This is a genomic window from Massilia consociata (genome assembly GCF_042432755.1).
GTDB lineage: Bacteria > Pseudomonadota > Gammaproteobacteria > Burkholderiales > Burkholderiaceae_D > Telluria > Telluria consociata.
Map to the genome: position 1 here is coordinate 337,335 of NZ_JBHLWP010000011.1, position 56,793 is coordinate 394,127.

Below are 56,793 nucleotides of genomic sequence, written 5' to 3' on the forward strand. Positions count from 1 at the left end.
AGAAGGCGATGTAGGTGTGGTGCTGTGCGCGGTACTGTTCCTGGCGCTGCATGGCGTCGACCAGCGCAAGCTGCGCTTCCACGCGGCGCATCTTCACGACATGCCGCGTATAGCCCGGATAGGCCAGCGCCGCAAGGATCGTCACGATCGCCATCACGATCATCAGTTCGATCAGGGTAAATCCGGTAGGCCGTCTCATCGCCGCTCCGTGTTCATCGATGCGCCGGCTGCTGCCAGCGCTTCCTGCAAGTTGCCGATTTCCCGCCAGCCGACACGCATGCCCGGTCCGCCCGGCGTTCCGGGCGCGCCCGGGGGCTTTGCCTGTCCGGACTGCCCGGGCTCCGGAGGGCCTGGCAGCCCGGGAGGATTGTCCGGGCCGCGCGGCCCTTCCCTGTCCGGCATTCCGGGGTTGCCGGGGTTGCCGGGTAGCCCGGCTGCCCCGGGCGGTCCAGCGGGGGCCCCGGCCGCGACCAGCTTGCGGTAATAGGCCTCGATGGCGACCTGCGTCGTGCCAGCGCTGCCGAACCCGAGCGCCGTGACGCGGTACAGCATCGCCTCCGGACCGGAGGGCATCAGCTCGATGAGGTAACGCGGCGCCTGCGCGGCAAGCGCGCCTTCTCCCGCCGCAATCAGCGCCCCGGTGTAGCTGCCGAGCAGGACGCCAGGACCTTCCTCGTCCGCCAGCGCGGCCAGGATGTCGCCGCTGTCCGCCGCATGTGCGCACAGCCCGTCATACGGCGGGGCGCCGCCGCAGCCATCGGCGAAAGCGGCGGCGGCGGCATTGGCGAGGGCGGCAGCACGGGCGGACGCCGCGTCGGCGCCGCCTTCGATGTCGTGCTCCGCATCGGCAAGCGCAGCCATGGCGCCATGCAGCGCCAGCAAGCGGTCACGCTCGTGCCCCGCGGCCCTGGCGCCGTAGATGGCACTGCGTGCGGCGGCGATGCTCGTCATCAGCACTGCCAGCATCAGCAGCAGGGCCGTCAGCAGCGCGGCGCCGCGTTCGGGCCTCCTGCTCCAGCGGGTCATCTTGCTCGCATCCATGGAGGTCTCACCGGACACGCGACGGCAGCGCCACGGTGGCATCGAACACCTTGCGATAGCGCGGCCGCCCGTTGCCGGCGAGCGCCGTCTCGGCCAGCCGCGTGCCCGCGTCGACACCGCCTTGTTCGCCGCCATACTCCGGCCCGAACAGGTCATGGATGGCAGACGCTGCCCCTTCCAGCGGACTGTGCGGCCCGCGCAGCAGCAGCGCCACGCGCACGCCGGCAATTTTCTTCCAGTGCGTGCGCCGCCGAAGGTCCGCCTCGCGCTCGGCCGCCGTGACGCCGGCCAGCGCCAGGGAACCGTCGAGTCCGGCCAGCGTGCCGGCATTCACATAGCGCTCGGGCGCGCCGTCGGCATCGAGGTCGAGCCCGTACAGCACCTGGAAGCTGTCGACGGCGCCGACCACCGCATCGGCCGACCAATTGCCGCTGTTGCCCCGGTACTTGCAGCGCAGTTCGGCATCGCCGCGCGCGTTGCGGGCCACGTAGAAGATGCTCCAGCCCTCCTCGTCGCGGTGGACGGCGAAGCCGGCGCAGTCGAGGGTGGTGCCGTCGCCGGGAGGCGCCCCGCTGCCGGGAAAGCGCAGGGCGAGCACGTCGCTGCCGTTGACGGACGCGGCGACGACGTTGTCGATGCCGGAGCCGGTCCGCGTGACGCTGCGCGCATCGAGGCCGGCCAGGCGTGCCGGCGCGGCCGCATCCGGCCCGCCGCTGTCGCGCTCCCAATCGACGGCTGCGGACTGCCGCACCGCACGCGCGAGCACGTCGAGCGCGTAGCGTCCGGCATCGTCCATCGCCGCCGTCTCGAGCTGCGCGGCAAAGGCGCGGTTGGCCCACACGAACAGGCTGCCGGCGGCGAGCAGCACGCCCAGCCCGACCGCCATGGCGACCAGCAGCTCGGCCATCGTCATGCCGCACTGGCGCAGCCCTGCCTGCAGCCCCGGCTTCGCCCGCCACGACACGGACGGCGTCATCGGAGCACCGCCACGTAGCCTGGCGCATCGCCCGTGCCCTGCCAGCCGAGCTTGACCACCGGCAGCGCGTCCGCCGCGTCGTCGCAGCTCCAGCGCCAGCCGCGGGCGGCGCTGTCCCAGGGCGAGCCGTCGCGGCACACTTCGATGCGCCCGCGCGGAAACCGCGCGTGCACCGCCTGGCGGATCTCGTGCAGGTCGAATGCGGCCAGTTGCTCCGGCGTGCAGACGGTACCGCCGAAGCAGCTCACCGGCGCCACCGGGGCGCCGCCGGAGGCGTCGTAGCGCAAGCCGAGATAGGGATTGGCGGCCCCGGCCAGGCTGGCGAGCGCCGGATTGAGCTGCATGCGCGCCGCCAGCGAGGCTGCCAGCAGGGCGGCTTCGGACAGCAAGGCCGATTGCTGCCGCGTGCGCTCGGCCGTGATCTGGGTGGCGCCGGCGCCGACGATCCCGACCGCCAGCACGAATAGCGCGACCAGCACTTCGACCAGCGTAAAACCCTGCACCTGCCGCATGCTTCTTATTTTCTGCTGCCCCAGCACGGCCACCTCCGATACACCAGCGTTGACGGACCGGCGCAGCCGCAAAGGGCCACGCCAACGACGAGCTGCGAAGTTATCAATCGTGCAAAGGCCGGCGCTGAGCTGGCGCAAGCGCGGCGGCCCGGGCGGAAAGGATGTGCGGCTGGCTTGCTGCAGGCTTTGCCCGCAGAAGGTAGGGGGAACTTATTTGCGCGGATGGCCGACTTCGGCCAGCGCTTCCTGGAACTCCGCCAGGTCTTCGAAATTCTTGTAGACCGAAGCGAAGCGGATGTAGGCGATCTTGTCGAGGCGCTTGAGTTCCTGCATCACCAGTTCGCCGACATAGCCGGTGTCGACCTCGCGGCGGCCGCTGGTCAGGAGCTTTTCCTCGATCGAGGCGACGGCGGTGTCGATGGCTTCGGCGGCGACCGGGCGCTTGCGCAGGGCCAGCATCAGGCTGCCGCGCAACTTGGCCGGCGCGAACTCGGTACGGCTGCCGTTCTTCTTGACGATGATCGGCATCGACAGCTCGATGCGCTCATAGGTGGTGAAGCGCTTGTCGCACTTGCCGCAGCGCCGGCGCCGGCGGATGGCATCCCCCTCTTCCGACACGCGCGTGTCGAGGACCTGGGTATCTTCATGCTGGCAGAACGGACATTTCATGGGCGCCGGGATGCTGTCGGGGCCGCGCAAGGTGTCGACACCCGCGGCCCCCGGTTGGTATTGCTGTTACTTGGCGTAGACCGGATACTTGTCGGTCAGCTGCTTCACTTCCGCCTTCACGCGCTCGATGGTAGCAGCGTCGTGCGGGTTGTCCAGCACGTCGGCGATCAGGTGGCCGACCTTGACCGCGTCTTCTTCCTTGAAGCCGCGGGTGGTGAAGGCCGGGCTGCCGAGGCGGATGCCCGAGGTGACGAAGGGCTTCTGCGGGTCGTTCGGGATACCATTCTTGTTGCAGGTCATGTGGGCCTGGCCCAGGATCGCTTCGGCTTCCTTGCCGGTCAGGCCCTTGGCGCGCAGGTCGACCAGCATCACGTGCGATTCGGTACGGCCCGAGACGATGCGCAGGCCGCGCTCGGTCAGGGTGTTGGCCAGGGCAGCAGCGTTCTTGACCACCTGCTTCTGGTATTCCTTGAATTCCGGCGACAGCGCTTCCTTGAAGGCCACGGCCTTGCCTGCGATCACGTGCATCAGCGGACCACCCTGGATGCCCGGGAAGATCGCCGAGTTGATCTGCTTCTCGTACTCGGCCTTCATCAGGATGATGCCCCCGCGCGGGCCGCGCAGCGACTTGTGGGTGGTCGAAGTGACGAAGTCGGCGTGCGGCACCGGGTTCGGGTACTCGCCCGCGGCGATCAGGCCGGCGTAGTGGGCCATGTCGACCATGAAGTAGGCGCCGACTTCCTTGGCGATACGGGCGAAGCGCTCGAAATCGATGCGCAGGGCAAACGCGGAGGCGCCGGCGATGATCATCTTCGGCTTGTGCTCGCGCGCCAGGCGTTCCATTTGTTCGTAGTCGATGTCTTCCTGCTCGGTCAGGCCGTAGGAGATGACGTTGAACCATTTACCGGACATGTTCAGCGCCATGCCGTGGGTCAGGTGGCCGCCTTCGGCCAGCGACATGCCCATGATGGTGTCGCCCGGCTTGAGCATGGCGAAGAACACGCCCTGGTTGGCCTGCGAACCCGAGTTCGGCTGCACGTTCGCGGCTTCGGCGCCGAACAGCTGCTTGAGGCGGTCGATCGCCAGCTGCTCGGCGACGTCGACGTATTCGCAGCCACCGTAGTAGCGCTTGCCCGGGTAGCCTTCGGCATACTTGTTGGTCAGCTGCGAGCCCTGCGCTTCCATGACGGCCGGCGAGGTGTAGTTCTCGGACGCGATCAGTTCGATGTGGTCTTGCTGCCGAACGTTTTCTTTTTGGATGGCATCCCACAGTTCCGGGTCGACATTGGCGAGCGTATGATCTTTTCCAAACATGTAAAACTCCAATCGAGAGAAATACCAGGCAACGGGCAGCGCAGGAATCGCGGGGCGGCAGGCGCAGGGCAACCTGAACGCACATCCAGCGCGTACCAGTCGATGGCTGCCCAGGCGAACGGCGAGTGACATCTCACGTTCCCCGGTGGGTGCCCACCTTTGCCGTGTGCCGCGGCACCCATCGGGACGCGGCGGCGCACGGTGTTTCGCCAGTTACGTGAGACGTAATATGACCCCAGATTGTATGTGATCCGGGCCCCTTAGGGCAAGGAAACTGCTGTCTGGCTGACAAGGCCGCCTGCCCGCGGGGGCTGCCTGCAGGCTTGTGACCATTTCGGCTACAATTTTCAGCTGCATCTGCACCCCGCATCTCCACCATTCTCGTCCTTCAGGATAGACCATGATCGTCTTCATTACCGGCGCCTCGGCCGGCTTCGGCGCCGCGATGGCCCGCACTTTTGTCAGTAACGGCCACCGCGCCATCCTCGCCGCCCGCCGTACCGACCGTGTCGCCGACCTGGCGCGCGAGCTCGGCGATGCCGCCCTGCCGGTCACGCTGGACGTCACCAGCCGCGCCTCGATCGAGGCCGCACTGGCCGGGCTGCCGGAGGGCTGGCGCGACATCGACGTGCTCATCAACAATGCCGGCCTGGCGCTGAACACCAAACCGGCCCACGAAGTGCCGCTGGAAGACTGGGACACGATGATTGCGACGAACTGCCAGGGCCTGGTGACCATGACCCGCGCGGTGCTCCCGGGCATGGTGGCACGCGGCAGCGGCCTGGTCATCAACCTGGGCTCGGTGGCGGGCCACTATCCTTACCCGGGCGGCAACGTGTACGGCGCGACCAAGGCCTTCGTGGAGCAGTTCACCCTGAACCTGCGCGCCGACCTGGTCGGCACCGGCGTGCGCGCCACCAACCTGGCGCCGGGCCTGTGCGGCGGCACCGAGTTCTCGAACGTGCGCTTCAAGGGCGACGACGACGCCGCCGCCAAGGTCTATGAAGGCACCACCCCGCTCACGGCCGAGGACATCGCGAACACCGCCTACTGGATCGCCACCCTGCCGCCACACGTGAACGTCAACAGCATCGAGTTGATGCCGACCTGCCAGGGCTTTTCGCCGTTCGCCATCAAGCGCACATGATACGTAGGGTGGTCGGCACATTGAGGCATGTAACGCGCGCTCTGCAATTGTGAGAAAGTGTTACAGTAATTGGCCTTCCGGCCATGTTTCACGTCTACTAATGCCGCACTGCCGTGTCTTGACGAAAGGCACGTCCACACTTTTGCGCCCATATGTTCGCAAGCGTACATATAGGCGCTGAAAATCGCGTAAAATGTTTCCTATTTACACTTAAATGGCAGGGGAAATGCCTTCAGCTTTTGACTGGACAGTCAGGGTCTATTACGAAGATACCGACGCCGGCGGCATCGTGTTTTACGCCAATTATCTGAAATTCTTCGAACGGGCACGTACCGAGTGGTTGCGCGCTGCCGGTATCGGACAGCAGGAACTTCTTGCTACCGAAGGCGTCGCGTTCGTCGTCAAGAGCGCATCCCTCGACTACCACGCCCCGGCCCGGCTCGACGATGTGCTGACCATCCGCACCACCGTCGACAAGCTCGGCCGCGCTTCGGTCCAGTTCGCCCAGGAGGCATGGAAAGGCGAGACGCTGCTGACCACCGCCAGCGTCAGGGTCGGCTGCGTCGATGCCGCCACGATGCGTCCGCGCTCGCTCCCCGACCATGCTGCTGATAAAATGCGCGCCGCATAATGCGCATGCACAGTTAAAAGATATTCGACAACAGAACCGTTCCCGATGACCGCGACCCAAGACCTTTCGTTTATGTACCTGATCAGCAATGCCCACATCCTGGTGCAGCTGATCATGGCCCTGTTGCTGATCCTGTCGGTAGTCAGCTGGACCTACATCTTCCGCAAGGTGTTCGCCCTGCGTGCGGCCCGCAGCCAAACCGAGCAGTTCGAGCGCAGTTTCTGGGCCGGCGGCAACCTGCACACCCTGCACCAGAGCGCCAGCAGCCAGCGCGACCAGAGCGGCCCGCTGGCCCGCATCTTCGAAGCCGGCATGGGCGAATTCATCAAGGGCAAGCAGGCCGCGCGCGACGCGATGGACATGGGTCCGGTGCTGGACGGCTCGCGCCGCGCCATGCGCGCCGCCTTCCAGCGCGAACTCGACGCCCTCGACATCCACCTGAACTTCCTGGCGTCGGTCGGCTCGGTCTCGCCGTACATCGGCCTGCTCGGCACCGTGTGGGGCATCATGAACGCCTTCCGCGGCCTGGCCAGCGTGGAACAGGCCACGCTCGCGATCGTTGCGCCCGGCATCGCCGAAGCGCTGATCGCCACCGCGATCGGCCTGTTTGCCGCGATCCCGGCGGTGGTCGCGTACAACCGCTTCACCCACGACATCGATCGCCTGGCGATCCGCTTCGAGAGCTTCGTCGAAGAATTCTCGAACATCCTGCAGCGCCAGGCGCGCTGAACGAGAGGACCCGTCGATGGCCTTTTCCAGCAGCCTGCGCAGCGGACGCAAACGCAATTTCAAATCCGAGATCAACGTCGTGCCCTACATCGACGTGATGCTGGTGCTGCTCATCATCTTCATGGCGGTACCGGCCAACGAAGTGCCGAGCGTGGTGAACCTGCCCAGCGCCGAGAAATCGGCGCTGCCGCCGGACACCTATATCCAGATTTCGATCCAGCCTGACAACAAGCTGTCGATCGGCGTCGGCGGCAAGCAGCGCGTCGCGCCGGAAGACGTGGCCGACCGCACCGCTCTGCTCGCGCGCCTGCGCGCCCTGCACGAGGAACACCCGGACTATCCGGTCCTGATCGCCGGCGACCGCGACAGCAAGTACGACGACGTGATCCAGCTGATCTCCGAAGCGAAGAAGATGGGCATCAACCGGGTGGGATTGGCCACCCAATAACGAACAGATGTCAGCAATGAAGCCTGCCACCGCCGGCGCGCCCTACCGCGTGCCGCCAGAACCGAGCCGCCTGCCAGCGTTCCTGCTGGCAGTGGCGGTGCACGCCTTGTTGCTCGGCTTCCTGTGGTTCGGCGTCAGCTGGCAGGATGACGCCCCGGTCGCGGTCGAAGCCGAAGTCTGGGACATGTCGGTCCAGACCGCCGCCGCGCCGGAGATTCCGCCTCCTCCCGCGCCGGAACCGGAGCCGCAACCGGAACCCGAACCGGCCCCGCCGCCGCCGCGCGTGATCGAACCGCCGCCGGTCGAGCGCCCTGCGCCGACGCCGCCGGACATCAACCTGCAGCGCGAGAAAGAGCGCAAGGAACAGGAAAAGCGCGAGCTGGCCGAGAAGCGCGAACGCGAGCGCAAGGAAGCAGAACGCAAGGAAGCTTTGCGCAAGGAAGAACTGCGCAAGCAGGAACTGGCCGAACAGAAGAAGAAGGAAGACGCCGAACGCGAGAAGAAGGAACTCGCCCGGAAGGAAGCCGAGGAGAAGAAGAAAAAAGAGGACGCCGCCAAGCTTGCCGAAGCGAAGAAGAAGGCCGCCGCCGATAAAGCCGCCGCCGAGAAGGCCGAAGCGGCCAAGCTCGAAAAGCTGCGCCAGGAAGACCTCAAGCGCATGGCCGGCGCCATGGGCAGCACCGGTACGGCCGCACAATCGACCGCACCGAAGGCCGACGCCGGCTACGTTGCCGCCATCACGGCCGCCATCAAGAGCAATACCGCCTACGGCGGCAGCACGACGATGCCGGGCAACCCGAAGGCGATCTTCAAGGTCGAGCAGCTGCCGACCGGCGAGATCATGTCGGTACGCCTCGTGAAAAGCAGCGGTGTGCCTGAGTTCGACAGAGCAGTGGAAAATGGTATCAAGAAGGCATCACCGCTCCCGAAGAAGAAAGACGGCACGGTCGAACGCGTCCTCGACGTCAACTTCTCGATGAAAGACTACGACTGATACGGTTTACGGACAGACTATGAAAAAACTCCATTACCTGCTGTTTAGCGCCACCCTTCTGATGGGGTCCGCGAATCTGGCCCAGGCCCAGATCAAGGTCGAGATTGCCGGTGTCGGCAGCAACCAGATCCCGGTCGCGGTCGCGGCCTTTGCCGACGAATCGATCGCCCCGGACCAGGTCTCCGCCGTGATCCGCGCCGACCTCGAGCGCAGCGGCGTATTCAAGGTCATCGACGCCGGCCAGGTGATCAGCGACAGCGCCACCCCCGACCTGTCCGCCTTCAAGGCCCGTGGCGCCGACGCGCTCGTGGTCGGCAGCGTGACGCGCCAGCCGGACGGTCGCCTGGCCGTGCGCTACAAGCTGCACGACACCGTCAAGGGTGCGCCGATCTCGCAACTGGGCGGCGAAGTGCAGCCGAAGTACACGCGCCTGCAGGCGCACCGCATCGCCGACGACGTGTATGAAAAACTCACCGGCGTGCGCGGCATCTTCTCAACCCGTATCGCCTACGTGAAGGAAGACCGCGCCGGCCGCAACTACACCCTGGCCGTGGCCGATGCCGACGGCGAGAACGAAATCATCGCCACGCGCGGGCGCGAGCCGATCATCTCGCCAGCCTGGTCGCCGGACGGCACTAAGGTCGCCTACGTGTCCATGGAAGACCGCAAGCCGGTGGTCTACCTGCAGGACCTGATGACCGGCCGCCGCAACGTCATTTCCAACCTCAAGGGCAACAACTCGGCCCCGGCCTGGTCGCCGGACGGCAACCTGCTGGCCGTGGCCCTGTCGAAGGACGGCAATACCGAGATCTACACCGTGCGCCCGGACGGCAGCGGCCACCGCCGCCTGACCAACCACCCGGCGATCGACACCGAGCCGCAATTCTCCGCCGACGGCCAGTCGATCTACTTCACCAGCGACCGCGGCGGCGGTCCGCAAGTTTACAAGATGAGCGTCGCGGGCGGCACGCCGACCCGTATCACGTTCAATGGCAACTACAATATCAGCCCACGCGTGTCTCCGGACGGCAAGACACTGGCCTGGATTTCCCAGCGCAATGGCAATTTCTCCCTTTACGCGATGGACCTGGCAAGCGGCCAGGAACTGCGCCTGGCCGATGGGGCCACCGAACCGAGTTTTTCGCCTAACGGCAAGTACATCATGTATGCGACCAAGAACGGCGGGCGTGTCGCGCTTGCCGTGGTCTCGGTGGATGGACGGGTCAAGCAGCGCTTAACCACCAATGCGGGAAACATTCGGGAGCCCAGCTGGGGTCCCTTCATGAAGTAAATTTTTATTAGACAAGGAGAAAAACCATGCGCAACTTCCATAAAGCCGCCCTCATCGCTTCGGCCGTCCTGCTGACCGCCTGCTCGTCGACCAAGCTGCAGGAAACCCCGGTCGTCGAAAAGACCCCGACCCCGGAAGCGGCACCGGCACCGGCCGATACCCGTGACGTCCGCCCGGTCGAGACCGGTAGCGTCGATCCGCTGAACGATCCACAAGGCGTGCTGGCCAACCGCAGCATCTACTTCGACTTCGACAGCTTCGTCGTGCGCGAAGACGGCAAGCCGGTGGTGCAGAACCACGCCGGCTACCTGACCCAGAACCAGGGCCGCAAAGTCCTGATCCAGGGCAACACCGACGAACGCGGCGGCACCGAGTACAACCTGGCGCTGGGCCAGAAGCGTGCCGAAGCCGTCCGCCGCGCGATGGGCGCGCTGGGCGTGTCGGACAACCAGATGGAAGCCGTGTCGCTGGGCGAAGAAAAGCCGAAGGCCATGGGCAGCAACGAAGAAGCATGGGCTCAGAACCGTCGCGCCGACATCGTCTACCAGTAATCGACATGTGATACTGCTGCAGGGCGCCCGACCAAATATCGGGCGCTCCTGGACGCAGGCGATTGACAGCGGGGCGGACAGCAGTGCAGACTGCATCCGCCCCGTTTTTACTCTGCATTTATTCTGCAACCGGAAAGATCCCTGCCATGATGAAACTGTCCCCGTCCCGCCTTGCCTGCCTGGCCCTCCTGGCCTGGATGCCGCTGCAGGCCTCTGCCAGCCTGCTGAGCGACAACGAAGCGCGCAAGGCGATCCTCGACCTGCGCGCCAAGGTCGATGCCGTCGCCCGCGAGCTCAATGCCCGCATCGACACCAAGTCGGACAGGACCGCCCAGATCGACATGCTGAACCAGCACGAGCAGACCATCCAGGAAATCTCGCGCCTGCGCGGCCAGATCGAAGTGCTGGCCAACCAGGTCACCCGCGCCCAGGAAAGCCAGCGCCAGCTGTACGCCGACCTGGACGCCCGCATCAAGCGCCTCGAGCCGCAGCAGGAAACCGTCGACGGCCAGACCGCCGCCGTGATGCCGGCAGAGAAGACTGCCTACGAGAGCGCCACCGCCATGTTCCAGTCGGGCGACTACAAGGGCGCCGCCACTGCGCTGCAGGATTTCGTGCGCCGCTACCCGGACTCGGCCTACGCCGCGAACGCGCAATATTGGCTCGGCAACGCGCATTACGCGCTGGGCGACTACAAGAAGGCCATCGCCGCCCAGGAAGTCGTGACCACGACCTACGCCGGCAACCCCAAGGTGCCGGACGCCATGCTCAACATCGCCAGCAGCTACGCCCTGCTCAAGGACACCAAGAACGCCAGGAGGATACTGCAGCAACTGGTGGCGAAGCACCCCGAATCGAGCGCAGCCAAGACCGCCAGGGACCGCCTAGCCTCGCTGAAGTAAGTTTCTCCGTACATGCCGATATGCAAGGCAATTGACAGCCTTGCTTCTGCACCCTATAATCTTGCTTCTTTCGGGTCGTTAGCTCAGCTGGTAGAGCAGCGGACTTTTAATCCGTTGGTCGCAGGTTCGAATCCCGCACGGCCTACCACGAATTAGCAGTATCAAATGAAGGCGTTACGAGTGATCGTGACGCCTTTTTTTGTGTCCGCAGCAGTCCGCTCTTCTACCTACTGTGCCGTGCTTGTGACGCGCAGTAGACCGTCCACTACCGCCGCGTGACGCGCCATGTGCAGCGGCTCGAAGTGCGCATACTGCCGCACCATCGCGGCCGATTTCCAGCCCTCCCCCATTTCCTGGATGTCGAACATAGGTGCGCCGTTCTGAATCAGCCAGCTGGCCCACGTGTGGCGCAGATCGTGCCAGCGGGAGTCCGCGATGCCGGCCCGCTTCAGCGCATTGGGCCAGGCCTTCGTGTTCACGTACTTGATCGGGTTGCCCTCGTACGTGAAGACACGTTAGGACCGCCCCTTGCTCGGGGTCGGCATTATCAGCACCAGCGCAAGCCCTGACGTCAACGGCGATTGAAAACTGATACAGATTTCGTTCGTGCCAGCCATTTAAAACTCATCCCCCTATCGCTGAACACCGTCCGTGTTCAGCCCGTCTCTGCAACGTCGCTCCCTCTCGGCATTTCCGGCCTGGGGCTGGTGCTTCAGCCGATAGATTTCACCTGCCATCGGCACGATGTAGGCATCGTGCAACAGCCGGTCGAGCAGGATTGCGTTTTGTCACTGGCCAATCGCAATTTGATGACTACAGTCAAGGAATTCGACGCAAGTTCAGACGCGCTCTAGTAGCGACGTCAAACATCTCGAACTCAAAATATCCAGCTCAACTGATGAGCAATTACGATGACTGACCTGCAAGCACTGCTGGAAGACTACCGCAGCACCCGCCTGTTGCGCTTGTCGTTCCCGGGGAACGACGGCCCGCACGCCATGCTCGTGGTGAACCGGTTCGAAGGCACGGAATACCTGTCGCGTGACTTCGAATTCAAGGTGGAACTGCTGAGCGACGATGTGGGGATCGAGCTCGAGGCGATGCATGGCAAGCTGCTGTGCGTCTCGCTGGTACAGGACGACGGCAGGCTGCGTCCATTCACCGGTTATGTCGCTTCGTTCAAGCTGGTCAAGACGGACGGCGGCGTGGCCTTCTATGAAGCTGTCTTGAAGCCATGGCTGGCGTACACGCGCCTGCGCCGGAACAACCGCTTGTTCCACGCGCAGAGCCTGCGCGAGCAGGCGGAGACGATCTTCGCCGGCTACGGCGGCCTGCCCGCCTGGGAATGGGAAGTCGCCGGCGAACAGCCGCAGTTCACGATGGCCACCCAATGGGACGAGACCGACCACAACTACCTGTGCCGGCGCTGGGAAGCGGCGGGCTACAGCTATTGGTACGAGCACAGCGGCGAAGGCCATACGCTCAGGGTCTGCGACGACACCCGCGCTAGCGCGCCGATCGACGGACCGTCGCCCGGCATCCGCTTTCATGGCGCTGGTGGCGCGTCCGAAGAAAACGCGATCGACCGCTGGAGCCCGCTGCGCCAGTGGGCGTCCGGACAAGCGGCGGTGAGCGGCTTCGACTTCAAGAATCCGCGCCCGGTCCACGCGGATATCGTCACTGTCAACGAACAAGGCGATATTCCGCAGTTGGAGGTGCACAGCTATGAGGGGCATTACGGCTTCAAGCACCAGACGGGCGCCGACCAGCTTGCGCGCTTGCGCATGGAAGAAATCGAAGCCCGCGGCAAGCTGGTCGAAGCCAAGGGCAACAACCGCCAAGTCGCGGCGGGCAGGTGGTTCAAGCTCCTCGACCATTTCAGCGAGAGCGAAGACAGCGAATTCCTGATCTTGGAAGTGCATCACGAAGCCAGCAACAATTACCTGCAAGGCAAAGGTGCGCTCGCCGAGTACAAGAACCGCCTGCTCTGCCAGGGCAAGGCCGTGCCCTGGCGTCCGGGACGCGGCTTCAACAGCACGGATACCAAACTGCTGGCGCTGCAGACCGCCACCGTGGTTGGCACGGAAGGCCAAGGCAGCCTGAACGTGGACCAGTACGGGCGCATCCAGGTCAAGTTTCACTGGGACCGTGAAGAAAGCGGTAGCTGCTGGGTACGGGTAAGCAGCAACTGGGCCAGCGGCGAGAAGGGTTTGACCAGCCATCCTCGGGTCGGATCGGAAGTGATTGTGCAATGGCTCGACGGCAATCCCGACCATCCGATCGTGACCGGCTCCGTGTACAACCAGAGCTATATGCCGCCGTGGAAGCTGCCCGACCAGCGGGCGTTGATGGGGCTCAGAAGCCGGGAGCTGACCGCCGAGGGCGGCAACACGCCCGGGGGACGCAGCAATCACCTGGTGCTGGATGACACGCAGGGGCAGATCCAGGCACAGCTCAAGAGCGACCATCTCGCCAGCCAGCTCAGCCTCGGCCATATCAACCGCATCGAAGACAATGCTGGACGCAAAGACGCGCGCGGCCAGGGCTTCGAACTTCGCACCGACGGCATTGGTGCGGTGCGCGCCCAGCAGGGCCTGCTGCTCAGCACCGAAGGACGGCCGAACGCCCGCGTCCATATCACCGACATGGCGGAGACGCTGGCGCGCATGGCGCAGGGCCAGGAGTTGCACGACAGCCTGTCGCAGGTCGCGCAACAGGCGCAGGCGCACCAGCCGGGCGACCAGGACCAGGTCGTCGCCGCGCTGAAGGCGCAGGTCGACGCCATCAAAGGCCAGGGGGGCACACCCGCCCAAGGCGAATTCCCGGAATTCCAGGCTCCCCACCTGACCTTGGCCAGCCCCGCCGGCATCGAAACCAGCACGCAGGGTTCCACCCACCTGATGAGCGTGGAGCACACCGCCTTGAGTAGCGGCGGCCATGCCAGCCTGAGCGCGGGCAAGAGCCTGCTCGTCAGCGTCAAGGAAGCGGTGCGCATGTTTGCCTACAAGGCTGGCATGAAGCTGGTGGCGGCTAGCGCCGATATCGACATTACCGCCTTGAAGGACAGCGTCAACATCCTGGCCAAGCTCAACATCACCCATACCGCCAACCGGATCACGATCACGGCAAAGGAAGAGGTGGTGATCAACGGCGGCACCAGCTTCAGCCGCTGGAACGCATCGGGGATCGTCCATGGCACCAGCGGCAACTGGGTCCAACACGCGGCGCACCACAGCTTCGAGCCCGGCAAGAGCGAAGGCACGCCGAGCTTGCCGCAGCCCGTGCAGTTGGCGCCGGGGCAGCTCGACCTGTATCACCAGTACGTGAACCCCGAAGGCGGCAAGAAGCAAGGCATCCGGCAAGGCGAGTACACGGTTGTCGACGCCGAAGGTGGCGTCCACAAGGGGACGCTTGATGGCGACGGCTTTGCCAGCGTGGCCGGCCTGCCGATGGGAATGGCCACGGTCAGCTACGGCAAGGACCCACGCGACCCGTGGGACGAAGGCAGCTACTTCGGCCAGGGAACCGAATGGCCGACCGTGGCGCTGCCCGAAGCTGGCACCTCTGCGGCGGCAACGCCTGACCGGCCAGCACCGAAGGCGCCGAACCCCGGACTGCTCGCCAGCGCCAAGGCTGCGGCAGGCAGTCTCAACGGCCCAGCGGGCAAGCTCAGCGCAGTAGCGCAAGCTGCGGAGCAAGCGGCAAATGCGGTGCAGTCGCTGCCAAAGGGCGGCGCGCAAGCATTGCTGGCACCGGTCGGACAGGCGGCCATGGCCAATATGGCGGGTAAGCTCCCCGGCGGCGCGACGGCCCTGGATACCTACGGCGCGTTCAATGCCGGCAAGCCTGCCGCCGCCGTCGCGTCCACCTTCGGTTTGCCCGGATCGCTGCCGCGCATCGGCGCTGAAGTTCCACCTTCGATCCCGAAAAAATCCGTCATATAAAAAGATAAAAAGCCACCATGACCGAACCCACGCAGGCCCCGTCCAAGCCCGCCGAGCGCGCGCCGGAAGTCGCAGTCGCCCCACTCAACACCATCGACCAGCAAGACATCGGCGCCGCTGCCGCCGCCTTCGACAAATGGCTACGCAAGATCAGCCATGACTACGTCACGCTGGAGCGCCTGAGCACTGTAGCCGGCAGCCTGCCGGTGATCGGCAACATCATGGCGCTGATCGACGCCATCATGGATATCGTGACGATCATCCAGAAGGGCCTCGCCAAGGGTGTCAAGGAAGTCGATTTCCTGCTATGGGTGAGCCTTGGCATCAACCTGATCGGCATAGCTCCGGGAGCAGGCAACGCAGCACGCATGAGCCTGCGGCCGGCGCTGCACCTGGTCCGGCAAAAGCTGCGCTCGGGTGCCAAGGATCTCGGCAGCGCGCTGGTCGAGGTGCTGGTCGTGCACCTCAACGCCAGGCTGGCCGGTGAGATCGATACCTTTGTCGACAGCGCGATGGGCAAGCTGGCCGGTATCCTGGACGATTGCGCCAATACTGCCGACGGCATCGCCGACGATCTTGTCAAGACGCTCAGACGCTGCATCGGCCAGGAACCGCTATTCGAGGTGACCTCCCCGGCGGAAGTGGAGACCAAGCTGCACGACCCGAAGGCGCAAAGCAGCTGGCGCCGCATGCTGGGCGCCCTCGGCCGGCAGTACAAGATGAGCGCGAACTATGTTGTCGCGGCGGCGGCCAGCCAGCTGCCGAAGAGCGCGACAGAAGGGGTCAACAAGCTCATCGGCCACCTGACCGACTTCAAGCCGGCGTTTCGCGGCAAGCTCGCAGCCCTGGCCGACGAACAAAAGCAGATGAGCATCCGGTGGATCCTGGCGCGGCTGCGCGACGCCGTCACCAAGCACAAGCGGCGCTACCCAGCGCTGGTCCCATCCAGTAAGGGCGCGGACCATAGGAAGAACAAGCCCGAACACGAACTGGGCGCCAGCAGCAAGCAACGCCCGGCCACGGGTGACGCCAATGCCTGCAAGCTGTGTCCCGCCAAAGGCGGCACCGCGCACTCGATCAGCTTCGCCACCGGCGCCGAAACCTTCACTCATACCGACTTCGTACTGGACGCGCCGCTCCCCATCGCATGGAGCCGCACCTACCGCAGCCAGCTGGTCGCCTATGACCGCGGCAATCTCGGCGCGCGCTGGCTCACCCCGTACAGCACCCGCATCGACGTCGTGGGCAAAGGCAAGCCCGCCGCCCTGCTCTATCATGCTGCCGACGGCCGCAGCCACCGCTACCCGTACCTTGGCATCGGCCAGCGTCACCACGACCCGGTCGAGCAAATCGCGCTCACCCGCGTCAGCGCCACCCTGCTCACGCTCGACTTCGGCAAGCCGCTGCCTGAAGGAGCGCCCAGCCCCTGGCGCGAAACCTACGAGCTGGTCGACACCGTGCGCGCCAAGGCAGCCGACCTGGGCAAGGAGCATTTCCGGCTGATCGCGCTGCATGCCCGCGACGGCGCCGCCCTCGGCCTGCGCTACGACCACGTCGTCGCCGATGGTCCATATGCCGGCGAGGAGGTGCTCAGCGACATCATCAGCAAGCAGGGCGACACCATCATCGCCCATGCCGGCACCCAGATCGACCTTGATAGCGGCTGCATCCTTGCGCTCTGGGAAATCCGGGACGGCAAGCTGGTGCGCCAGCTTGCCGCCTACGACTACGACAATCACGGCGACCTGGTCCGCGCCCAGGACGAAAACGCGGCCGCCTGGCAATACCAGTACGACCGCCACCTCGTCACCCGCTACACCGACCGCACCGGGCGCGGCATGAACCTCGCCTACGACACCAGCATCGACAGCGGGCTTCACGCCAGGGCGATCCGCGAGTGGCTTGATGACGGCAGCTTCGACACCCGGCTCGAGTGGGACAAGAACATCCGCCTGACCTACGTCACCGACGCGCTCGACCACGAGACCCGCTACTACTACGACATCGCCGGCTACACCTACCGCATCGTGTATCCGGACGGGGGCGAGGAATGGCTCTTCCGCGACGACGCCAAGAACGTCGTCCGTCACATCCATACCGACGGCAGCAGCGAGCATCACCGTTACGACGACCACGGCAACCTGCTCACACACACGCGCGCCGACGGTAGCCAGGTCCACTTCGAGTATGACGCCCAGCACCGCGTCACCGGCATCCGCGACGCCGAAGGCGGTGCTTGGCGGCGCGACTACAATGCCCAGGGCCGCCTGGTCGAGGAAATAGATCCGCGCGACAACAAGACCCAGTACGCGTACGACAAGGCTGGCCGGCCGATCGAAGTGACCGATGCCAAGGGTGGCGTCAAGAAACTCGCCTATACCCCGGCCGGCCAGCTCGCCAGCTACACCGACTGTTCCGGGCACAGCAACCAATGGGAGTACGACGACCGCAAGCGCCTGGTCAAAAGCATCGACGCCGCCGGCAACGAGACCCGCTACCGCTATACGCCGTTGAGTAGCGACACGCTGGTGCAAGCGCACAGCGAAGGCTCCGATAGCGGCAACTACCCTGGCCAACTCGAAGCCGTCATCCACCCCGACGGCAGCGAAGAGCGACTACGGCACGACGCCGAAGGTCGGCTGCTTGCGCACACCGACGCATTGCAGCGCACCACCGCCTATCGCTATACCGCAGCCGGACTGATCGCGAAGCGCACCGATGCGCTGGGACAGAGCCTGCGCTACCAGTGGGATTTGCTCGGCCGCCTGACCGCTCTGGAAAACGAAAACGACAGTGTCTATCGCTTCCAATACGACCCGGTTGGCCGCCTGCTGCAGGAACAGGGCTTCGACGGCAAGACCACCGAGTACCGCTACGACGAAGCCAGCGGCGTGCTGGCGGAAACCGTCGAAGCCGGCGTGACGACACGGCTCGACTACGACCCCATGGGCCGTCTCGTCCGACGCCGGGCCGCACTCATTGGTCAGCCGGAGCAGATCGAAACCTTCGCCTACAACGCCAACGGACAGCTGGCCGAAGCGAAGAACGAGCACGCCAGGCTGCAATGGTTCTACGACGCGGCCGGTAACCTGGTACGCGAGCACCAGCACTACCAGGGCCCGTTCCACCCCGACAAGCGCACCGCGGTCTGGCACCACTACCACGACGAACTCAACCAGCGCACCGGCACCACCCGCCCCGACGGCCACCGCATCGACTGGCTGACCTTCGGCGCCGGCCACGTGCACGGTCTGCTGCTCGACGGGCAGGACCTCGTCTCCTTCGAGCGCGACGCGCTCTACCAGGAAACCGGCCGCACCCAGGCCAACGGCCTGCTGCAAACGATGAAGTACGACCCGCTTGGACGCCTGATCGAACAGCGGCTCGGCGCCATCGCACAGGCCAGCCAGAAGGACCGGAACTCTTACCCCGGCACGTACCGTCCCGACGTCCAGGTTGGCATGCAAGCCGCGATCCTGCGGCGCTACCGCTATGACCCGTCCAGCCAACTGATTAGCCTTGAAGACAGCCGGCGCGGCCGCCTCGAGTACCGCTACGACCCGGTCGGAAGGCTGCTGACGGCAAGTAGCGCATTGGGTCGTGAAGCCTTCGCTTTTGATCCGGCCGGCAATATCCAGGCAGCCGAGACTGCACACCAGGAACCCCTTACCCGCCGTGTCCCGCTGCCGAAACTGCTGGACAATCTGCTCAAGGAATATGCCGGCCTCCGCTACCGCTATGACGAACGCGACAACGTCGTGGAACGTACCCAGGACGGCCTTCGGTCCGAGTATGAATGGGATGCGTTCAACCGGATGACCCGCGCCACCACTTGGCATGGCGTCGCCAACTTTGCCTACGATCCGTTGGGGCGGCGCATTGCCAAGCACAGCGGGGCGATCGATGGCACTACCGTCCGGGAGACGACCCGGACCATGTACGGCTGGGACGGCGACACGCTGGCATTCGAAAGCAGCGTGCACCGGGGGCATGCGGCGGGTGAACGGACCGTGCACTATGTGTACGAGCGCGACAGCTTCGTGCCGCTGGTGCAAGCCACCCGAAGCCAGGCGCTTCGCCTGGCGCCCACCACCAATGTCAAGGCGCTGATGGCGGGCAACGATGGCAAGTACGACATTGCGCTTGATCCGTTATGGAACGGTGAGTACGAGCAGGAAGCCGAGCCGTTCGGTAAGGATGAGATCGCCTTCTATCAATGCGATCATCTGGGCACGCCGCAGGAGTTGACGGATTGCGAGGGCAAGGTTGCGTGGTCGGCGCAGTACAAGGCGTGGGGGCAAGCGAAAGAAGCGATCAGCAAGGCCGCGTACCAGACGGGGATTCAGAATCCGATCCGGTTCCAGGGACAGTACCATGATGATGAGACGGGGCTGCATTACAATCGACATCGCTACTACGACCCGCATGCCGGCAGGTTCATTTCGCGTGACCCCATCGGCCTGCTCGGCGGGTTGAATCTTCATCAGTATGCGCCGAACCCTACCGGCTGGCTCGACACCCTCGGGCTAAGCAGATGTCCTTCCAATCCTGCTACGGTTGACAAGGATCGCAATGGCCGATTCCGCGACGCACAAGGGCGGTTTGCCAAAGACCCAGGGTGGCCTGCAAACTATGGGTTTGCGCCGGGGAAAGACTCTACAGTTACGCTGGCGCCCGGTACTCAGATCGACCGCTTTGGACGGCCGACAGGTGGCTTTGTTGCGCCCGCAGGAACGCCCTTCGGTGACCGCGCACTTCCAGCTGCCTCGTTCAATGCGGAATACCACGTATATGAAGTGAAGAAGCCTATTGCTGGCGTTCGAGGCGGACCAGCAGAACCTTGGTTCAATCAGCCAGGGAATGGAACTCAATATCAGCTTCCGGGAAGCGTTCAATCGCACCTGGATGCGGGAGAGCTAGTCGAAATGCCAAATCCTTGCCGACCACCGCGGAGATAAATTGTGTCGAAGAACAAGTTGATCATCGTAGATTTAAACCATGTCATCGGAGCGCCGCTACCAGTCTCGGATAGGACGTTCTACCAGTGCCTTAACTGCTGGAGCATTCTCCGGTCGAACCCTTTGGACAATGAGTACTGCGTCTGCGGAAATGTCTCTGTTGATGTTGATGCCGGAAGGGCTGGGGCTAGAGACGAGCGGTTGCTTCGAGTGTTGCAGATCGCTCATGCAGACTGATTCAAACGCGTGATCACACCCATCACCGTGGAGAGTTCGACCCGGTTCAGCTACAACCGGCTGGGCCAGCGAAGAAGCAGATAGGACTTCATGCGCAAATGAGTCATCCGAGTTGGCGACCGCACCAGCCACGGCGGCAAGGGCCTAGAGCAAGCGGCAAACGCTGTGCAGTCGCTGTCAAAAGGCGGCGCACAAGCCTGGCCCGAGCTGCCGTCGTGGCAGGGCATTCGTGACGCAGTCGAGCTTGTGCCGGACGGCCCACCGATCTACTGACGTCACTGATTCCGAAGGAGAGCCAAATGTCGTTAAAGATCATTACAGTCGGAGACAAAACCGATCATGGCGGCACAGTTATAAGTGGTTCGCCCAACCACGACATCAGGGGAAAAGCGATCGCCCGACTGGGTGATAAAGTTGATTGTCCGCTGCCCTACCCTGGTGGCAAACCGCACGGGGTAAACAAGATCATTACCGCCCACAGCACGCTCACAGTCGACGGGGTGCCGGTTGCGGTCGAGGGATGCACGACGGAATGCGGGTGCAAACTGATCGGCAGCGTGCCTGCGACGGTCGGTTGAGCCCGAATCGCCATGTGACGTACTCGTGCCGTGACTCCTGATAAGTTACCATCCCTCCCCTTTAGCATGACTGGTTATCGCAGCTGGCAAGCGTTGCAAGTCATTGATTAATAAAGAATTCTCATTTCGACCCGGCGACTTTTAATCCGTTGGTCGCAGGTTCGAATCCCGCACGGCCTACCAAGTTTCAAACAACAACGCCAACCTTCGGGTTGGCGTTGTTGTTTTTTGGGCCATGGCTAGCCTTTTGGTTCTGGAACGCCTAGGATTGAGGCCGAGAAACATCCGCACCGCAGAGCTGCCATCAGCTTGGGATTTGCGCGTCACCGACGAGCAGCGGGCGGCTTCGACATTCCCTGATCCGCAACCATGACCGAACACCTGTTGCGCCCATCCCTGGCGAACAACCGCGCCGCTGTCGCGCTGTATTCGCCGCAATCGAGCTTCCTGCTCGGCTTTTTCATGGGCCCGCTGCCGCTGATCCTCTACAGCGCACTCAATTCGATCCGCCTGCAGCGCCCGCGCGACACGCTGGCCTATGCCATCGCGCTGGCGGCTTTCCTTGCCCTCGTCTACGCCTCTTTCCTCGAGCCGCGTCCCGCTGCGCTGGCCTGGATCAACGACCAACTGGGCGAAGGCAACTCGATGCGTGGCGCGACGCGCATCCTCGCCGTGGTCCTGTGGGGCTGCTTTTACCTGATGCACAGGAAGGAACACCGCTCGGTTGACCTGCTCGGCACCCGGCCTTCCCCATGGATCGCAGCCATCGGCTGCGCCGTCGCCGGCATGATCCTGATGTACGGCATCAGCTTCGTCTTCCTCAGCATCTACCAGCCATGAGCGACATCGACTCGCCCTCCGCGCACGACTACCTGGTGCGCATCGACGGCCTCATCGAGCGCCGCCGCCTGGCGCAGGCGAGCACCCTGCTTGCCGAAGCCCTGGCGAATTTTCCCGATGACAGCGACCTGCTGTATTCGGCCGCGCTCATCGATTACCAGCACGACGATTACCAGGGTGCGCTGGAGACACTGCAGGGCTTGCTGGGCCGCACGCCCAGGCATCGCGCCGGCCGCTACCTGCTGGCGCTCGTGCACGAGGCGCGCGAGGAGTGGCCCCAGGCCGAAGCCGCCCTGCTCGACCTGCTGCACGACTATCCTGAAACGGCAATGCTGTATGCCCGGTATGCCATGCTGATGTACCGCACCCAGCAGATCGACAAGGCCAAGGAACTGGCGCGCGAGGCGCTGCGCCTCGATCCCGAAGACGAGGCCGCGCTGGCGGCGACGATGATTGGCGACCTGATCGACGGCAAGAAAGGCAATGAACGCAACAGCCTTGCCGCGTTGATGCTGAAACACCCGGAAGACATGCTCACCGCGCGGCTGCTGATCGTCCACCTCATCCAGCGCGGCCGCTACTGGTCCGCAAAACGCATCGCCGTCGAGCTCCTGAAGGCCCAGCCCGATTCGCGCGAAGCGCTGGAACTGGTGGTCGAGATCGAAGCGCTGTGCCACTGGAGCGTCGTACCGCTCTGGCCGCTGAACCGCTGGGGCATCGCCGCCACGATCGGGCTGTGGCTGGGCTGGATGGGCACCTACAAGCTGCTGCGCACCTATGCCCCGGAGATTTCCGGGACGGCGACCCTTGTCATCCTGGGGTATTGCATCTATTCCTGGGTCTATCCTCCCCTTCTCAAGCGCCGGCTGAAACGCCGCGCCGGTCTCTGATCGCCATGTCCATGTCACGCGAAGAACTCGAACAGGCCCTGCTGGGCGATCCGTTCAATACCGCCGTCCGCCTCGACTACGCCGACCTATTGCTGGCTGCCTCGGATGCGGCCGTGGCCCTGCAGCAATACGAACTGTCGACGCGCCAGCAGGCCGGCGCCCGTGCCCTGTCCGGCATGGCGCGCGCCCTGCTCGCACTGAACCGGCACGCCGAGGCACTGAACGCCTACGCCCGAGCACGCCAGCACGACGATTTCGTCGCCGACGCCGACCTGGAACAGTTGTCCGGAACCGCACGCACGGGCGCCGCGCCGGCCCTGTCCCTGATCGCCGGCACGGACAAGGTGGTCCCCCTCAAGCCGCAAGCCGGGCATGCGCTGCGCTTCGACGACGTCGGCGGCATGGCGGACCTGAAGAAATCGCTGCGCCTGCACATCATCGAGCCCTTCCTGCGCCCGTCCCTGTTCGCCCGCTTCAAGAAGGATGCGGGCGGCGGCATCCTGCTGTATGGTCCGCCCGGCTGCGGAAAGACCATGATCGCGCGCGCCATTGCCGGCGAGTGCAATGCGGCTTTCGTCTCGGTCGGGATCAGCGACGTGCTCAACATGTGGATGGGCGAAAGCGAACGCAACCTGGCCCAGCTGTTCGAGAAGGCGCGCGCCCAAAAGCCTTGCGTGCTGTTCTTCGACGAGCTCGACGCCCTGGCCTTCTCGCGCTCCAAGGCACATAGCGAGCACAGCCGCACTATCGTCAACGAATTCCTGGCCCAGCTGGACGGCCTGGAACGCAACAACCGCGACGTGCTCTTCCTGGGCGCGACGAACATGCCATGGGATGTCGATGCCGCCATGAAACGGCCTGGCCGGTTCTCGCGCCAGATATTCGTACCGCCGCCCGATCTCGAGGCGCGCCGCCACATCATTGCGCTCAAGCTGCGCGACGTGCCGGCCGAAGGCGTCGACACCGACGCGCTGGCCAGGGCTACCGAACAGTTCTCCGGGGCCGACATCGACGGCCTGGTCGACCTGGCCAAGGAAAGCGCGATCCACGACATCATCGCCGGCAATCCGGAGCGGCCGCTCAATAGCGCCGACTTCAGCTTCGCCCTCGACGCATGCCAACCCTCGACGCTCGAGTGGCTCAAGACGGCGCGCAACCTGGTGCGCTACGCAGGCAGCGACACGAGCTACCGCGACGTGGAAAAATACCTGAAGCAGGCCAAACTGCTCTAGCGCCGGCGCCTGCGGCAAGCCGGTCGACGCACGAACGCGCAACGCAATGCCGGGGCGCCGCAGTCATGTCCCGTCTCTGCTTGACAATCCAGGCGGACGCGCGGATATTGTTACCTCAGGGCAATTCATTGAGCTTGTAACCAATCGTGTGCGCCCTTGTATTCGCAGCCTCGACATGTAAAATTAACAATATACCGTGCAGGTTACACAACAGTGTGGATCGGCGGCTGGAACCTGGAATCGACGCTTAGCCTTGGCACCAACATGTCACGAAATTTTCTTCCACACATGAGCATCTGCATGCCGCGTGCCGACGGCGCGACCAGCCTGGCTTGCCCGCTCGACGTCTTCCGGTGCGCGCCCTGCAAGCCAGTCATCCAGGGCTGTTGCCCTGACGCCGCCCCGCTTGCCTGAGCTCGGCGGACGCGACACCCCGCCCCCGCCGGGCCAACCTGCCAGCAATTCCGTGCCCCTACAGGCGCCAAACGACAGCAACGCCAGTCTCCGGTGGAGACGGCAAGAGGAATTCACCATGAACACCGAACATTCGCATCCGCACATCCACTCCGCGACCGTCGACCGCAGCAATCCGGCAGCACCGAAGCGCACCTTTGCCAAACGCATTCTCGACAACGGCCGCCGCCTGCGCAAGCGCATCGGCGTCGTCTTAGGCTTGGGCATGGGTGTCGCTGCGCTCGTCATTGCGCTGGAATAAGGCGTTGAACACCAGCAACCCGCCGGGCCTTATTGTGATTTCGTCCAGCCGTCAGCTATACTGCCGTCTGACGTAATCCATTTCCCCGTCTGCATGCCTTCGTCCGCCGACGCCATCTTCGCCAAGCGATTTACCAGCGCCTTCCTGCGCCGGCTGCTGCTATGCATCTGCTCGCTCGTGCTGGTGTCGCAACTGGTGGGCGCCGCCTTCCACAAGCATGACGCCACTGAGCAATTGCCCGACTGTGTGGCCTGCCAGCTCGCGTCGCAGCCCCTTGCCGACATCCCGGCCGTTCCGCCTTCCCTGCTGGCGGTCTTCCTGCTTGTCGCCTACGTCCTTGCGCGCCAGCCGCGACCGCCGGCTGTCGTCCTGCGCCGCTACCTGATTCCGTCCCGCCAGGCGCCGCCCGCGCCGCGCTGCGCCATCCGCTAACTCCCGCACGCCTGCCGCGCCGTCCTGCGCGCCCGCATCGTGCGGGCCGCAAACTGTCCGGCCGCGCCATGCGCAAGGCCGGCGCGACGGATCCGTTCATTCACGATGTGGGTTTTCCGCGCGCACCCCGCGCGTTCCATGCTGGCGGCCCTGCTCGCCGCCGCGCTGCTGTTCGCCGCCGACCTCGGCTGGCGCCACCGGATCGCGCACGGCCAGGCCGGCGCGTCCGATACGGCGCCGGCCTCGTCGAAAACCGCACTGCATTCGTGCGCCGCGCTCGATGTCGCCGCCCTGGGCGCGGTCCTTGGCCCGACGCCGTTCGCGCTCGCCCCGTGGCGTCAGCGGCCGCCGGTGCGCGTCCCCGCCGCTCCCGCCTCGGCTGCGCCGACGGCCACCATCCACTTCTCCGCGCGTGCCCCGCCCTGCCGCCTTGCCCATGACGCCGCCTCGCATGGCGGCACGACCGGCGCAGCATGCGCCTGAATCTTCCGTTCGCAGCTCCTTGCACATGCCAGTGCACAGGCTGCGGCAGCACGCTCGAAAGAAGAAAGCATGAACCAGCTACACGCCAGACTCGCGCCCGTCGCGATGGCACTGACTTTATTTCCAACCGCCGCCGTCCGTGCCCAGCAGGCCGAGGACACGGCATCGCCCGCCTCGGTCGAGGTGGTCGGCCGCCGCGCCGGCGGCGACTATCTCGTCCAGGAAGCGAGCGGCGCCAAATCGGACCTGCCGCTGCGCGAACTGCCGCAGGCGGTGCGCATCATGTCGCGCCAGGCACTCGACGACCTCGGCGCCGTACGCGTCGACGATGTCCTCGACTACGTGGGCGGCGTCTCGCGCCAGAACAACTTCGGCGGCATGTGGGACAACATCGCCATACGCGGCCTGGCCGGCGACGCCAACAACGGCATCGCCATGCTGCAGAACGGCTTCGCCGCCAACCGCGGCTTCCGGGCCCCGCGCGACACTGCCAACCTGGAACGCGTCGAATTCCTGAAGGGGACGGCGGCCGCGCTGTACGGCGCCAGCGAACCGGGCGGAACCGTCAACTTCGTCACCAAGAGCCCGCAGTGGCGGGCGGCGCGCGCCGCCGAGCTGTACGCGGGCAGCCACGACTACTACCGCGCCGCCCTCGACGCCACCGGTCCGCTGGGCGACAAGCTGGCCTACCGCCTGAACCTGGCGCATGAAGACCGCGGCAGCTTCCGCGACCACCTCGGCAGCCGCCGTACGCTGGTGGCCCCGGCGCTTGCCTGGCGACTGGCGCCGGGCACCCGGTTCGACTACCGCGGCGAGTTCCTGCGCCACGAAGGGCCGTTCGACCGCGGCGTCCCCTTCGTCAACGGCGCCCTGGGCGCGGTCCCGCGCGAGCGCTTCCTGGGCGAGCCGGGCGACGGCGACGTGCGGGTCGAGAACCATGCCCACCAGTTGGTGCTCGAGCACGTGCTGGAGTCCGGCTGGCAGTTGCGCGCCGGACTCGGCTACCTGGCCGCCGACATGCGCGGCTATTCGACCGAGCCCCAACCGACGCTGCAGCCGGACGAGCGCACGCTGCGCCGCCAGCGCCGCTACCGCGACTACCGCTCTCACGACACCAGCGCGCACGCCGAGCTGGGCGGCAGCGTGAATGCCGGCGGCGTCAACCACCAGCTGCTGTTCGGCGTGGAGGCATCGCGTCTCGACGCCGACCAGCGCCAGCTGCGCGCCTCGCCGTCCGCCGCCCGTCCTTACGCGATCGACATCTTCGCTCCCGTCTACGGCCAACCGCGCCCGGAACCGGTGCCCAACACCGACACCGAGGACGACCAGGAAACGCGCGCCTTCTACGTCCAGGACACGGTGCGGCTGGGCGAGCGCTGGCGCCTGGTGGCGGCCGTGCGCGCCGATCGCCACGACCAGGAGCTGCGCAACCTGCGCAACGGCCGCACCGCGCGCCAGTCGCCGCACGCGAACTCGCCGCGCGCGGGCCTGAGCTTCCTCGCCAGCGATACCTGGACCCTGTTCGCCAATGCCGGCCGTTCGTTCCGCCCGAATACCGGCGCCGACGCATCGGGCCAGGCCTTCAGCCCCGAGAAAGGCAAGGCGCTCGAACTGGGCGCCAAGTGGCAGAACACGGCCAGTACGCTGGGCGCGACGGTGGCGCTGTACGACATCCGCAAGCGCAACGTGCTGACCGCCGACCCGCTCAACCCGGACTTCTCGATCGCGGCCGGCGAAGTGCGCAGCCGCGGCCTGGACGCCGACCTGTCGGGCCAGCTCACGCGTGCCTGGCGCATCAACGCCAGCCTGTCCTGGATCGATGCGCAGGTCGTGGCCGACAACACGCTGCAGCCGGGCAGCCGCCTGCTGAACATCCCGCGCCTGAACGGCAGCCTGATGCTGCTGCACGAGTCGACGCTCGCCAACGGCGCCCGGGTCGGCATCGGCGGGGCGCTCACGCACAGCGCGAAACGCCTGGCCGAGACGCGCACTGCGGCGCAGGCGCGGGCCGGGGCGCCGACCTTCGAGCTGCCGGCGTATTCGCTGGCGCGGCTGGTCGCCTACTGGCAGCTCTCGCCCGCGCTGCGCCTGTCGCTCGACATCGACAACCTGTTCGACCGCAGCTACTACACCAGCTCGGTGCAGCGCACCTGGGTCGCGCCCGGCCCGGCACGCTCGGCCTCGCTCGGCCTGCAGGCCCGCTTCTGACGATACGAAAGGAACACCATGACCACCACTTCTTCCCTGGCCCTCGAGGCGACCGGCGTCTGCGTCGCCTACCACGGCACCCCGGTCCTGCGCGACCTGAACATCAAGGTACGGCGCGGCGAGATCTACGCCCTGCTCGGCGGCAACGGCGCCGGCAAGTCGACCACGCTCAACACCTTCCTCGGCTTTACCCGGCCCCAAGCCGGCGCGGTGCGCGTCTGCGGCATCGATGTCGCCTCCGACGTGCTGGCGGCGCGCGCGCAACTGGCCTACGTGCCGGAAAACGTCGCGCTCTACGAGCACCTCGACGCGCGCGAGAACATCGAGTACTTCCTGCGCCTGGCCGGCACCGCCTGGACCGACGCATCGATCGCCGCCGCCTTGCGCGCGGTGCGGCTGGACGAATCGGCCTGGCGGCGCCGCCTGTCCGGCTACTCCAAAGGCATGCGCCAGAAGGTGGCGATCGCGCTGGCCGTGGCGCGGGCGGTGCCGGTCCTGCTGCTGGACGAGCCGACCAGCGGCCTCGACCCGCAAGCCACCACGGAATTCAACACGCTCCTGCAAAGCCTGCGCGCCGAAGGCGCCGCCGTCTTCATGGTCACGCACGACCTGCTGGGCGCGGCCGAGGTGGCGGACCGCATCGGTTTCCTCGACCATGGTCACATCGCGCACGAGTATGCCGCTGCCGGCGGCGAGCGTTTCGACGTGCGCGAACTGTACCGCCGCTACGCCGGCGCGCGGGAGGCGGCATGACGGCGCGCTTTCGCAGCACGGTCGCGGCCATCGCGCGCACCGAGTGGCGCGCCATGCTGCGCAACCAGGTGGCGGTGGCGGCCGGCGTCCTGATGCTGGCGCTGACCCTGGCCGCGATCCTGGTCAGCCACGAGCGCGTGCGCGCCGTGAACGCCGAGCGCGCCCGCTTCCAGGCCAGCGCCGACGAGCAGTGGCACAGCCAGCCCGACCGCCATCCGCACCGCGTGGTCCATTACGGCCACTACGTGTTCCGGCCGCTCAGCCCGCTCGCCTTCTTCGACTTCGGCGTCGACCCGTTCACCGGGCATACCCTGTTCCTTGAAGGTCACCGCCAGAACAGCGCGAATTTCAGCGATGCGGGCCAGTCGTCCGTGCTGCTGCGCTTCGGCCAGCTGACCCCGGCCTTCGTGCTGCAGGTGCTGACGCCGCTGCTGATCGTGTTCCTCGCCTTCGGCAGCGTGGCGCGCGAACGTGAACGGGGCCAGTTGCGCCTGCAGCTCACGCAAGGCGTCAAGGGCACCACCCTGCTGGCCGGCAAGCTGGCGGCGCACGCGGCCATCGCCATGCTGCTGGCCTCGCCCGCCTTCGTCGCCCTCGGCGCCATCGCCGTGCTGCACGGGGCGGTGGCGGCCGAAGCGCTGGCGATACTGGCCGGCTATGCGCTCTACCTGCTGGTATGGGCGGTCGCGGCGGTACTGGTGTCGGCGCTGCTGCCGCGCGCGCGCGACGCCCTGCTGGCGCTGGTGGGCGGCTGGATCGTCACCGCCATCCTGCTGCCGCGCGTGATGCCGGACTTCGCGACGATGGACATCGAGCGGCCGACCCGCATCGAGACCGAGGTCGCGATCCACGAGCGCCTCAAGGCGCTGGGCGACAGCCACGACCCGGACGACCCGTATTTCAGCCGCTTCCGCCAGCAGGTGCTGGCCAAGTACGGCGTCGCGCGCATCGAGGACCTGCCGGTCAACTACGGCGGACTGGTGATGCAGGAAGGCGAGCGCCTGACGAGCGAGCTGTTCGACGAATTCATGCGCGCCGACTACGAACGGCAGACGGCGCAAAGCGGCATCGTCCATCGCGCCGCGCTGGCCAGTCCGGTGATCGCGCTGCGCCGGATGTCGACCGCGCTTGCCGGAACCAACCTGGACAGCCACACCCGCTTCCTGTTCGAGGGCGAGAAGTACCGCTACCGCTTCGTGCAGGCGCTCAACCGCCTGCACACCACGGAAATCCGCTACCAGAACGACCGCGACCAGCGCGTCGGCAAGCACCATTGGGACGACACGCCCCGCTTCGGCTACGCGCCGGCGCCGTTCGCCGAGGTGGCGCCACGCCACGCCTGGCCGGCCTTCGCCCTGCTGGGCGGCTGGCTGGCGGCGCTCGCCGTGTCCGCCCGCTGGGTCGCGCAACGCCTGGAAAGGACTGGAAAATGAAGAAACCCTTGTTGCCTGCACTGCTGCTTGAACTTCGCCTCGTGCTGCACTCGCGCCTGGCAACCGGCGCGGTCGTGCTGCTGCTCCTGCTGTCGGCGCTGTCGGTGTGGAGCGGCCTGCAGGCCGTCGCCGCCCAGCGCGCCGCACTGGAGCGGGTCGCGGCCAGCCACCAGGCCGACCTGGCCTCGGTCGTCAAGAAATACGCGGACGGCGCCGACGCCGGCTCGGTCGCCTACGCCACCCCGCACCTGACCACCAACCCGCCCGCGCCGCTGGCCTTCGCCGCCTTCGGCCAGCGCGACGTGCAGCCGTTCTCGCTGCGCGTGCGCCTGCTCGGGCTGCATTCCCAGCTGTACGAATCGGAAACGATCAACCCGGAACTGGCCATGGCCGGGCGCTTCGACTTCGCCTTCCTGCTGGTCTACCTGGCGCCGCTGTTCGTGATCGCCCTGATGCACGACCTGGTCACGGGCGAGCGCGAGGCAGGCCGCCTGCGCCTGTTGTCCTCGCTGCCGACGGGAACGGGGGGCATCTGGCGCCGCCGCGTCGGCCTGCGCTTCGCGCTGGTCTGGCTGGCGGCGCTGCTGCCGCTGGCCGCGGGCGTCGGGATCGCCGGCGCCGGCGCCGCCGCGCTGGGGCAGGTAGCGCTGGTGGCCACGCTCTACCTCGCCTTCTGGTTCGGCCTTGCAGCCTGGGTGGCGGGACGCGCCCGCAGCTCGGCCGGCAGCGCCGCGATCCTGCTGGCCTGCCTGGTCGGGCTGACGATGATCGTGCCGACCGCCGTCGATGCGGCGATCGCGCGCGCGGTACCGGTCTCGAAAGGGGTGGAGCTGGCCCTGGCCCAGCGCCAGGAAGTGCACAACGGCTGGGACCTGCCCAAGCCGCTCGCCTTCGAGAAATTCTTCCGTAACCACCCGGAATGGAAGGACACGCCGCCGGTCACCGGGCGCTTTCACTGGAAGTGGTATTACGCGATGCACCAGGCCGGCGACGAGGCGGTCGCCCCGCAGGTCGCGCAATACCGTGCCAGCATGGGGGCGCGCGAGGACTGGACCGCGCGTGCCGGGCTGCTGCTGGCGTCGGTCAACGTGCAGGTGCTGCTGCACCGGCTGGCGGCAACCGACCTGCAGGCGCAACTGGCGTACCAGGAACGCATCGGGGGCTTCCATACGCAGCTGCGGCGCTTCTTCTATCCGTACTTCTTCAATGAGCAGCCGTTCGGACGCGCGGACTTCGCACGCATGCCGGCCTATGAGGCTGTGACGCCGGAAGGCAGCCTGCCGGCCGGGCCGCTGGCGGCGCTGGCGCTGCTGGCCCTGCTTGCAGGCGTGCTCGGCATGCGCCGGCTGAACAGGGTGAGTTGATACGCGGCGGGCGGCGTGTCCGCCCGCCGTGCCAGGCTCAGAACTCGTCCCAGCCTTCGGTGGCCTCGGCCGTCACCGGCCGGGCTTGCCTGCGCGGCGTCGCCCTTGGTACGACAGGGGTGCCGATCCGCACGGGCGCCGTGGCCGCCGGCGCGGCGCCGCGGACGGCCCTTGCCTCGGCGCGCGGCGCCGGCATCGCCTGCTGTTCCAGCCTGAAGCTGCCGACCGCCTCGGCCAGCGCCGCCGCTTCTTCGCGCAGCGACTGCGCCGCCGCCGACGCCTCCTCGACCAGTGCCGCGTTCTGCTGCGTCACCTGGTCCATCTGGGTCACCGCGCCGTTGATCTGCTCGATGCCCGCGGTCTGCTCCTGGCTCGCCGCGGTGATTTCGGCCATGATGTCGGTCACGCGGCCGACACTCTCCACGATCTCGGCCATCGTCGCGCCGGCCTGGTCGACCAGCTCGGAACCGTGGTGCACCTTCTGGACCGAATCGTCGATCAGCACCTTGATTTCCTTGGCGGCGGCCGCGCTTCGCTGCGCCAGGTTGCGCACCTCGCTGGCCACGACGGCGAAGCCGCGGCCCTGCTCGCCGGCACGCGCGGCCTCCACCGCGGCGTTCAACGCCAGGATATTGGTCTGGAACGCGATGCCATCGATGACGGCGATGATGTCCACGATCCGCGTCGCCGAACTGTTGATGTCGCCCATCGTGCGCACCACCTGCCCGACCACCTCGCCGCCCTTGCCCGCCACCCGCTGCGCCGAGGCGGCCAGTGCGTTGGCCTGGCGCGCGTTGTCGGCGTTCTGGCGGACGGTCGAGGTCAGCTCTTCCATCGACGACGCCGTCTCTTCCAGCGAGCCGGCCTGCTGCTCGGTACGGCTGGAAAGGTCGAGATTGCCTGCTGCGATCTGGCCTGAGGCGGTCGCGATGGTGTCGGTGCCGCCGCGCACGCGGGTGACGATCTGCACCAGCGACATGTTCATGTCCTTCAGCGCCTGCAACAGGCGGCCGGTCTCGTCCTGGGTGGTGACCTCGATCTTCTGGGTCAGGTCGCCTGCCGCAACCGCGCCCGCGATCTCGACCGCGCGCTCGATCGGGCGCACGATGGCGCGCACCAGCATCGCGCCGACCACGGCCGCCGTCAAGAGGCCGAACACGAGGCCCGCCACGCAGGCCATGAACACGTTTTCATACGTCGCCTGGGAGGCTTCGTACTCGGCTTTCGCCACGCGCTGCTGGAGCTCGACCAGTTGCCCGCCGACGGCCACCACCGGCTGGGACAGGCGCGCCATGTCGCCCCCCACCACCTGGCCCGCCAGCGCAGTGTCGCCGGCCCGTACCGCCGCCATCGCCGGGTGCAGGCCCCGCTCGAGGAAGACCTGGCGCACCTCGTTGAACCTGGCGACCAGCGTTTCCTCCTCGGGGGTCAGCTCGGTTTGCTCGTAGGCCTTCCATTCCGCGCTCGCCAGGGCGATATTGTTGTCGACCTCGGTCAACATGGCGCTGCGCTGCGCTGCGTCGGTGCCGTTCGCGGCCTTCGCCACGAGCAGCTGGTTCCAGGCGAACAGCTGCATGACCTTGTCGATATGGGCCTGGGCCACCAGGCGGTTCTCGTACATGTCCTTGAGCTGGGCATTCGCCTGGCTCAGGCTGTAGAGACCGATGACGGCGCCGGCGACCAGCTCCGCGGCCAGGAAAGCAATGACGAAGACCAGGCGTGACTTGATAGTGAGTTTTTTGAGCATGGAGCTTTCTGATGATGTCAGCAAAACGGCGCAAAGCGCTTGTAATTAACGAAAATGATTACTATGCGACACGCATATTGAACTTAAGTAACATTTTGCGCAATGCTTACGTGGTCCTTACACAACAGAAATAGTATTTTGGCTTCAGGTACGCACAACATCGCCTTGGACGCAGCACCTTCCCCGTCGACAACAACCATGGTGGTTTGCCTATAGAATGCTGCGATTGATTTCCGCAGCGCACTCGCTGCCTTAAAGGCTCCAATGAACTTCCCTCTTCTCATCAACCTGGCGCTCGCGCTGGCGGTCTGCGTCCTGCTGTACCGCATGCAGGCCGGCCACGTTTCCTTCACCAAGCGCGTCTTCACCGGCCTCGGACTGGGCATCGTGCTCGGCGCCGGCCTGCAGGCCGTGTATGGCACGCCTTCGACCACGATCGCGGAAACCAACGCCTGGCTCGACGTGGTCGGCAGCGGCTACGTGAAGCTGCTGCAGATGATCATCATCCCCCTGATCATGGTGTCGATCGTGCAGGCCATCCTCAAGCTGCGCAATGCGGCCTCGCTCGGCACCATCAGCACGCTGACGATCGGCATCCTGATCCTGACGACCATCGTCGCGGCCGGGATCGGCATCCTGATGGCCAAGCTGTTCGGCCTGAGCGCGGCCGGCTTGAGCGCATCGAGCGCCGAGCTGGCGCGCGGCGAATACCTGCAAGGCAACCTGGCTGCGGCAAAGGACATTTCGCTCCCGGGCATGATCCTGTCCTTCATCCCGTCCAATCCCTTCCTCGACATGACCGGTGCGCGCAAGACCTCGACCATTGCGGTGGTCGTGTTCTCGATCTTCATCGGCATCTCCGCCACCGGCATTGCCGGCAAGAAGCCGGAAGTGTTCCAGTCCTTCAGCGAGTTCGTCCACGTGGCGCACGTGATCGTGATGCGCATAGTGACGCTGGTGCTGCGCCTGACGCCCTTCGGCGTGTTCGCACTGATGACGAAGATGGTGGCCGGTTCGAGCCTGCAGGACATCCTCGGCCTGGCGAGTTTCGTAGCCGCCTCCTACTGCGCGCTGGCGCTGATGTTCGGCGTGCACCTGCTGCTGGTCGCCGGCAGCGGCCTGAACCCGCTGCGCTATGTCGCCAAGATCTTCCCGGTGCTGGCCTTCGCCTTCACCTCGCGCACCAGCGCGGGCGCCATTCCGATGAGCGTGGCGACCCAGACGGCCCGCCTCGGCACCCCGGAAGGCATCGCCAATTTCGCGGCCTCATTCGGCGCCACCATCGGCCAGAACGGCTGCGCCGGCATCTATCCGGCAATGCTCGCGGTGATGATCGCGCCCACCGTCGGCATCGACCCGTTCACGGCCTCCTTCCTGCTGCCGTTGCTGGCGATCATCGCGTTCGGTTCGATCGGGGTGGCCGGCGTGGGTGGCGGCGCCACCTTCGCCGCCCTGATCGTGCTGTCGGCGATGGACCTGCCGGTGGCGCTGGCGGGCCTCCTGATCTCCGTGGAACCCCTGATCGACATGGGCCGCACCGCCCTCAACGTGAGCGGGTCCATCACTGCCGGCACCGTCACCAGCCGCCTCCTCGGACAGACCGATCTGCGGGTATTTCATAGCGACGCGGAAATCAATCTGGACAGCGAGGAACGCGTCGCCTGACGAGACGACCTGTGCCGTCCGGCAGGACAGGGCGGGCGCTGTCAGTGCGTTGTAAACACCCGTTGTAAGAGGGCTCCGACGCGACGGCAAGCCAGTGCGGAAGGGCTGCAATCGTGCGCGTTCAGCCCGACGAATCCGTCTATGATGACGCCATGTCAATATCATCAACGGGTCGGTAATGGAACAAAAGTGGCCGCAGGAAATCTGGCTGGTCAGGCATGGACAGAGCGCCGGCAACGTCGCGCGTGAACTGGCGGAAGCCTCCGCCGGGCACCACATCGACATCGCCGACCGCGACGTCGACGTGCCCCTGTCCGAGCTGGGCGAGCGCCAGTCGCAGGCGCTCGGCTCCTGGTTCGCCGCCATGCCGCCGGACCAGCGCCCGACCGTCGTGCTGCACTCGCCCTACGTGCGCGCCGCCGAGACCGCCAACATCCTGATGCAGCGCCTGGACCGCGACGCACTCGTCGTGCAGTCCGACGAGCGCTTGCGCGAGAAGGAATTCGGCATCCTCGACCGCCTCACCACCTACGGCATCGCGCACCACCACCCCGAGCTGTACGAGCAGCGCCAGCACGTCGGCAAGTTCTACTTCCGCCCGCCAGGCGGCGAAAGCTGGTGCGACGTGATCCTGCGCCTGCGCAGCGTGGTCGACACCCTGGAGCGCGAGTTCTGCCGCGAGCGCGTGCTGATCGTCGCGCACCAGGTGACGGTCAACTGCTTCCGCTACCTGTTCGAGCGGCTCGACGAAAAAACCATTCTCGATTTCGACCGTGCCGGCGACGTGCCGAACTGCTCGGTCACGTCCTACAGTTTCGACCCGGCCCTCGGGAAGCATGGCGACCTGGCCCTGCGGCTCGTGAATTTCGTCGCGCCGCTCGAAGCGAGCGGCACCCCTGTCACTGCGGGCAAAGACCTCCCCTCCGCCCCGAAGGCCTGAACCCACCGCCATGGAAACGCTCCTCGACACGCCCTTACGTGCCACTGCCGTGCATGACATCGACACAGCCCTGCTGCGCAGCTGGCCCGTGCCGATGCCGGCCGTCGAGGGCGACAAGGAAATCCGCGGCCACGTACTGGTGGTCGGCGGTTCGAGCGAGATGCCGGGCGCAATCATCCTGGCGGCCACCGCCGCGCTGCGCGCCGGCGCCGGCAAGCTGACCATCGCCACCGGGCAGAGCGTGGCCCAGCTGGTCGCCCTGGCCATGCCCGAAGCGCGCGTCATCGGCTTGCCCGAGCACGCCAGCGACGGTTTCAGCCTCGATGCGGTGGCCAGCCTCGACCCGCTTGCCGAGCGGGTGGACGCGGTCCTGCTCGGGCCCGGCATGCGCGACGAACCGGCCACCGCGCGACTGGTGCATGCCCTGCTGCCGCGCTTCGATGCCGCCGGCACGGCCGTCGTGCTCGACGCCTGTGCCATGGGCGCGCTGCGGTATCCGCCGGCCGGCCAGCCCTGGCGCTTCGAGCGCCCGGTGGTCCTGACGCCGCATGCCGGCGAGATGGCACACCTGACCGGCATCGCCAAGGACGACATCGTTGCCCAGCCCGATCCGCAGGCCCTGGACGCCGCGTATACGTGGAATGCCGTGGTCGCATTAAAAGGTGCGCGCACTGTCATCGCAACGCCGGATGGAACGTTGTATCAACATGAAGGCGGCAATGTGGGCCTGGCCATCTCCGGTTCCGGGGACGTCCTGGCCGGCATCATCGCCGGGCTGGCGGCGCGTGGCGCGTCGCTGCAGCAGGCGAGCTGCTGGGGCGTGGCGCTGCATGCGCGCGCCGGGGAACGCCTTGCAGAACGCATGGGCACGCTTGGATATCTGGCGCGGGAGATTTCACAGGAAATTCCCGCGTTGCTGGAACAGGTCGCAGGCGCACATGCCGGCGACGCCGAAACCATCCGGCAGCAGACGCCGGTGGGTTGGGGAATGGGTGTGTGACACCTGGTTTCCAACACGTTCCGCAGCACGACGCGGAACGACGTACGAAGGTGTGCTTTCCGGCGAACTGGCAGCCTGGCTGCCGGTCCAATTTGTACAGTCGGATTCGTGCACTGACCGGGGCCGCGTATTGCGTCGGTTCCCTGATGGTTCCACTGCTGGGTTCCCGAACCCTCGGAGGACCTAACCTGGCGCCCTTGCCTCCATGGCCTCACCTGGAGATAACGGCACAAGATAGACGTGAACGAGGAGTGTAAACAATGAAAGCAATGACCAAAGCACCAAAAATCCTGCTGACCGCTGCCATCCTGGCTTCCCTGCTGGGCGCTTGCCGCAAGAACGAACCGGCAACCGACGCTGGCACCACCACGGGCGACACGTCGGCCACCACGCCAAGCAGCACCTCGGGCGCCACCGGCACCACGGGTGACACCGGCACCGGCGCAACCGGCACCGGCGCAACCGGCACCACCGGCACCACCGGCGACATGGGCACCGGCGCAACCGGTACCGGCGCAACCGGCACCACCGGCGACATGGGCACCGGCACCACCGGCACTGGCGCGACCGGCACCACTGGCACCGGCACCTCGGGCACCTCGGGTTCGATGGGTACCACCGGCACCGGCACCGACACCGGCACTGGCACTGGCACCGGCACCGGTACCTCGGGCACCTCGGGCTCGACCGGCACCACCGGCACCGGCACCGGCAGCAGCAGCGGCGGCTGATCCGTTATCCGCCAGGCAACGAACGGGGCCCGCGGTGCGGGCTCCGGGACTTCCGGTCCTGGCCGGAAGCCGGCTTCGTGCTGCAGCACCCGCATCGTCGATCGCCAGCCCGGCAGGGCTGGCCATGATGTATCGTGTCGCCCGCGGCAGTCGCCGCGTGCTTCCTTTCCCCAAGCCCTCCCCGTCCAGTCCCCTTTGCACTGAGCGCCTGTTTGCGCGCTGCGTTTATTCGGTGCGCCCTCGTTATCCAGAACGCCCCTGCTCCCTCGTATGCGGCCTGCCGGCATCCCTGCCGAGGCAGGAGCCTGCCTGAAAAAAAAGAGGGCCAGCTCACGCTGGCCCTCCGGGCAGTGCACAAGGCGGCTGGCCGCCGCTTCACTCGTCAGGCTGGCTGCGCGGTACCGCGGTCGCGGCCAAAGAGGAAACGTCCAATGAACAGGATCACGCGGTATACCAGTCGCACGAAGGTCAGCGTCAGGATCGCCTCGACAAAGGTCACGAAGAAGGCTGGCAGCACGTGGTAGCGCTCCGCGCGGCGGTTGAACTTCGCGAACATGCGGTCGCGGGCGATCTCGATGCTGTCGTAGAAGCTCGGCACGACCAGCAGCGTCAGCACCGTCGAGGTGATCACGCCGCCGATGATCGCGATGGCCAGCGGCTGGTAGAACTGGCCGGCATCGCCGAACGCCATCGCCACCGGGAACATACCCGCGATCAGCGCGAAAGTCGTCATCAGGATCGGGCGCAGGCGCTTGCGGCCGGCCTGCATCAGTGCCTCCTCGCGGTCCATGCCTTCCTTCTCCAGGGCACGGGCGGCGTCGATCAGCAGGATCGCATTCTTAGCCACCAGGCCCATCAGCATGAGTACGCCGATCATGCTCATCAGGTTGAGCGTGTTATTGGTCAGGAGCAGGGCCAGCACCACGCCGATCAGGGACAGCGGCAGCGACAGCATCACGCCCAGCGGCGCCGTGAACGAGCCGAACTGCATCACCAGGATCAGGTACATCAGCAGGATGCCCGAGAACAGCGCGATCATCATCTCCCTGAACAGTTCCTGCTGGTCTTCGCCCTGGCCGCCCAGCGCCAGGCCATAGCCCGGCGGGAAGTCGAAGGTCCTGGCCAGTTTCATGGCGTCGGCCGTCACCTCGCCCGGCGAGCGGCCCTGGGCGTTGGCCGAGACGGTGATCAGGCGCTCGCCATTCTTGTGGCGGATGCCGGCCGGGCCCTTGCCCATGGTGATGGTGGCGATCTGCTCGAGCGGCACCATCATGCCGGTGCCGGCCACCGCGATCGGCAGGCGCTCGATGCTCTCGGTGTTGACGCGGTCGTCCGGATGCAGGCGTACGGCGACGTCGCGGGTCTCGCTGGTCGGGTCGACCCAGTCGCCCACCTCGATGCCGGCAAAGGCCACGCGCAGCGCCTGGGCGGCGTCGTTGATCGAGATGCCCATGGCGTTGGCCAGGCCGCGGTCAAGCACGATCTGCAGTTCGTTCTTCGGATCCTGCTCCGACAGGGTGACGTCGACGGCGCCCGGGACCTGGCGCAGCTTCTCCATGTAGGCGGAGGTCAGCTCCATCAGCTTGCGCGAATCCGGGCCGGTGAACTCGACCTGGACCGGCTTGCCGCCGCCGCTCAGGTCGTCGATGACGGTGTACTCGGCGCCCACCAGGGGGGCGATCTTGGCGCGCAGCTCGGCGCCGATCTCGTAGGCGCTGCGATCGCGCTGGCTGCGCTTGCCGATGTCGATCCAGACCCGGCCGCCGCTCAGGTTGACGTTGCTGTTGGTGTCCTTGGTTTCCGGGATCGAACGGGCGATCTCGGCCGCCGCCTCCACCTTGCGGCGTGCGTATTCCAGGCTCGACGACGCCGGGGTGCGGACCTCGACCATGACGGTGCCGTGGTCGGCCTTCGGCAGGAAGCTCGAGCCGCCGAAAGCGATGTGCAGGCCGATGGCGCTGACGAAGCTGAGGACGGCGATCACGCCCATCCACCTGCGATGGTGCAGCGCCCAGGCGATCACGTTGCCGTAGCGGTCGGCCTGGCGGTCGAACCAGGCATTGAAGCGCTGCAGTACGCGGCTCAGGCCCTTCTTCGGCGCATGGGCGTGGTCCGGCGGGTCGCCCCAGTAGGCCGACAGCATCGGGTCGAGCGTGAACGAGATCAGGAGCGAGACGATCACCGAGCAGGTCACGGTGAGCGCGAATGGACGGAACCACTCGCCGGACACGCCCGGCATGAAGGCCACCGGCACGAACACGGCCATGATCGAGAAGGTGGTCGCGGCCACGGCCAGGCCGATCTCGGCCGTGCCTTCCAGCGCGGCGGTACGGCGGTCCGAACCCATTTCGAGGTGGCGCACGATGTTTTCCCGCACCACGATCGCGTCGTCGATCAGCACGCCGATCGCCAGCGACAGGCCCAGCAGGGTCATGAAGTTCAGCGTGAAGCCGCACAGCCAGACCGCGATGAAGGCCGCCAGCACCGAAGTCGGCAGCGACAGCGCGGTAATCAGGGTCGACCGCCAGGAATTGAGGAAGGCATACACCACGAAGATGGTCAGGATCGCGCCCAGCACCAGGGCCTCGATCACGTTGTTCAGGCTGCTCTGCGCGTCTTCGCCGCCGTCACGGGTCACTTCCACCTTGGTGCCTTGCGGCATTTCCTTGTTGGCTTCGGCGACCACCTCGTGCACCCGCTTGGCCAGGGCGACGGTCGAGGCATCGCGCGCACGGGAAATCTGCAGGCCGACGTTCGGGTTGCCGCTGCGGATCGACAGGCTGTTGATGTCGGCAAAGCCGTCCTTGATCTCGGCCACTTCGTTCAGGCGCACGATCCGGTCGCCGTTACGCTTGACCACGATCTGCGAGAAATCCTCGGGACGCTCGATGCGGCCGACCAGGCGGATGCCCTTCTCGTCGAGCTCGCTGCGCAGCTTGCCGACCGGGGCGTTGGTGTTCTGGGTGCGCAGGGCGTTGGTGACGTCCGACACCGAGACGTTGTACTCACGCAGTTTCTCGGCGCGCAGCAAGACCGACAGTTCGCGGCGCAGCGCGCCGCTCACGTTCACGGTCGACACACCCTCGATGGCACGGAACTTGTCGGCCAGTACGTCTTCGGCATAGCGCGAGATCTCGGCATGCGACTGCGTGCTGGAGGACAGCGCCAGGTGCATCACCGGCTCGGCGCTCATGTCGAAGCGGCGCAGGACCGGCTCGCGCATCTCGACCGGCAGCTTGTAGCGCACCGAGGCGATCGCGTTGCGCACGTCGTCCGAGGCCTCGATGACGTTGCGGCCGAAGTCGAATTCCATCCAGATCGACACGCCGCCTTCATACGAATTGGAATGGATCTTGGTGACGCCCTGGATCGCCAGCAGCTGCTTTTCCAGGCGGTTGGTGATCTCGCGTTCGACGGTCTCGGGAGAAGCGCCCGGATACGGGACGTCGAGGGTGAGTGCCGGGCGCTCGACGTCCGGGTTCTGGTTGACCTTGAGCTTGGACAGGGCGAGCAGGCCGATGCACATCATCGCCACGATGATGACGATGGTGGCGACCGGCCGCTTGACGCTGAAATTGGAGAGGAACATTTGTTGTTTTCCTTATTTTTCCCGTATGCCTTATTTGCCCTGGACTGGCGCGCCGCCGGCGCTTGCCACCAGTGCGGTCGGCATCACGACCTTCTGGCCGTCCTTCAGGTTCGAAGTCGGGGCGCGCAGCACGATGTCGCCGGCGACCAGGCCCTGCTTGACCTCCACGTTGCCGGTGCGCGGATCGCGCGCGCCGACCACCAGCGGGACCTTGTTCAGGGTCTTGTCCTTGATGCGCCAGGTGAAGGCGCTGTCGCCGGCCTTGACCAGCGCCGCTTCCGGCAGCATCAGGGCGTTCGTGCTCAGGGCGTCGATGCGGCCTTCGGCGTACAGGCCGGCCACGCGCGGCTGGGCGTTGTCGGCGAACGCCACCAGCACCTCGACCTGGCGGGTGATGGCGTTGGCGGCCGGGTCGATGCGCTTGACGGTGCCGGCGAACTGCTGCTCGCCGTAGCCGTTGACGCGGAAGTTGACCTTCTGCCCGACCTTGACGGTGGCGATCGAATCGGCCGAGACGCGGCCTTCGAAGCGCATGCTGTTCGGGTCGATGACCTTGACCAGTTCCTTGCCGATGTTGGCGGTATCGCCCGCCGAGACCTTGCGCTCGGAGACGATGCCGTCGAACGGCGCACGCACCACGGTGCGGTTGAGCTGCTGGCGCGCGGTGGCGGCGCGGCTCCTGGCGGCCGACAGCTCGCTCTGGGCGCTGTTGCGGCGCACTTCGGCCTCGTCCAGGCCCACGGCCGAGGTCATGCCCGAGGCGCGCAGGGTCTTCATGCGCTCGAGCTGGCGGTTGGCCTGGTCGAGCGCCTGGCTGGCGGCGCGCACGGCTTCGTCGGCGGAGGCCACGGTGTCGCGGATCGCGGTTTCATCGAGGCGCACCAGCACGTCGCCGCGCTTGACCGGCTCGCCGTTTTCCTTCAGGACCTGCAGCACCACCGCCGAGACCTCGGCGCGCAGGTCGGCCTTGCGCTCGGGCTGGATCGAACCGGTGACGACCGGGCCGCTCGACAGGGTGTCGCTCTGGATGGTCAGCACGTCTTCCGATGCGACCTGCAGCTGCGACGGACGCTTGTCCTGCGGATCGACCTTGGCGCCAGCCTGAGTCGATCCCTCGGCACCCGGCTTGGCAGGCTCCTGGGACTGCTTGCCGCAGGCGGCGAGCGCCGAGGCGATGGCAAGGACGAGTAGTGTTTTGCGCAGCATTGTTGTTCTCCAGAGAATGGACTCAGTATGTGTTCTTGTAAAAACGCGGATATAGACAGCCAGCGCGCAGTATCGAGTAGTGCCCTACCAACCGCAAGCGACGACTCTGCGTACTGCCGAAATCGAGGGATGAAATGCGATATTTGGCGACGAGCTGCATTCCAGGCGGACTGAAACGCAAGGTTTCTTGGAGACCACTGCGGACGGGCGGACGTCCGCCTGTCCGCCCGCCCGTCGTTGGCCCCCGGTCAACCGAGGAGCGCGTTGATCAGGAAGCCCATGCCGATGCCGGTGGCGATGCCGCCCGTGATCTCCACCAGGGTGTGGCCCATGCGCTCGCGCAGGACGACGTGGCCCACGGTGTCGCACGCCAGCTTGTTGATTGCCGCCGCCTGGCGCCCCACGTGCTGGCGCAGGCTGTTGGCATCGATCATCACGATGAAGGCGAGCGTCACCGCAACACCGAAGGCCGGGTGGTCCATCCCTTCGCGCAGGGCGATCAGGGTGGCCATGCTGGTGACGACGGAACTGTGGTTGCTGGGGAAGCCGCCGTTGCCCACCAGGTTGAAGGCCCAGCGGCGCTGGCGCGCGCTGGTGATCAGGAATTTGATCGGACCGACCACCATCCAGGTCAGCACAGGTGTTACGAGGTAGATGAAATCCATGGGTTCGCTCAGAGTAGGTAAATGCCGGGCGGAATTATCTCATTAGCCGAGTCGCCCGGCGACCTCCGATGCGCCGCCGCCGGGTCCGCGGCGGTAATATTCGACCAACGAGTCAATACGCCCAAGGGGACGTCATGCGGCATTTCCGGTTGTCGATCGCGGTCACGGTCATCCTCATGGGACTCGCCGGCTGGTGGGGCTACGAGCACCGCGGCATCGCCGGCATGCTGCAGGCCCTGTGGATCACCGCGATCCTCGGCGTGCTCGAAGTGTCGCTTTCTTTCGACAACGCGGTCGTCAACGCCTCGGTCCTGCGCGGCTGGAACGAATTCTGGCGCAAGCTCTTCCTGACGGTGGGCATCCTGGTGGCCGTGTTCGGCATGCGCCTGCTGTTTCCGCTCGTGATCGTGTCGGCAGCCACCGGGCTGGGCCTGGTCGAGGTCTGGCACATGGGCATCGACAACCCGAAGGAATACTCGCGCCATCTCACCGAAAAGCACGCCGAGGTGGCGGCCTTCGGCGGCGCCTTCCTGATGCTGGTTTTCCTGAACTTCCTGTTCGACGAGGAAAAGAAGCTGCACTGGCTCGGCTGGGTCGAGGAAAAGGTCGGCAAGTACGGCACCGAGGGCCTGGCCATCCTGCTGACCCTGTTGGCGGTCTGCGGCGCCATGTACCTGATGCCGCCCGAGCGCAAACTGGCGGTGCTGATCGCCGGCGTCACAGGCGTGCTCATCTATATCGGCGTGCAGTGGCTCAGCGGCCTGCTCGAGCACGAGGAAGAAGACCCGGTGGTCGGCAAGATGATCTCGCAGGGCAGCATCGGCGGCTTCCTTTACCTGGAGGTGCTGGACGCCTCGTTCAGCTTCGACGGCGTGATCGGGGCTTTCGCCATCACCAACGACATCGTCATCATCATGCTCGGCCTGGCCATCGGCGCCATGTTCGTGCGCTCGATGACCGTGTTCCTGGTCTACAAGGGCACGCTCGAGCAATTCGTCTACCTCGAACACGGCGCGCACTATGCGATCGGCATCCTGGCGCTGATCATGTTCATCGGCGTCCACTATCACATTCCGGAATGGTTCACCGGGCTGTCGGGACTGGCGTTCATCCTGGTGTCCCTGTGGTCCTCGGTGCGCTACCGGCGGCGCATGGAGCGCGAAGGGCTGGCCGAACACGCCGCATGAGGCCACGCCGCATGCGCGCGGAGCATGAACCCGCGCCTGCCATTTTGCTATTCCGCCCAGCCGTGGCAGAATGGGCGCGGCCGCGCCATGCTGCCATCCTGACAACCTTCTATTCCAACGACTGAACCGCCATGCCCAACGCCCCGAAACAACGCGCCACCGCCCTCATCCTGTCCGCCGTCGCCGCCGTGCTCGTGCTGTTCGCGCTGTACACCTGGTTCACGCTCACGTGGTCGTACTCGGAAGGCGAGCGCGCCGGCTACCTGCAGAAGTTCTCGAAGAAGGGCTGGCTGTGCAAGACCTGGGAAGGCGAGCTCCTGCTGTCGAGCATGCCGGGCGCGATTCCCGAGCGCTTCGCCTTCACCGTGCGCGACGACGCCGTCGTGCAGCAGCTGCAGAATGCGATGGGCCAGCGGGTGCAGATCTCGTACGAGCAGCATGTGGGGATCCCGACCTCGTGCTTCGGGGAGACCGAGTATTTCGCGACCAAGGCGAGCACCGGTCCGGTGAATCCGGTGGCGCCGAGCAATGCGCCGGCGGCGCAGTGATACGCCTGACGTATTAGTTAAGCACTAATAATATGCGCAGCATATCAAGCAACATGGGATCCCGGCCTTCGCCGGGCGGTCACACCGCCCTGCCCTACTCCCCCTCGTTCTTGCGCTGATTCAGGATCACCTCCGCCAGCCTGGTCGCCGCCTGCGAGGCCGAGGCCGGCGGCACCTGCTTGAACCGTCCCAGCACTTCGCGCGTGATGTTCACCGAAGCCACCCGGTGCTCGGCCTCGGCCTTGCGCTCGCCGATGGCGCGATCGAGGGCGGCCAGCTCGGCCGACTGATCCTCGTGGCGCTGCGTTTCCAGCTCGGCCAGCTGCCTGCGCGCCTCGGCCATGCGCTGCGTCGTGTCGGCCGCCTTGCGCTGCATTTCGGCATGGCGCTGGGCATTCTCGATGAGCGCGCGCTGCGCATCGCGCTTCTCGACCGCCGCCCGCAGGGCATCCTGTTCGGCCGCCTCGCGCGCGCCGGCGAGCCTGGCCTGCTCCTCTTCCGCCGCGGCGCGCGCCAGGGCCGCCTGGGCCGCGGCCTGCTCGGACGCCAGCCGCGCAGCCGCCGCCTCGTTGGCGCGCGCGTCGGCCTCGGCCTGCTGGCGCTGCGCGGCCAGCTTGCGCTCGGCCAGCGCCAGCGATTCGCGCGCGGCCAGGGTGGCGGCGCGTTCGGCGGCAAGCGCGGCTTGCGTCGTTTCCAGCTGCTGTTGCTCCACCGCCGCGCGTTCCGCCTGCGCCGCCGCCAGCTCGGCCGCGCGGCGCGCCTGCTCCTGCCGGGCCATCGCAGCCGCCCCGGCATGCTCGGCTTCCTCGACCGCGGCACGCGCCTGGGCTGCCTGCGCGTCGAGCATGGCACGCTGCGCGGCTTCGGCACGGCGCTCGGCCTCGGCCTGCTCATGCAATTGCCTGCTGGCGTCCTGCGCCGCCTGGGCACGCGCCTCGGCCGCCCGGGCCAGCGCGCGTTCGGCTTCCACCCGCTCCTGTTCGCGCGCCAGGGCCGCCTCTTCGGCCAGCACCCGCTCGCGCTCGGCCTGCAGCAGGCGCGCGGCCTCCCCGGCACGGCGGCGCGCCGCTTCCGCAGCCTGTTCCTGCACCTGCGCCTGCTCGCGTGCCGCCGCCAGCGCCGCTTCCTGCGCGGCGTTCCCGGCGGCGCGGGCATCGGCTTCGGCCTGCACCAGGGCCGCGCGCTCTTCCAGGAGAACACGTTCGCGCTGCTCTTCGTCCGCCTGGCGCCGGCTTGCCTGCGCCGCCGCCTCGTCGGCCGCGGCACGCTCGCGCGCCTGGGCGGCGGCATGCGCTTCGGCCTCCAGCCGCGCCTGGGCCTGCTGGCTTGCCGCTTCCTCGGCCTGCGCGCGCTGCTCGGCCACGTCGCGCAGCTTGCGGTCAGCCTCGATGCGCGCCTCGGTCGCCGCCAGGATGCGGGTCTCGGCCTCGCGCCGCGCTTCGGCGGCGGACACGGCCATCTGCTCCAGGCGCTCGCGGTGGGTGGCGGCGTCGCGCAGTTCCTTCTCGGTCTGCAGGCGCATGCGCAGCGACTGGGCGACCACGCGCTCGGATTCGGCCTGCGCCAGCGCGATCGCTTCGCGCTCCTGTTCGATGTGGGCCAGCGCGCGGGCTTCCTCCAGCGCGCGCGCCTCGGCCGCGGCACGGGAGAACGCCGAGGACAGCGCCACCTGGTCGGCGCGCTCGCGCTGCAGGGCCAGTTCCAGCGCCTCGGCCTCGGCCTCGGCCAGCTTCTCGGCGGTCTGGCGGGCGGCGCGCTCGGCCCGCTCGCGCTCGCGCGCCAGGATCGCCACGCGCGCATCGGCGCTGGCGTTGTGCAGCACTTCTTCCTTGGCCGCCTCCACCGCGGCCATCCGCTCGACCGCCTGCAGGCGCGCCTGCTCGGTCTGCGCCAGCAGTTCCTCGGCCGCTTGCGCCGCCTGGGCCGCCATCTCGGCCTGGGCCTGCACCTGGGCGGCGGCGCGGCGGCGGGCCTCTTCCTCGCTGCGGGCGCGCGCTTCGGCAGCCATCCGGGTTTCGGTTTCGTGCTGCACGCGGGCGCGCAGCTCGGCGGTTTCCTGGCGGATCGCTTCCAGCCGCTCGTTCGACGCCTGGGCGGCCGCGCGCAGCGACTCCAGCCGTTCGCGGTTGGCCGCGATCGCCTCCTCCGATGCCTGGGCACTGGCCAGCGCCGCCGCGGTGGCCTGCGCATCCAGCGCGGCGCGTTCGTCGGCCAGCGAGCGGGCCCGCGCTTCCGCGTGGGCCCGGCTTTCCGCCGCCACGTTGGCCTTGGCTTCGGCCTCGACCCGGGCGATGGCTTCCTGGATCTCGCGCATGTCCATCGGCCCGCGTCCGGAAGGCGCGTCCGGCGCAGGTCCGGGTGCGCCCAGTCCCTGCGGCACAATGCTGCCGGCATGGGACAGGTCGATCGTGAAATCGGTATCGTCGGACTCGGGCTTGATGGGTTCCATGGTCGTTCTCAGTGGCGGACGCAGGCTGCGTCCAGCCGATTATCCGGTAAATCGTCCACACGTGTCACGCCGAACTGGACGGCAAAACGCACCCAATTCCCGGCGCCGCCCGGGGTCGAGATCGCCGCCTGCGCCGGCCGTGCTAGACCGGCCACAGCGGCGGCTCGTCCATCAGCGCCACCTGCTCGCGCAGTTCGAGGATGCGGTCCTGCCAGTAACGCTGGGTATTGAACCATGGGAAGGCCGCCGGGAAAGCCGGGTCGTCCCAGCGCATCGCCAGCCAGCTTGCATAATGGATCAGCCGCAGCGTGCGCAGGGCTTCGACCAGGTAGAGCTGGCGCGGGTGGAATTCGCAGAAATCCTCGTAGCCGGCCAGCACGTCGGCCATTTGCCCCACCATCTCGTGGCGCTCGCCCGACAGCAGCATCCACAGGTCCTGCACGGCCGGCCCCATGCGGCTGTCGTCGAAGTCGACGAAGTGCGGGCCATCGGGGGTCCAGAGGACGTTGCCGCCGTGGCAGTCGCCGTGCAGGCGCAGCAGGGGCAAGTCGCCGGCGCGCTCGTAGCAGCGCGCCACGCCGCCAAGTGCCTGCTCGACCACGCTGGCCCAGGTCGCAGCCAGTTCGGGCGGGACGAAGCCGTGCGTGCGCAGCCAGTCGAAGGGATCGCGCCCGAAGGTCTGCGGATTGATTTCCGGCCGCGCGAGGAAGGGTTGCGCGGCGCCCACGGCATGGATGCGTCCGATGAAACGGCCGATCCATTCCAGCGTCGCCGGGTCGCCCAGCTCGGGAGCGCGCCCGCCACGGCGCGGGAACACGGCGAAGCGGTAGCCGCCGTGTTCGTGCAAGGTGCGGCCGTCGATGACACTGGCCGGCACCACCGGCACTTCCGCTTCCGCCAGCTCGGCCGTGAAGGCATGCTCCTCGAGGATGGCCGCATCGCTCCAGCGTCCCGGCCGGTAGAACTTGACGACGACGGGCGCGCCCTCTTCCAGGCCGACCTGGTAGACGCGGTTTTCATAGCTGTTGAGCGCCAGCAGGCGCCCGTCGCCGTACAGGCCGACGCTCTCGACGGCCTCCAGCACGGCTTGCGGGTCGAGGCGGGAGAACGGATGGGCCTGGCTATTTGCTTGGGAAGACGTGTGATCCATCCGCCCATTGTAAGCGCCGCGCCGCGTTCCGTCCTCGGGCCGACCGGATTCGCACCGCCGTTGCGCCGTTGCCCGCGCGGCTCCTGCCCAGCCGCAGGTTTTGCGTGCCCTCCCGGCCCGCAGGGGTTACACTGGCGCCCTCACACGCACATCAACCGCAACAAGAACACCCCATGCATCTCGACGAGCCCCTCAGCGAAAAAGAATTTAACGATCTCGACCAGTTCCTGCTGTCCGAACGCTCCCCCGAGGACGCGATGACGATGGACACCCTGCACGGCTACCTGACCGCGATCGCGATCGGCCCCGAAACCATCATGCCGGCCGAGTGGCTGCCGCGCGTCTGGGGCCAGGACGGCAAGCAGGCGCCGGCCTGGAAGAACCCCAAGGAAGAGCAGCGCATCATCAACCTGATCATGCGCTTCATGAACGAGGTCTTGATCACCTTCGAAGCCGCCCCCAAGGAATTCGAGCCGCTGTTCTGCGAGCACGAGGTCGACGGCGACGCCCTGATCGACGCCGAAGCCTGGTGCTGGGGCTTCTGGGAAGGCATGGAGCTGCGCCCCGGCAGCTGGGCCCCGATCTGGGACTCCGAAGTGGCCGGGCTGATGCGCCCGATCTACCTGCTCGGCGCCGACGAGATCGAGGAAGCCGAACTGGCGGAAGTCGAAGATCCGCGCAAGGCGCACCAGCTGGCGCTGGAAATCGAAGCCAACATCCCGGCCATCTACCGTTTCTGGCTGCCGCGCCGCAAGGGTGCGGTCGAGACCATCGTGCGCGAAGAGCCGAAGGTCGGCCGCAACGACGACTGCCCTTGCGGCAGTGGCAAGAAGTACAAGAAGTGCTGCGGGGCGGAGGCCGGCTGACCCGAACCGGTGGCAGGGCAGCGGCTCTGCCAGGTGAGCGCGTGGGCAGGAGACCTGTCCACGCTACGAGCGACACGGCATCGCCTTCGTAGGGTGGGCAAGTTCCTGGCCCACGCGTTCATGCAGCCGCCGGACAGCGCTTCACGCAGCGTTTTCCAGCGACTCAGCACCGATCCCGACAAGCAGATCCCCCGGCCGCACCATCCCCGCCAGCCTGCCCTCCCCGTCCACCACGAACACCTGCCGCGCCCCGTCGCGCAAGCGCGCCAGCAGCGCGCCCGGCGGCGCATCCTGCGCCACGGCCACCAGGTCCATCTCGATCAGCTCGCCCACGGTCGGCGCCGCATCGCGGCCGAACAGCAGCGCCGTCGCATGGCGCGCGCGCTGGCCCAGCGGGCGGTCGACGCCCCCGCCGGCCGCCACCAGGGCGGCCATGCTGAGCACCCCCAGCGGGCGCCGCTCCGCGTCCACCACGGGCAGCGCCGGCTCGCCATGGCGCAGCAGGGCGGCGCGTGCCGCCGACAGCGGCATGTCCGGGCTCAGCAGGGCCGGCACCGGACGCGCCAGCGCCCCGCAGCTCGCCAGGCGGGCACGCCGCGCCGCCGCATGCTGTTCGGTCTCGGCCAGGATCGCCGCCAGATCGTCGCGGCTGACGTCGAGCGTCTCGCCATAGCTGTCGAGCGCCGCGTCCAGGTCTTCGCTGGCGAAGCCGGCGCCGGCTTCGGGTGGCCGCGCCACCGGCTGCACATGCGGATAGCGGTGCCCGGACAGGTTGTTCCACACCAGCGCGCCCAGCACCATCAGGACCGAGTTCAGCCCGACCGGCATCAGGGCGAACCAGAAACCCGCGTCATGCACGGCCGCGCCACCCAGCACGACGGTGACGGCCACCGCGCCGCCCGGCGGGTGCAGGCAGCGCAGGGCGGCCATGGCGGCAATGGACAGGCCGCCCGCCAGCGGCGCCGCCAGCAGCGGATCGCCCAGTTGCGCGCAGGCGACCCCGGCCAGCGCCGAGACGACGTTGCCGCCGATGACAGGCCAGGGCTGGGCCAGCGGCGCCGCCGGCAGGCAGAACAGGAGCACGGCCGAGGCAGCCATGGGGGCGATCAGGTAAGGCAAGGCGCCGCCAGCCCCGCCGCCACCGGCACCGCCGAGCGCGGCACGCGTCACCAGCGCAGTCGAGAGCAGCGCCAGCAGGGCACCGAGCGCGGAACGTACGTGGCCGGCATACGAAGCAGGTCCGGCCGGGCGCAAGTGCAGGCACAGGCGCAAGCACCGCTCGATCAGCATGGAGAACATGGAAACGGTTTGCAACAAATGGGGCCGCCATTACACCACAGCTTGCGCCGGCGCGGGTTGCGACATGTCCTCTTGTACATTTAACCACTCAATCATGTACGATACCTGCCTGCAACAAACCTTGCGGCCGGCTGTGCCGTAGACCAACAACAAGAGGACCCGCGATGAAAACACTCCAGCAACGAACCCTGTCCGCCCTTGCCACCGCCCTTGCGGCCGGTTTCGCCGCCGCCAGCTTCGCCAGCCCGGCCTGGGCCGCCGCGCCGATGGTCAAGACCCCTGCCCCGGGCTATTACCGCGTCATGCTCGGCCAGTTCGAGATCACCCCGCTGTCGGACGGCACCGTGGACCTGCCGGTGGACAAGCTGCTGAACCAGGATGCCAAGAAGACGGCCGCGACCCTGGCCAAGTCCTACCTGGGCGTGCCGCTGGAAACGTCCGACAATGCCTACCTGGTCAACACCGGCAGCAAGCTGATCCTGATCGACAGCGGCGCCGGTTCCTTCTTCGGCCCGACGCTGGGCAAGCTGGTCGCCAACATGAAGGCCGCCGGCTATGCACCGGAACAGGTGGACGAGATCTACATCACCCACTTCCACGGCGACCATGTGGGCGGGCTGGTCAACGATTCCGCCGCGGCGTTCCCGAAAGCCGTCGTGCGGGCCAACAAGCTCGAATCGGACTACTGGCTGAGCCAGGCGAACATGGACAAGGCCAAGGACAAGGACGGCTTCAAGGCCGCGCAGGCGGCGCTCGGCCCGTATGTGAAGGCCGGCCGTTTCAAGGCGTTCGAAGGCGACGTCGAGCTGGTGCCGGGCATTCGCGCCCAGCTGACGGCCGGCCACACGCCCGGCCACACCACCTACATGGTGGAAAGCGGCGGCCAGAAACTGCATGTCATCGGCGACCTGATCCACGTCGCGGCGGTCCAGATGGAAAACCCCGAGGTGACGATCGGGTTCGACAACGACCCGAAAGCAGCGGCCGCCCCGCGCCGGAAGGTATTCGACGCCGCCGCCAAGGGCGGCTACCTGATCGGCGGCGCCCACCTGCAATTCCCGGGCATGGGACACCTGGCAAAGGATGGCAAGGGCTACCGGTTCATCCCGGTGAACTACACGCAGATGCGCTGAGCGCGGCGGCGACGCCGTCCAGCAGGCGGGTGAGCTCGCCCAGGTCCACCGGCTTGACCAGGTGGTGCTGGAAACCGGCCGCGAAGGCGTCCTCCCGGTCCTGCTGCTGGCCGTAGCCGGTCACGGCCACCAGGACCGCGCCGGCGGTATCCGGCAGCGCGCGCAGGCGCCGCGCCAGTTCGCGGCCGTCGATCTCGGGCAGGCCGATATCGAGCAGGCACACGTGCGGCGCCACGCTGCGCGCCCGGTCGATCGCACGCAGCGAATCGTGCTCGATCACCACCTCGTGGCCGTGCGCCGCCAGCAGCAGGCCGAGCGTCTCGGCCGCATCCACGTTGTCGTCCACCACCAGCACCCGCAGGGGCGCCGGTTGGCCAGCGTGCGCCGGCGGCGCCCCGTGCGCGGCCCCGGGCGCCGGCGGCACCTCGTGCAGCAGCGGCAGCGTGACGACGAAGGTGCTGCCCTTGCCCGGCCCGGGGCTGGAACAGCCCACCGTGCCGCCGTGCAGTTCCACCAGGTTCCTGACCAGCGCCAGGCCCAGTCCCAGCCCGCCCTGCGAGCGGTCGGACGAGCGTTCGGCCTGGGTGAACAGGTCGAACACCCGGCTGGTCAGTTCCTGGTCCATGCCGATGCCTTCGTCGCGCACGCTCGTCACCAGCGCGCCGGCGCGCAGCTCGGCGCGCAAGTCGATGCAGCGCGCTTCCGGCGTGTACTTGCTGGCATTGCCCAGCACATTGACCATCACCTGCACCAGCCGCGCCTTGTCGCCGTCCACCAGCAGGCCCGGGGGCGGCAGGCGCACCGACAATTGCTGGCGGCGCGCGTCGATCATCGGCCGCACCTGCTCGACCGCTTCTTCGAGCACGGCGCGCGCATCGACCTGCGCCCGTGCCAGCGTGATCAGGCCGCGCGTGACGCGCGAGACATCGAGCAGGTCGTCCACCAGGCGCGTCATGTGGCGCACCTGGCGCCCGATGATGCTGCTGCTCTGGCGCACCCGCTGCTCGTCCAGGCGGCCGATGCGCAGCAGCTCGGCGGCTGCGCTGATCGGCGCCAGCGGGTTGCGCAATTCGTGCGCCAGCATGGCCAGGAACTCGTCCTTGCGGCGGTCGGCCTCGACCAGCTTTTCCTCGGCCAGCTTGCGGTCGGTGATATCGCGGAAAAAGGTGGCGATGCTCCCGTCCTGCATCGGGTAGGCCCGCACCTCGGTCCACAGGCGCGAACCGTCCGGGAACACGTGCGTGTGTTCGGTACTGCCGGCCACGCGCGAGCGCATCACCTCGCGGTACATCGGCCCGGGTTCGGCATCGACCGTGTGCGGGAAGGCTTCCCAGTGGTTGCGTCCGATGACATCGGCGGCCTTCATGCGGCAGATGCGCAGGCCTTCGGCGTTCATCTCCAGCACCGTCCAGTCGGCGGCGATCACGGCGAAGCCTTCGGCGATGGTGTCGAAGATGTCGCGGCTGCGGTCGCGTTGCGCGCGCAGTTCGGCCTGCGCGCGCGCGGTCTCGGCGGCCGACCAGGTGCGCTCGGCCACGTCGCGCGCCAGCTGCACCTCGTCCTCGCTCCAGTAGCGCGGCTGCGGGCAGTCGATCCCGAGGCAGGCGGTCAGGCGGTTCGACTTCACCAGCGGCACCACCAGCAGCGCGCCGATGCGGTCGGCGGCATAGCCGCTGCGGTAGCCGATCGTGCGCACGTCGTGCGCGGTGTCGTGGATGCGCACCACGTCGCCCGCGCGCAGCGCCGCGCCCACGGCGGGGCCGAATCCATCGAGGCTGAAGCGCGGCTGCAGGTTCGGCGGCAAGCCCGCACGCCCGTCGCGGCTCCACCCGCGCGGCATCGTGAAGCGCCCGGTCGCCTGGTCCATCTCGGCGTACATGACCCGGCCCGCACGCAGCTCGCCGCCCAGCAGCGCGCTGGCGGTGGCGATCACCTCTTCGCCCGAGGCCAGCGGCCGCAGCGCATCCGACACGGTCAGTTCGAAGGCCGCGCGGCGCTCGGCCGCGACCCGGCGCGTGGTTTCCATGACGGTGCAGAACAGGCCGGCGACCTCGCCGGCGTCGTCTTTCAGGGGAGCGTGCGAGAAGGTGAAGGTGGCACGCTCGGGATAGCCGCGCCGGGCGACGGTCATCGGCATGTCCTCGAAGTAGACCGGCTTGCCCGACAGCGCGCGGTCGACCAGCGGCACCATCTCGGCCCAGATCTCGGCCCAGAGTTCCGGAAAGCGTGCGCCGAGCGCGCGCTCGTGCTTCTGCCCGAGCAGCGGCACGTAGGCGTCGTTGTAGAGGAAAACCAGGTCAGGGCCCCACGCCAGGAACATCGGGAAGGCCGAGTGCAGCATCATGTCGACCGCGGTGCGCAATGCCGGCGGCCACTGTTCGGGCGGGCCGAGCGGGGTCTGGTTCCAGTCGTGGCGGCGAATGCGCGAACGCATCGTCGCATTGTCGTCCTGGCCGGTGTGCGCGGTGTGCGGAAGATGAGCCATGGGACGATTGTCGCATAACTTGTTGCCCACCATCCACTATCGAAAGGCGGGCAACCGGCTTACCCCATGCGCATTACAGCTTGCGCATTACAGCTTGCGCATTACAGCTTGATGAAATGCTCGCGGTAGTAGCGCAGCTCTTCGATCGATTCGACGATGTCGGCCAGGGCGGTGTGCTTCTGGTGCTTCTTGAAGCCCGATGCCAGTTCGGGCTTCCAGCGGCGGCACAGTTCCTTCAGGGTCGACACGTCCAGGTTGCGGTAGTGGAAGAATGCCTCCAGCTTCGGCATGCCGCGCGCCATGAAGCGGCGATCCTGGCAGATCGAGTTGCCGCACATCGGCGACTTGTTGGCCGGGACATACTGCCTCAGGAAGGCGATCAGTTCCAGCTCGGCCTGGGCTTCGGTGACGGTGGAGGCCCTGACGCGGTCGATCAGGCCGGACTTGCCGTGCGTGCCCTTGTTCCAGTTGTCCATCTTGTCGAGCGTCTCGTCCGACTGGTGGATGGCGAATACCGGGCCTTCGGCGATGATGTTCAGGTCGGCGTCGGTGACGACGGCGGCCACCTCGATGATGCGGTCGTTGTCCGGGTCCAGGCCCGTCATTTCCATGTCGACCCAGACCAGGTTGAATTCATTCGGACGCACGGCAGTGCCCGCGCCTTCGGTTTGTGTAGCTTGTGACATAATTCTCTCTTTGCTTTTCAGTCCTGCATTTTTTTCTGCACTCATCCCGCATTTTCTCACAGGCACAGAATGTCTTCATTCGGCTTTTCGGTTTTGTTCATCGTTTTCTTTGCGCTGACCCTCGGTTTGCGCTTCTGGCTGGCCAACCGGCACATTCGCCACGTGCTGCGCCACCGCGCCAGCGTACCGGCCGAGTTTGCGCCAAAGGTGCCGCTCGCGGCGCACCGCAAGGCGGCCGACTACACGGTGGCCAAGACGCGCCTGGGCATCGTGTCGATGCTGTGGGGCGGCGCGGTGCTGATCGGCTTCACGCTGCTGGGCGGCCTGCAGGCCTTGTCCACCGCCCTGCTGGGCGTGACGGGACCGGGCATGGCGCATCAGATGGCGCTGGTGGTGGCCTTCGCCGTCATCTCCGGCGTGCTCGACCTGCCCTTCGACTGGTACCGCCAGTTCGTGCTCGAGCAGCGCTTCGGCTTCAACAAGATGACCCCTCGCCTGTGGCTGGCCGACATGGCCAAGGGCACGCTGGTGGGCGCCGCGATCGGCCTGCCGCTGCTGTGGGTGATCCTGGTCCTGATGGACAGGAGCGGCGACCTGTGGTGGCTGTACGCCTGGCTGGTCTGGAGCGGCTTCCAGCTCCTGATGATGGTGCTGTACCCGACCGTGATCGCGCCGCTGTTCAACAAGTTCACGCCCCTCGCCGACGCGTCGCTGAAAGAGCGCATCGAAGGCCTGATGGCGCGTGTCGGCTTCGCTTCGAAGGGCCTGTTCGTGATGGACGGCAGCAAGCGCAGCGCGCACGGCAATGCCTATTTCTCCGGCTTCGGCAACAACAAGCGCATCGTGTTCTTCGACACCCTGCTCTCCCGCCTCGACCCGCACGAGATCGAAGCCGTGCTGGCGCATGAACTCGGCCACTTCAAGCTGCGCCACATCCTCAAGCGCATCGTGGTGATGTTCGCGCTGTCGCTGGGTTTCCTGGCGCTGCTCGGCTACCTCAAGACGCAGGCCTGGTTCTACACCGGCCTGGGCGTGGTGCCGATGATGAACGCCTCGAACGACGGCATGGCCCTGATCCTGTTCGCGCTGGTGCTGCCGATCTTCACCTTCGTGCTGGCGCCGCTGAACTCGATCACCTCGCGCAAGCACGAGTTCGAAGCCGACGCCTTCGCAGCGAAGCACACCGACCACCGCCACCTGGTATCGGCGCTGGTCAAGATGTACGAGGACAACGCCTCTACGCTCACGCCGGACCCGTTGCATTCGGCCTTCTACGACTCCCACCCGCCGGCGTCGGTGCGGGTGAAACACCTGACGATGGCGGCAGCATGACACTTCTCGAGCGACATTCCACCCACGGCGCCGCGGCGCTGGACCCGCAAGCCATTGCAGCGCTGCTCGCGCAGGTGCCCGGCTGGCAGGCCATCGACGGCACCATCGCGCGCGAGTACGGCTTTCGCGACTACCGCGAAACGATCGCCTTCGTCAACGCGGTCGCCGCCATGGCCGAAAGCGAGAACCACCATCCCGAGCTGACGGTTGGCTACCGCCGCTGCCTGGTGGCCTACACCACGCACTCGGCCGGCGGCGCGCTTTCGGAGAACGATTTCATCTGCGCGGCCAAGGCCGACGCGCTCTACGCACAGAGGCCGGGCGCATGAGTTCAGTTGCAAACACCTTGACCGGCACCATCATTGCCGCCCACGGCCGCCACTACCTGGCCGACGCCGGCGGAGAAAAGCTGCAATGCGTCACGCGCGGCAAGAAAACCAATGTCGCCGTCGGCGACGTCGCCCACCTCAAGCGCACCTCGAACGACCAGGCCGTCATCGAGAAGATTGCCGACCGCACTACCCTGCTCTACCGCTCGGACCAGTACAAGTCCAAGCTGCTGGCCGCGAACATCTCGCGCCTGTTCATCGTCGTCGCCACCGAACCGAGCTTCGCCGACGACCTGGTTTCGCGCTCCCTGGTGGCGGCCGAGGCGGCCGGCATCGAAGCGCACATCATCCTGAACAAGGTCGATGTCGAGGAACCGCTGGCGCGCGCCCGCGAGCGCGCCGGCCTGTACGCTTCGCTGGGCTACCCGGTGCACGAGCTGTCGGCGCGCGCCCGTCCGGAGCATGCGGTCGAGACCTTGAGCCCGCTGCTCGCCGGCCAGTCGTCGATCTTCAT

General features: G+C 66.7%; 49 protein-coding genes, 1 tRNA gene and 1 riboswitch (2 of these 51 running past the window's edge). Of the genes, 34 read left to right on the top strand and 16 right to left on the bottom strand.

Going from position 1 to position 56,793, the window contains the following annotated elements:
* The 6 genes from ACFFJK_RS12605 to glyA form a co-directional block, all read right to left on the bottom strand.
* On the bottom strand, positions 1-199 hold the start of the coding sequence (locus tag ACFFJK_RS12605) for a type IV pilin protein (RefSeq protein ID WP_379679529.1). Its footprint begins 251 nt before the window's first position; only the first 199 of its 450 coding nucleotides appear in the window; its start codon is at positions 197-199; its stop codon lies beyond the left edge, outside the window.
* Positions 196-1,041, bottom strand: coding sequence for a pilus assembly protein (locus ACFFJK_RS12610; protein WP_379679531.1), 846 nt, complete (start codon positions 1,039-1,041; stop codon positions 196-198). The genes ACFFJK_RS12605 and ACFFJK_RS12610 overlap by 4 nt, the downstream gene beginning before the upstream one ends.
* Before the next feature lie 7 nt (positions 1,042-1,048).
* Positions 1,049-2,017, bottom strand: coding sequence for a PilW family protein (locus ACFFJK_RS12615; protein ID WP_379679533.1), 969 nt, complete (start codon positions 2,015-2,017; stop codon positions 1,049-1,051).
* The gene (gene pilV / locus ACFFJK_RS12620; protein WP_379679535.1) at positions 2,014-2,529 is read right to left on the bottom strand and encodes a type IV pilus modification protein PilV; all 516 of its coding nucleotides are present in this window, start codon (positions 2,527-2,529) and stop codon (positions 2,014-2,016) included. Before pilV ends, ACFFJK_RS12615 begins: the two co-directional genes overlap by 4 nt.
* A 210-nt stretch (positions 2,530-2,739) precedes the next feature.
* On the bottom strand, positions 2,740-3,198 hold the full coding sequence (nrdR, locus tag ACFFJK_RS12625; protein WP_379679537.1) for a transcriptional regulator NrdR: 459 nt from the start codon (positions 3,196-3,198) through the stop codon (positions 2,740-2,742).
* Between the two features lie 66 nt (positions 3,199-3,264).
* A complete protein-coding gene (gene glyA, locus ACFFJK_RS12630; RefSeq protein ID WP_379679538.1) occupies positions 3,265-4,512 on the bottom strand; it encodes a serine hydroxymethyltransferase in 1,248 nt (415 codons plus the stop codon).
* A gap of 101 nt (positions 4,513-4,613) precedes the next feature.
* Positions 4,614-4,739, bottom strand: a riboswitch (ZMP/ZTP riboswitch).
* 173 nt (positions 4,740-4,912) lie between these two features.
* On the opposite strand from glyA, the gene ACFFJK_RS12635 reads away from it, so the two are divergent.
* The 9 genes from ACFFJK_RS12635 to ACFFJK_RS12675 all read left to right on the top strand — a co-directional run bounded on the left by ACFFJK_RS12635 (position 4,913) and on the right by ACFFJK_RS12675 (position 11,353).
* Entirely contained in the window at positions 4,913-5,659 is a 747-nt protein-coding gene (locus ACFFJK_RS12635; protein ID WP_379679539.1) for an SDR family oxidoreductase, read from the top strand.
* Positions 5,660-5,885: 226 nt separating this feature from the next.
* Complete coding sequence (ybgC, locus tag ACFFJK_RS12640; RefSeq protein ID WP_379679541.1) at positions 5,886-6,290, top strand: tol-pal system-associated acyl-CoA thioesterase; 405 nt, start codon at positions 5,886-5,888, stop codon at positions 6,288-6,290.
* A 45-nt stretch (positions 6,291-6,335) separates the two neighbouring features.
* A complete protein-coding gene (tolQ, locus tag ACFFJK_RS12645) occupies positions 6,336-7,019 on the top strand; it encodes a protein TolQ (protein WP_379679542.1) in 684 nt (227 codons plus the stop codon).
* Between the two features lie 16 nt (positions 7,020-7,035).
* On the top strand, positions 7,036-7,467 hold the full coding sequence (locus ACFFJK_RS12650; RefSeq protein ID WP_379679543.1) for a biopolymer transporter ExbD: 432 nt from the start codon (positions 7,036-7,038) through the stop codon (positions 7,465-7,467).
* A 16-nt stretch (positions 7,468-7,483) separates the two neighbouring features.
* Positions 7,484-8,461, top strand: coding sequence for a cell envelope integrity protein TolA (tolA, locus tag ACFFJK_RS12655; RefSeq protein WP_379679544.1), 978 nt, complete (start codon positions 7,484-7,486; stop codon positions 8,459-8,461).
* Between the two features lie 19 nt (positions 8,462-8,480).
* Positions 8,481-9,752, top strand: coding sequence for a Tol-Pal system beta propeller repeat protein TolB (gene tolB, locus ACFFJK_RS12660; protein ID WP_379679545.1), 1,272 nt, complete (start codon positions 8,481-8,483; stop codon positions 9,750-9,752).
* 26 nt (positions 9,753-9,778) lie between these two features.
* A complete protein-coding gene (pal, locus tag ACFFJK_RS12665) occupies positions 9,779-10,303 on the top strand; it encodes a peptidoglycan-associated lipoprotein Pal (protein ID WP_379679546.1) in 525 nt (174 codons plus the stop codon).
* Positions 10,304-10,449: 146 nt separating this feature from the next.
* Positions 10,450-11,205, top strand: coding sequence for a tol-pal system protein YbgF (ybgF, locus tag ACFFJK_RS12670; protein WP_379679547.1), 756 nt, complete (start codon positions 10,450-10,452; stop codon positions 11,203-11,205).
* Positions 11,206-11,277: 72 nt separating this feature from the next.
* Positions 11,278-11,353 (top strand) — tRNA-Lys (locus ACFFJK_RS12675).
* Positions 11,354-11,432: 79 nt separating this feature from the next.
* On the opposite strand, the gene ACFFJK_RS12680 is transcribed toward ACFFJK_RS12675, so the two are convergent.
* Entirely contained in the window at positions 11,433-11,684 is a 252-nt protein-coding gene (locus ACFFJK_RS12680; RefSeq protein ID WP_379679548.1) for a tyrosine-type recombinase/integrase, read from the bottom strand.
* 102 nt (positions 11,685-11,786) lie between these two features.
* Here ACFFJK_RS12680 and ACFFJK_RS12685 point away from each other — a divergent pair, with 102 nt between their 5' ends.
* The 14 genes from ACFFJK_RS12685 (at position 11,787) to ACFFJK_RS12750 (ending at position 31,272) form a co-directional block, all read left to right on the top strand.
* Positions 11,787-12,059 carry a hypothetical protein gene (locus ACFFJK_RS12685; protein ID WP_379679549.1) on the top strand — a complete coding sequence of 91 codons (273 nt, stop codon included), beginning with the start codon at positions 11,787-11,789 and terminating at the stop codon, positions 12,057-12,059.
* Positions 12,060-12,116: 57 nt separating this feature from the next.
* Positions 12,117-15,149 (top strand): type VI secretion system Vgr family protein, encoded by a 3,033-nt coding sequence (locus ACFFJK_RS12690; protein WP_379679551.1) that lies wholly within the window; start codon positions 12,117-12,119, stop codon positions 15,147-15,149.
* A gap of 17 nt (positions 15,150-15,166) precedes the next feature.
* Complete coding sequence (locus ACFFJK_RS12695; protein WP_379679553.1) at positions 15,167-20,107, top strand: glycohydrolase toxin TNT-related protein; 4,941 nt, start codon at positions 15,167-15,169, stop codon at positions 20,105-20,107.
* 536 nt (positions 20,108-20,643) lie between these two features.
* A complete protein-coding gene (locus tag ACFFJK_RS12700) occupies positions 20,644-20,922 on the top strand; it encodes a PAAR domain-containing protein (RefSeq protein WP_379679554.1) in 279 nt (92 codons plus the stop codon).
* A gap of 369 nt (positions 20,923-21,291) precedes the next feature.
* Positions 21,292-21,762, top strand: coding sequence for a hypothetical protein (locus tag ACFFJK_RS12705; protein ID WP_379679556.1), 471 nt, complete (start codon positions 21,292-21,294; stop codon positions 21,760-21,762).
* Positions 21,759-22,652: a tetratricopeptide repeat protein gene (locus tag ACFFJK_RS12710; protein WP_379679558.1), complete on the top strand. Its 894-nt coding sequence runs from the start codon at positions 21,759-21,761 to the stop codon at positions 22,650-22,652. The genes ACFFJK_RS12705 and ACFFJK_RS12710 overlap by 4 nt, the downstream gene beginning before the upstream one ends.
* Positions 22,653-22,657: 5 nt before the next feature.
* Positions 22,658-23,884 carry an AAA family ATPase gene (locus ACFFJK_RS12715; protein WP_379679559.1) on the top strand — a complete coding sequence of 409 codons (1,227 nt, stop codon included), beginning with the start codon at positions 22,658-22,660 and terminating at the stop codon, positions 23,882-23,884.
* A gap of 532 nt (positions 23,885-24,416) precedes the next feature.
* Positions 24,417-24,599 (top strand): hypothetical protein, encoded by a 183-nt coding sequence (locus ACFFJK_RS12720; RefSeq protein ID WP_379679560.1) that lies wholly within the window; start codon positions 24,417-24,419, stop codon positions 24,597-24,599.
* 93 nt (positions 24,600-24,692) lie between these two features.
* Positions 24,693-25,031 (top strand): hypothetical protein, encoded by a 339-nt coding sequence (locus tag ACFFJK_RS12725; protein WP_379679562.1) that lies wholly within the window; start codon positions 24,693-24,695, stop codon positions 25,029-25,031.
* Between the two features lie 105 nt (positions 25,032-25,136).
* Positions 25,137-25,514, top strand: a complete 378-nt coding sequence (locus tag ACFFJK_RS12730; protein ID WP_379679564.1) for a hypothetical protein — start codon at positions 25,137-25,139, stop codon at positions 25,512-25,514.
* Positions 25,515-25,583: 69 nt separating this feature from the next.
* The gene (locus ACFFJK_RS12735; RefSeq protein WP_379679565.1) at positions 25,584-27,722 is read left to right on the top strand and encodes a TonB-dependent siderophore receptor; all 2,139 of its coding nucleotides are present in this window, start codon (positions 25,584-25,586) and stop codon (positions 27,720-27,722) included.
* An 18-nt stretch (positions 27,723-27,740) separates the two neighbouring features.
* Positions 27,741-28,475 (top strand): ABC transporter ATP-binding protein, encoded by a 735-nt coding sequence (locus ACFFJK_RS12740; RefSeq protein WP_379679566.1) that lies wholly within the window; start codon positions 27,741-27,743, stop codon positions 28,473-28,475.
* Positions 28,472-29,908: an ABC transporter permease gene (locus tag ACFFJK_RS12745; RefSeq protein WP_379679567.1), complete on the top strand. Its 1,437-nt coding sequence runs from the start codon at positions 28,472-28,474 to the stop codon at positions 29,906-29,908. The genes ACFFJK_RS12740 and ACFFJK_RS12745 overlap by 4 nt, the downstream gene beginning before the upstream one ends.
* Positions 29,905-31,272 carry a DUF3526 domain-containing protein gene (locus tag ACFFJK_RS12750; RefSeq protein WP_379679568.1) on the top strand — a complete coding sequence of 456 codons (1,368 nt, stop codon included), beginning with the start codon at positions 29,905-29,907 and terminating at the stop codon, positions 31,270-31,272. Before ACFFJK_RS12745 ends, ACFFJK_RS12750 begins: the two co-directional genes overlap by 4 nt.
* A 37-nt stretch (positions 31,273-31,309) precedes the next feature.
* Here ACFFJK_RS12750 and ACFFJK_RS12755 read toward each other — a convergent pair whose 3' ends face one another.
* Positions 31,310-33,019 carry a methyl-accepting chemotaxis protein gene (locus ACFFJK_RS12755; RefSeq protein ID WP_379679570.1) on the bottom strand — a complete coding sequence of 570 codons (1,710 nt, stop codon included), beginning with the start codon at positions 33,017-33,019 and terminating at the stop codon, positions 31,310-31,312.
* A gap of 264 nt (positions 33,020-33,283) precedes the next feature.
* Between ACFFJK_RS12755 and ACFFJK_RS12760 the strand changes: the two genes are divergently transcribed.
* The 4 genes from ACFFJK_RS12760 (at position 33,284) to ACFFJK_RS12775 (ending at position 37,355) form a co-directional block, all read left to right on the top strand.
* Positions 33,284-34,684: an L-cystine transporter gene (locus ACFFJK_RS12760; protein WP_379679571.1), complete on the top strand. Its 1,401-nt coding sequence runs from the start codon at positions 33,284-33,286 to the stop codon at positions 34,682-34,684.
* Between the two features lie 178 nt (positions 34,685-34,862).
* Entirely contained in the window at positions 34,863-35,624 is a 762-nt protein-coding gene (locus ACFFJK_RS12765) for a histidine phosphatase family protein (RefSeq protein ID WP_379679573.1), read from the top strand.
* A 10-nt stretch (positions 35,625-35,634) separates the two neighbouring features.
* A complete protein-coding gene (locus ACFFJK_RS12770) occupies positions 35,635-36,624 on the top strand; it encodes an NAD(P)H-hydrate dehydratase (RefSeq protein WP_379679575.1) in 990 nt (329 codons plus the stop codon).
* 260 nt (positions 36,625-36,884) lie between these two features.
* Entirely contained in the window at positions 36,885-37,355 is a 471-nt protein-coding gene (locus ACFFJK_RS12775; protein WP_379679576.1) for a hypothetical protein, read from the top strand.
* A gap of 382 nt (positions 37,356-37,737) precedes the next feature.
* Here the strand turns inward: ACFFJK_RS12775 and ACFFJK_RS12780 are convergent, their stop codons facing one another.
* From ACFFJK_RS12780 to ACFFJK_RS12790, 3 genes are all read right to left on the bottom strand, one after another.
* Positions 37,738-40,944, bottom strand: a complete 3,207-nt coding sequence (locus tag ACFFJK_RS12780; RefSeq protein ID WP_379679578.1) for an efflux RND transporter permease subunit — start codon at positions 40,942-40,944, stop codon at positions 37,738-37,740.
* Positions 40,945-40,974: 30 nt separating this feature from the next.
* Positions 40,975-42,150 carry an efflux RND transporter periplasmic adaptor subunit gene (locus ACFFJK_RS12785; RefSeq protein WP_379679579.1) on the bottom strand — a complete coding sequence of 392 codons (1,176 nt, stop codon included), beginning with the start codon at positions 42,148-42,150 and terminating at the stop codon, positions 40,975-40,977.
* A gap of 248 nt (positions 42,151-42,398) precedes the next feature.
* Positions 42,399-42,815, bottom strand: a complete 417-nt coding sequence (locus ACFFJK_RS12790) for a divergent PAP2 family protein (RefSeq protein WP_379679580.1) — start codon at positions 42,813-42,815, stop codon at positions 42,399-42,401.
* A 134-nt stretch (positions 42,816-42,949) separates the two neighbouring features.
* Between ACFFJK_RS12790 and ACFFJK_RS12795 the strand changes: the two genes are divergently transcribed.
* Positions 42,950-44,002, top strand: coding sequence for a DUF475 domain-containing protein (locus tag ACFFJK_RS12795; RefSeq protein WP_379679581.1), 1,053 nt, complete (start codon positions 42,950-42,952; stop codon positions 44,000-44,002).
* Positions 44,003-44,133: 131 nt separating this feature from the next.
* Positions 44,134-44,550 carry a DUF8785 domain-containing protein gene (locus ACFFJK_RS12800; RefSeq protein WP_379679582.1) on the top strand — a complete coding sequence of 139 codons (417 nt, stop codon included), beginning with the start codon at positions 44,134-44,136 and terminating at the stop codon, positions 44,548-44,550.
* A 94-nt stretch (positions 44,551-44,644) separates the two neighbouring features.
* On the opposite strand, the gene ACFFJK_RS12805 is transcribed toward ACFFJK_RS12800, so the two are convergent.
* Positions 44,645-46,999 carry a coiled-coil domain-containing protein gene (locus ACFFJK_RS12805; RefSeq protein ID WP_379679583.1) on the bottom strand — a complete coding sequence of 785 codons (2,355 nt, stop codon included), beginning with the start codon at positions 46,997-46,999 and terminating at the stop codon, positions 44,645-44,647.
* A 142-nt stretch (positions 47,000-47,141) separates the two neighbouring features.
* On the bottom strand, positions 47,142-48,149 hold the full coding sequence (locus tag ACFFJK_RS12810; RefSeq protein WP_379679584.1) for an SrkA family protein kinase: 1,008 nt from the start codon (positions 48,147-48,149) through the stop codon (positions 47,142-47,144).
* A 173-nt stretch (positions 48,150-48,322) separates the two neighbouring features.
* Here ACFFJK_RS12810 and ACFFJK_RS12815 point away from each other — a divergent pair, with 173 nt between their 5' ends.
* On the top strand, positions 48,323-49,015 hold the full coding sequence (locus ACFFJK_RS12815) for a UPF0149 family protein (RefSeq protein ID WP_379679586.1): 693 nt from the start codon (positions 48,323-48,325) through the stop codon (positions 49,013-49,015).
* A 141-nt stretch (positions 49,016-49,156) separates the two neighbouring features.
* Here ACFFJK_RS12815 and ACFFJK_RS12820 read toward each other — a convergent pair whose 3' ends face one another.
* A complete protein-coding gene (locus tag ACFFJK_RS12820; RefSeq protein WP_379679587.1) occupies positions 49,157-50,314 on the bottom strand; it encodes an HPP family protein in 1,158 nt (385 codons plus the stop codon).
* A gap of 164 nt (positions 50,315-50,478) precedes the next feature.
* Here ACFFJK_RS12820 and ACFFJK_RS12825 point away from each other — a divergent pair, with 164 nt between their 5' ends.
* The gene (locus ACFFJK_RS12825) at positions 50,479-51,447 is read left to right on the top strand and encodes an MBL fold metallo-hydrolase (RefSeq protein ID WP_379679588.1); all 969 of its coding nucleotides are present in this window, start codon (positions 50,479-50,481) and stop codon (positions 51,445-51,447) included.
* Here the strand turns inward: ACFFJK_RS12825 and ACFFJK_RS12830 are convergent.
* Together ACFFJK_RS12830 and orn are read right to left on the bottom strand one after the other, a co-directional pair.
* Complete coding sequence (locus ACFFJK_RS12830) at positions 51,416-53,932, bottom strand: ATP-binding protein (protein ID WP_379679589.1); 2,517 nt, start codon at positions 53,930-53,932, stop codon at positions 51,416-51,418. The genes ACFFJK_RS12825 and ACFFJK_RS12830 overlap by 32 nt on opposite strands.
* Before the next feature lie 101 nt (positions 53,933-54,033).
* A complete protein-coding gene (orn, locus tag ACFFJK_RS12835; RefSeq protein ID WP_379679590.1) occupies positions 54,034-54,618 on the bottom strand; it encodes an oligoribonuclease in 585 nt (194 codons plus the stop codon).
* 69 nt (positions 54,619-54,687) lie between these two features.
* Here orn and ACFFJK_RS12840 point away from each other — a divergent pair, with 69 nt between their 5' ends.
* The 3 genes in view from ACFFJK_RS12840 to rsgA are tightly spaced (each overlapping or abutting the next) and all read left to right on the top strand, a layout consistent with a single transcriptional unit that may run on beyond the window.
* The gene (locus ACFFJK_RS12840) at positions 54,688-55,950 is read left to right on the top strand and encodes a M48 family metallopeptidase (RefSeq protein WP_379679592.1); all 1,263 of its coding nucleotides are present in this window, start codon (positions 54,688-54,690) and stop codon (positions 55,948-55,950) included.
* Positions 55,947-56,279: a 4a-hydroxytetrahydrobiopterin dehydratase gene (locus ACFFJK_RS12845; protein WP_379679593.1), complete on the top strand. Its 333-nt coding sequence runs from the start codon at positions 55,947-55,949 to the stop codon at positions 56,277-56,279. The genes ACFFJK_RS12840 and ACFFJK_RS12845 overlap by 4 nt, the downstream gene beginning before the upstream one ends.
* Positions 56,276-56,793, top strand: partial view of a ribosome small subunit-dependent GTPase A gene (gene rsgA / locus ACFFJK_RS12850; protein WP_379679595.1) — the 5' portion only. The gene runs 385 nt beyond the window's last position; only the first 518 of its 903 coding nucleotides appear in the window; its start codon is at positions 56,276-56,278; its stop codon lies off the right edge, out of view. The genes ACFFJK_RS12845 and rsgA overlap by 4 nt, the downstream gene beginning before the upstream one ends.

What these genes read in the sequence shown, in the direction of transcription:
- ACFFJK_RS12800 (WP_379679582.1), top strand. Translation starts at nt 44,134, where the DNA reads ATGCCCAACGCCCCGAAACAACGCGCCACCGCCCTCATCCTGTCCGCC.
- ACFFJK_RS12790 (WP_379679580.1), bottom strand. Translation starts at nt 42,815, where the DNA reads ATGGATTTCATCTACCTCGTAACACCTGTGCTGACCTGGATGGTGGTC.
- ACFFJK_RS12820 (WP_379679587.1), bottom strand. Translation starts at nt 50,314, where the DNA reads ATGTTCTCCATGCTGATCGAGCGGTGCTTGCGCCTGTGCCTGCACTTG.
- ACFFJK_RS12840 (WP_379679592.1), top strand. Translation starts at nt 54,688, where the DNA reads ATGTCTTCATTCGGCTTTTCGGTTTTGTTCATCGTTTTCTTTGCGCTG.
- ACFFJK_RS12700 (WP_379679554.1), top strand. Translation starts at nt 20,644, where the DNA reads ATGTCGTTAAAGATCATTACAGTCGGAGACAAAACCGATCATGGCGGC.
- ACFFJK_RS12610 (WP_379679531.1), bottom strand. Translation starts at nt 1,041, where the DNA reads ATGGATGCGAGCAAGATGACCCGCTGGAGCAGGAGGCCCGAACGCGGC.
- ACFFJK_RS12760 (WP_379679571.1), top strand. Translation starts at nt 33,284, where the DNA reads ATGAACTTCCCTCTTCTCATCAACCTGGCGCTCGCGCTGGCGGTCTGC.
- ACFFJK_RS12690 (WP_379679551.1), top strand. Translation starts at nt 12,117, where the DNA reads ATGACTGACCTGCAAGCACTGCTGGAAGACTACCGCAGCACCCGCCTG.
- tolQ (WP_379679542.1), top strand. Translation starts at nt 6,336, where the DNA reads ATGACCGCGACCCAAGACCTTTCGTTTATGTACCTGATCAGCAATGCC.
- pal (WP_379679546.1), top strand. Translation starts at nt 9,779, where the DNA reads ATGCGCAACTTCCATAAAGCCGCCCTCATCGCTTCGGCCGTCCTGCTG.
- ACFFJK_RS12805 (WP_379679583.1), bottom strand. Translation starts at nt 46,999, where the DNA reads ATGGAACCCATCAAGCCCGAGTCCGACGATACCGATTTCACGATCGAC.
- glyA (WP_379679538.1), bottom strand. Translation starts at nt 4,512, where the DNA reads ATGTTTGGAAAAGATCATACGCTCGCCAATGTCGACCCGGAACTGTGG.
- ACFFJK_RS12765 (WP_379679573.1), top strand. Translation starts at nt 34,863, where the DNA reads ATGGAACAAAAGTGGCCGCAGGAAATCTGGCTGGTCAGGCATGGACAG.
- ACFFJK_RS12635 (WP_379679539.1), top strand. Translation starts at nt 4,913, where the DNA reads ATGATCGTCTTCATTACCGGCGCCTCGGCCGGCTTCGGCGCCGCGATG.
- ybgC (WP_379679541.1), top strand. Translation starts at nt 5,886, where the DNA reads ATGCCTTCAGCTTTTGACTGGACAGTCAGGGTCTATTACGAAGATACC.
- ACFFJK_RS12810 (WP_379679584.1), bottom strand. Translation starts at nt 48,149, where the DNA reads ATGGATCACACGTCTTCCCAAGCAAATAGCCAGGCCCATCCGTTCTCC.
- ACFFJK_RS12825 (WP_379679588.1), top strand. Translation starts at nt 50,479, where the DNA reads ATGAAAACACTCCAGCAACGAACCCTGTCCGCCCTTGCCACCGCCCTT.
- ACFFJK_RS12755 (WP_379679570.1), bottom strand. Translation starts at nt 33,019, where the DNA reads ATGCTCAAAAAACTCACTATCAAGTCACGCCTGGTCTTCGTCATTGCT.
- ACFFJK_RS12795 (WP_379679581.1), top strand. Translation starts at nt 42,950, where the DNA reads ATGCGGCATTTCCGGTTGTCGATCGCGGTCACGGTCATCCTCATGGGA.
- ACFFJK_RS12780 (WP_379679578.1), bottom strand. Translation starts at nt 40,944, where the DNA reads ATGTTCCTCTCCAATTTCAGCGTCAAGCGGCCGGTCGCCACCATCGTC.
- ACFFJK_RS12845 (WP_379679593.1), top strand. Translation starts at nt 55,947, where the DNA reads ATGACACTTCTCGAGCGACATTCCACCCACGGCGCCGCGGCGCTGGAC.
- ACFFJK_RS12730 (WP_379679564.1), top strand. Translation starts at nt 25,137, where the DNA reads ATGTGGGTTTTCCGCGCGCACCCCGCGCGTTCCATGCTGGCGGCCCTG.
- ACFFJK_RS12710 (WP_379679558.1), top strand. Translation starts at nt 21,759, where the DNA reads ATGAGCGACATCGACTCGCCCTCCGCGCACGACTACCTGGTGCGCATC.
- ACFFJK_RS12770 (WP_379679575.1), top strand. Translation starts at nt 35,635, where the DNA reads ATGGAAACGCTCCTCGACACGCCCTTACGTGCCACTGCCGTGCATGAC.
- ACFFJK_RS12775 (WP_379679576.1), top strand. Translation starts at nt 36,885, where the DNA reads ATGAAAGCAATGACCAAAGCACCAAAAATCCTGCTGACCGCTGCCATC.
- ACFFJK_RS12735 (WP_379679565.1), top strand. Translation starts at nt 25,584, where the DNA reads ATGAACCAGCTACACGCCAGACTCGCGCCCGTCGCGATGGCACTGACT.
- ACFFJK_RS12715 (WP_379679559.1), top strand. Translation starts at nt 22,658, where the DNA reads ATGTCCATGTCACGCGAAGAACTCGAACAGGCCCTGCTGGGCGATCCG.
- ACFFJK_RS12785 (WP_379679579.1), bottom strand. Translation starts at nt 42,150, where the DNA reads ATGCTGCGCAAAACACTACTCGTCCTTGCCATCGCCTCGGCGCTCGCC.
- ACFFJK_RS12615 (WP_379679533.1), bottom strand. Translation starts at nt 2,017, where the DNA reads ATGACGCCGTCCGTGTCGTGGCGGGCGAAGCCGGGGCTGCAGGCAGGG.
- ACFFJK_RS12705 (WP_379679556.1), top strand. Translation starts at nt 21,292, where the DNA reads ATGACCGAACACCTGTTGCGCCCATCCCTGGCGAACAACCGCGCCGCT.
- nrdR (WP_379679537.1), bottom strand. Translation starts at nt 3,198, where the DNA reads ATGAAATGTCCGTTCTGCCAGCATGAAGATACCCAGGTCCTCGACACG.
- ACFFJK_RS12830 (WP_379679589.1), bottom strand. Translation starts at nt 53,932, where the DNA reads ATGGCTCATCTTCCGCACACCGCGCACACCGGCCAGGACGACAATGCG.
- ACFFJK_RS12750 (WP_379679568.1), top strand. Translation starts at nt 29,905, where the DNA reads ATGAAGAAACCCTTGTTGCCTGCACTGCTGCTTGAACTTCGCCTCGTG.
- tolA (WP_379679544.1), top strand. Translation starts at nt 7,484, where the DNA reads ATGAAGCCTGCCACCGCCGGCGCGCCCTACCGCGTGCCGCCAGAACCG.
- tolB (WP_379679545.1), top strand. Translation starts at nt 8,481, where the DNA reads ATGAAAAAACTCCATTACCTGCTGTTTAGCGCCACCCTTCTGATGGGG.
- ACFFJK_RS12740 (WP_379679566.1), top strand. Translation starts at nt 27,741, where the DNA reads ATGACCACCACTTCTTCCCTGGCCCTCGAGGCGACCGGCGTCTGCGTC.
- ACFFJK_RS12725 (WP_379679562.1), top strand. Translation starts at nt 24,693, where the DNA reads ATGCCTTCGTCCGCCGACGCCATCTTCGCCAAGCGATTTACCAGCGCC.
- ACFFJK_RS12650 (WP_379679543.1), top strand. Translation starts at nt 7,036, where the DNA reads ATGGCCTTTTCCAGCAGCCTGCGCAGCGGACGCAAACGCAATTTCAAA.
- orn (WP_379679590.1), bottom strand. Translation starts at nt 54,618, where the DNA reads ATGTCACAAGCTACACAAACCGAAGGCGCGGGCACTGCCGTGCGTCCG.
- ybgF (WP_379679547.1), top strand. Translation starts at nt 10,450, where the DNA reads ATGATGAAACTGTCCCCGTCCCGCCTTGCCTGCCTGGCCCTCCTGGCC.
- ACFFJK_RS12720 (WP_379679560.1), top strand. Translation starts at nt 24,417, where the DNA reads ATGAACACCGAACATTCGCATCCGCACATCCACTCCGCGACCGTCGAC.
- ACFFJK_RS12695 (WP_379679553.1), top strand. Translation starts at nt 15,167, where the DNA reads ATGACCGAACCCACGCAGGCCCCGTCCAAGCCCGCCGAGCGCGCGCCG.
- ACFFJK_RS12745 (WP_379679567.1), top strand. Translation starts at nt 28,472, where the DNA reads ATGACGGCGCGCTTTCGCAGCACGGTCGCGGCCATCGCGCGCACCGAG.
- ACFFJK_RS12815 (WP_379679586.1), top strand. Translation starts at nt 48,323, where the DNA reads ATGCATCTCGACGAGCCCCTCAGCGAAAAAGAATTTAACGATCTCGAC.
- pilV (WP_379679535.1), bottom strand. Translation starts at nt 2,529, where the DNA reads ATGCGGCAGGTGCAGGGTTTTACGCTGGTCGAAGTGCTGGTCGCGCTA.